Annotated in this window: 53 protein-coding genes and 1 tRNA gene (1 of these 54 cut by a window edge); 35 read left to right on the top strand and 19 right to left on the bottom strand. The window is 56.4% G+C overall.

Annotated features, from left to right (window positions below):
• Positions 1-207 precede the first annotated feature (207 nt).
• Positions 208-282 (bottom strand) — tRNA-Arg (locus M2Q46_RS09725).
• Positions 283-834: 552 nt separating this feature from the next.
• Between M2Q46_RS09725 and dctP the strand changes: the two genes are divergently transcribed.
• Genes dctP through M2Q46_RS09755 form a run of 6 tightly spaced genes read left to right on the top strand, consistent with a single transcriptional unit; the run spans position 835 to position 6840 of the window.
• A complete protein-coding gene (dctP, locus tag M2Q46_RS09730) occupies positions 835-1893 on the top strand; it encodes a TRAP transporter substrate-binding protein DctP (protein WP_035271004.1) in 1059 nt (352 codons plus the stop codon).
• A 26-nt stretch (positions 1894-1919) separates the two neighbouring features.
• Positions 1920-2441, top strand: coding sequence for a TRAP transporter small permease subunit (locus M2Q46_RS09735; protein ID WP_009461299.1), 522 nt, complete (start codon positions 1920-1922; stop codon positions 2439-2441).
• Positions 2438-3757, top strand: a complete 1320-nt coding sequence (locus M2Q46_RS09740; RefSeq protein WP_115634181.1) for a TRAP transporter large permease subunit — start codon at positions 2438-2440, stop codon at positions 3755-3757. Before M2Q46_RS09735 ends, M2Q46_RS09740 begins: the two co-directional genes overlap by 4 nt.
• A gap of 24 nt (positions 3758-3781) precedes the next feature.
• Positions 3782-4432: a GntR family transcriptional regulator gene (locus tag M2Q46_RS09745; RefSeq protein ID WP_035271006.1), complete on the top strand. Its 651-nt coding sequence runs from the start codon at positions 3782-3784 to the stop codon at positions 4430-4432.
• 35 nt (positions 4433-4467) lie between these two features.
• Entirely contained in the window at positions 4468-5355 is an 888-nt protein-coding gene (gene dapA, locus M2Q46_RS09750; RefSeq protein ID WP_302357155.1) for a 4-hydroxy-tetrahydrodipicolinate synthase, read from the top strand.
• Positions 5356-6840: an aldehyde dehydrogenase gene (locus tag M2Q46_RS09755; RefSeq protein ID WP_088450989.1), complete on the top strand. Its 1485-nt coding sequence runs from the start codon at positions 5356-5358 to the stop codon at positions 6838-6840.
• A gap of 218 nt (positions 6841-7058) precedes the next feature.
• On the opposite strand, the gene M2Q46_RS09760 is transcribed toward M2Q46_RS09755, so the two are convergent.
• On the bottom strand, positions 7059-8060 hold the full coding sequence (locus M2Q46_RS09760; protein ID WP_035275544.1) for a LysR substrate-binding domain-containing protein: 1002 nt from the start codon (positions 8058-8060) through the stop codon (positions 7059-7061).
• A 143-nt stretch (positions 8061-8203) separates the two neighbouring features.
• Here M2Q46_RS09760 and M2Q46_RS09765 point away from each other — a divergent pair, with 143 nt between their 5' ends.
• The 8 genes from M2Q46_RS09765 (at position 8204) to M2Q46_RS09800 (ending at position 17217) form a co-directional block, all read left to right on the top strand.
• Positions 8204-10492: an NADP-dependent malic enzyme gene (locus tag M2Q46_RS09765; protein WP_035271015.1), complete on the top strand. Its 2289-nt coding sequence runs from the start codon at positions 8204-8206 to the stop codon at positions 10490-10492.
• Between the two features lie 160 nt (positions 10493-10652).
• On the top strand, positions 10653-11666 hold the full coding sequence (locus tag M2Q46_RS09770) for a glycosyltransferase (protein ID WP_115634183.1): 1014 nt from the start codon (positions 10653-10655) through the stop codon (positions 11664-11666).
• Between the two features lie 2 nt (positions 11667-11668).
• Positions 11669-12799: an FAD-dependent oxidoreductase gene (locus tag M2Q46_RS09775; RefSeq protein WP_115634184.1), complete on the top strand. Its 1131-nt coding sequence runs from the start codon at positions 11669-11671 to the stop codon at positions 12797-12799.
• A complete protein-coding gene (locus M2Q46_RS09780; protein WP_115634185.1) occupies positions 12786-14432 on the top strand; it encodes a hypothetical protein in 1647 nt (548 codons plus the stop codon). Before M2Q46_RS09775 ends, M2Q46_RS09780 begins: the two co-directional genes overlap by 14 nt.
• The gene (locus M2Q46_RS09785; protein ID WP_115634186.1) at positions 14425-15213 is read left to right on the top strand and encodes an NAD-dependent epimerase/dehydratase family protein; all 789 of its coding nucleotides are present in this window, start codon (positions 14425-14427) and stop codon (positions 15211-15213) included. Before M2Q46_RS09780 ends, M2Q46_RS09785 begins: the two co-directional genes overlap by 8 nt.
• 2 nt (positions 15214-15215) lie before the next feature.
• Positions 15216-16052, top strand: coding sequence for a sugar phosphate isomerase/epimerase (locus M2Q46_RS09790; RefSeq protein WP_115634187.1), 837 nt, complete (start codon positions 15216-15218; stop codon positions 16050-16052).
• Positions 16049-16405: a multidrug efflux SMR transporter gene (locus M2Q46_RS09795; RefSeq protein ID WP_115634188.1), complete on the top strand. Its 357-nt coding sequence runs from the start codon at positions 16049-16051 to the stop codon at positions 16403-16405. Before M2Q46_RS09790 ends, M2Q46_RS09795 begins: the two co-directional genes overlap by 4 nt.
• A complete protein-coding gene (locus M2Q46_RS09800; RefSeq protein ID WP_115634189.1) occupies positions 16402-17217 on the top strand; it encodes a glycosyltransferase family 2 protein in 816 nt (271 codons plus the stop codon). The genes M2Q46_RS09795 and M2Q46_RS09800 overlap by 4 nt, the downstream gene beginning before the upstream one ends.
• Positions 17218-17298: 81 nt before the next feature.
• On the opposite strand, the gene M2Q46_RS09805 is transcribed toward M2Q46_RS09800, so the two are convergent.
• Entirely contained in the window at positions 17299-18237 is a 939-nt protein-coding gene (locus M2Q46_RS09805) for a tripartite tricarboxylate transporter substrate binding protein BugE (protein WP_022983479.1), read from the bottom strand.
• A 208-nt stretch (positions 18238-18445) separates the two neighbouring features.
• On the opposite strand from M2Q46_RS09805, the gene M2Q46_RS09810 reads away from it, so the two are divergent.
• Genes M2Q46_RS09810 through M2Q46_RS09820 form a run of 3 tightly spaced genes read left to right on the top strand, consistent with a single transcriptional unit; the run spans position 18446 to position 21183 of the window.
• Positions 18446-19342 carry an AEC family transporter gene (locus M2Q46_RS09810; RefSeq protein ID WP_009461286.1) on the top strand — a complete coding sequence of 299 codons (897 nt, stop codon included), beginning with the start codon at positions 18446-18448 and terminating at the stop codon, positions 19340-19342.
• A gap of 9 nt (positions 19343-19351) precedes the next feature.
• Positions 19352-19852, top strand: coding sequence for a bifunctional alanine racemase/tRNA (adenosine(37)-N6)-threonylcarbamoyltransferase complex ATPase subunit type 1 TsaE (locus M2Q46_RS09815; RefSeq protein ID WP_009461285.1), 501 nt, complete (start codon positions 19352-19354; stop codon positions 19850-19852).
• Positions 19816-21183, top strand: coding sequence for an N-acetylmuramoyl-L-alanine amidase (locus M2Q46_RS09820; RefSeq protein ID WP_009461284.1), 1368 nt, complete (start codon positions 19816-19818; stop codon positions 21181-21183). The genes M2Q46_RS09815 and M2Q46_RS09820 overlap by 37 nt, the downstream gene beginning before the upstream one ends.
• 603 nt (positions 21184-21786) lie before the next feature.
• Here M2Q46_RS09820 and M2Q46_RS09825 read toward each other — a convergent pair.
• Complete coding sequence (locus M2Q46_RS09825) at positions 21787-22437, bottom strand: VTT domain-containing protein (RefSeq protein ID WP_026485215.1); 651 nt, start codon at positions 22435-22437, stop codon at positions 21787-21789.
• A gap of 145 nt (positions 22438-22582) precedes the next feature.
• Between M2Q46_RS09825 and mutL the strand changes: the two genes are divergently transcribed.
• Both mutL and miaA read left to right on the top strand, forming a co-directional pair.
• A complete protein-coding gene (gene mutL, locus M2Q46_RS09830) occupies positions 22583-24454 on the top strand; it encodes a DNA mismatch repair endonuclease MutL (RefSeq protein WP_115634190.1) in 1872 nt (623 codons plus the stop codon).
• The gene (gene miaA / locus M2Q46_RS09835; protein WP_115634191.1) at positions 24451-25389 is read left to right on the top strand and encodes a tRNA (adenosine(37)-N6)-dimethylallyltransferase MiaA; all 939 of its coding nucleotides are present in this window, start codon (positions 24451-24453) and stop codon (positions 25387-25389) included. The genes mutL and miaA overlap by 4 nt, the downstream gene beginning before the upstream one ends.
• Before the next feature lie 100 nt (positions 25390-25489).
• Here the strand turns inward: miaA and M2Q46_RS09840 are convergent, their stop codons facing one another.
• Positions 25490-26950, bottom strand: coding sequence for an NCS1 family nucleobase:cation symporter-1 (locus tag M2Q46_RS09840; protein ID WP_137431383.1), 1461 nt, complete (start codon positions 26948-26950; stop codon positions 25490-25492).
• A 165-nt stretch (positions 26951-27115) separates the two neighbouring features.
• On the opposite strand from M2Q46_RS09840, the gene M2Q46_RS18765 reads away from it, so the two are divergent.
• Entirely contained in the window at positions 27116-27217 is a 102-nt protein-coding gene (locus M2Q46_RS18765; protein ID WP_170978596.1) for a hypothetical protein, read from the top strand.
• An 18-nt stretch (positions 27218-27235) separates the two neighbouring features.
• Here the strand turns inward: M2Q46_RS18765 and purM are convergent, their stop codons facing one another.
• A complete protein-coding gene (purM, locus tag M2Q46_RS09845) occupies positions 27236-28285 on the bottom strand; it encodes a phosphoribosylformylglycinamidine cyclo-ligase (protein ID WP_022983476.1) in 1050 nt (349 codons plus the stop codon).
• Positions 28286-28339: 54 nt separating this feature from the next.
• Between purM and hda the strand changes: the two genes are divergently transcribed.
• The 4 genes from hda to folK are packed head-to-tail and all read left to right on the top strand — an operon-like array spanning position 28340 to position 31615.
• Positions 28340-29038 (top strand): DnaA regulatory inactivator Hda, encoded by a 699-nt coding sequence (gene hda / locus M2Q46_RS09850; RefSeq protein ID WP_022983475.1) that lies wholly within the window; start codon positions 28340-28342, stop codon positions 29036-29038.
• 3 nt (positions 29039-29041) lie between these two features.
• The gene (locus M2Q46_RS09855; protein ID WP_009461280.1) at positions 29042-29743 is read left to right on the top strand and encodes an HAD family phosphatase; all 702 of its coding nucleotides are present in this window, start codon (positions 29042-29044) and stop codon (positions 29741-29743) included.
• A gap of 10 nt (positions 29744-29753) precedes the next feature.
• On the top strand, positions 29754-31133 hold the full coding sequence (gene pcnB / locus M2Q46_RS09860) for a polynucleotide adenylyltransferase PcnB (protein ID WP_009461279.1): 1380 nt from the start codon (positions 29754-29756) through the stop codon (positions 31131-31133).
• Positions 31134-31162: 29 nt separating this feature from the next.
• Entirely contained in the window at positions 31163-31615 is a 453-nt protein-coding gene (gene folK / locus M2Q46_RS09865) for a 2-amino-4-hydroxy-6-hydroxymethyldihydropteridine diphosphokinase (RefSeq protein ID WP_302357362.1), read from the top strand.
• On the opposite strand, the gene M2Q46_RS09870 is transcribed toward folK, so the two are convergent.
• The 5 genes from M2Q46_RS09870 to M2Q46_RS09890 form a co-directional block, all read right to left on the bottom strand.
• Complete coding sequence (locus M2Q46_RS09870) at positions 31599-33119, bottom strand: UdgX family uracil-DNA binding protein (RefSeq protein ID WP_302357156.1); 1521 nt, start codon at positions 33117-33119, stop codon at positions 31599-31601. The two genes, folK and M2Q46_RS09870, sit on opposite strands and share 17 nt — an antisense overlap.
• 52 nt (positions 33120-33171) lie before the next feature.
• On the bottom strand, positions 33172-34377 hold the full coding sequence (locus tag M2Q46_RS09875; RefSeq protein ID WP_302357157.1) for a putative DNA modification/repair radical SAM protein: 1206 nt from the start codon (positions 34375-34377) through the stop codon (positions 33172-33174).
• A gap of 139 nt (positions 34378-34516) precedes the next feature.
• The gene (locus M2Q46_RS09880) at positions 34517-34795 is read right to left on the bottom strand and encodes a hypothetical protein (RefSeq protein ID WP_022983473.1); all 279 of its coding nucleotides are present in this window, start codon (positions 34793-34795) and stop codon (positions 34517-34519) included.
• Between the two features lie 218 nt (positions 34796-35013).
• A complete protein-coding gene (locus M2Q46_RS09885; RefSeq protein WP_302357159.1) occupies positions 35014-36201 on the bottom strand; it encodes an MFS transporter in 1188 nt (395 codons plus the stop codon).
• Positions 36202-36225: 24 nt separating this feature from the next.
• Complete coding sequence (locus M2Q46_RS09890) at positions 36226-37428, bottom strand: MFS transporter (protein ID WP_302357160.1); 1203 nt, start codon at positions 37426-37428, stop codon at positions 36226-36228.
• Positions 37429-37561: 133 nt separating this feature from the next.
• Between M2Q46_RS09890 and M2Q46_RS09895 the strand changes: the two genes are divergently transcribed.
• Positions 37562-38149 carry a TetR/AcrR family transcriptional regulator gene (locus tag M2Q46_RS09895; RefSeq protein ID WP_035271028.1) on the top strand — a complete coding sequence of 196 codons (588 nt, stop codon included), beginning with the start codon at positions 37562-37564 and terminating at the stop codon, positions 38147-38149.
• 325 nt (positions 38150-38474) lie between these two features.
• Here the strand turns inward: M2Q46_RS09895 and M2Q46_RS09900 are convergent, their stop codons facing one another.
• Genes M2Q46_RS09900 through M2Q46_RS09910 form a run of 3 tightly spaced genes read right to left on the bottom strand, consistent with a single transcriptional unit; the run spans position 38475 to position 41098 of the window.
• Positions 38475-39995 (bottom strand): fumarate hydratase, encoded by a 1521-nt coding sequence (locus M2Q46_RS09900; protein ID WP_022983469.1) that lies wholly within the window; start codon positions 39993-39995, stop codon positions 38475-38477.
• Positions 39996-40034: 39 nt separating this feature from the next.
• Positions 40035-40802 carry a crotonase/enoyl-CoA hydratase family protein gene (locus tag M2Q46_RS09905; RefSeq protein ID WP_060185623.1) on the bottom strand — a complete coding sequence of 256 codons (768 nt, stop codon included), beginning with the start codon at positions 40800-40802 and terminating at the stop codon, positions 40035-40037.
• 50 nt (positions 40803-40852) lie between these two features.
• Complete coding sequence (locus tag M2Q46_RS09910) at positions 40853-41098, bottom strand: hypothetical protein (RefSeq protein ID WP_162473396.1); 246 nt, start codon at positions 41096-41098, stop codon at positions 40853-40855.
• Here M2Q46_RS09910 and glyQ point away from each other — a divergent pair.
• The 7 genes from glyQ to M2Q46_RS09945 all read left to right on the top strand — a co-directional run bounded on the left by glyQ (position 41045) and on the right by M2Q46_RS09945 (position 48067).
• On the top strand, positions 41045-41950 hold the full coding sequence (glyQ, locus tag M2Q46_RS09915; protein ID WP_026485201.1) for a glycine--tRNA ligase subunit alpha: 906 nt from the start codon (positions 41045-41047) through the stop codon (positions 41948-41950). The genes M2Q46_RS09910 and glyQ overlap by 54 nt on opposite strands.
• Positions 41950-44082, top strand: coding sequence for a glycine--tRNA ligase subunit beta (gene glyS, locus M2Q46_RS09920; protein WP_302357161.1), 2133 nt, complete (start codon positions 41950-41952; stop codon positions 44080-44082). The genes glyQ and glyS overlap by 1 nt, the downstream gene beginning before the upstream one ends.
• Positions 44082-44621, top strand: a complete 540-nt coding sequence (gene gmhB, locus M2Q46_RS09925; protein WP_026485199.1) for a D-glycero-beta-D-manno-heptose 1,7-bisphosphate 7-phosphatase — start codon at positions 44082-44084, stop codon at positions 44619-44621. The genes glyS and gmhB overlap by 1 nt, the downstream gene beginning before the upstream one ends.
• Before the next feature lies 1 nt (position 44622).
• Positions 44623-45372, top strand: a complete 750-nt coding sequence (locus M2Q46_RS09930; RefSeq protein ID WP_009454973.1) for a 1-acyl-sn-glycerol-3-phosphate acyltransferase — start codon at positions 44623-44625, stop codon at positions 45370-45372.
• Positions 45338-46219, top strand: coding sequence for a M48 family metallopeptidase (locus M2Q46_RS09935; protein WP_247965898.1), 882 nt, complete (start codon positions 45338-45340; stop codon positions 46217-46219). Before M2Q46_RS09930 ends, M2Q46_RS09935 begins: the two co-directional genes overlap by 35 nt.
• 29 nt (positions 46220-46248) lie before the next feature.
• Positions 46249-46644 (top strand): lactoylglutathione lyase, encoded by a 396-nt coding sequence (gene gloA, locus M2Q46_RS09940; RefSeq protein WP_035271035.1) that lies wholly within the window; start codon positions 46249-46251, stop codon positions 46642-46644.
• 193 nt (positions 46645-46837) lie between these two features.
• Entirely contained in the window at positions 46838-48067 is a 1230-nt protein-coding gene (locus M2Q46_RS09945) for a nucleoside recognition domain-containing protein (RefSeq protein WP_035271036.1), read from the top strand.
• Between the two features lie 169 nt (positions 48068-48236).
• On the opposite strand, the gene rsmA is transcribed toward M2Q46_RS09945, so the two are convergent.
• From rsmA to M2Q46_RS09960, 3 genes are read right to left on the bottom strand one after another with little or no spacing between them, the layout of a single operon-like run.
• A complete protein-coding gene (gene rsmA, locus M2Q46_RS09950; protein ID WP_137431391.1) occupies positions 48237-49028 on the bottom strand; it encodes a 16S rRNA (adenine(1518)-N(6)/adenine(1519)-N(6))-dimethyltransferase RsmA in 792 nt (263 codons plus the stop codon).
• Between the two features lie 8 nt (positions 49029-49036).
• Entirely contained in the window at positions 49037-50488 is a 1452-nt protein-coding gene (locus tag M2Q46_RS09955; protein ID WP_035271041.1) for a peptidylprolyl isomerase, read from the bottom strand.
• Positions 50481-52868 carry an LPS-assembly protein LptD gene (locus M2Q46_RS09960; protein WP_367997721.1) on the bottom strand — a complete coding sequence of 796 codons (2388 nt, stop codon included), beginning with the start codon at positions 52866-52868 and terminating at the stop codon, positions 50481-50483. The genes M2Q46_RS09955 and M2Q46_RS09960 overlap by 8 nt, the downstream gene beginning before the upstream one ends.
• Before the next feature lie 123 nt (positions 52869-52991).
• On the opposite strand from M2Q46_RS09960, the gene M2Q46_RS09965 reads away from it, so the two are divergent.
• The 3 genes from M2Q46_RS09965 to M2Q46_RS09975 all read left to right on the top strand — a co-directional run bounded on the left by M2Q46_RS09965 (position 52992) and on the right by M2Q46_RS09975 (position 55619).
• A complete protein-coding gene (locus M2Q46_RS09965) occupies positions 52992-54038 on the top strand; it encodes an aminoglycoside phosphotransferase family protein (protein ID WP_083054100.1) in 1047 nt (348 codons plus the stop codon).
• Positions 54038-54748, top strand: coding sequence for an N-acetylmuramate alpha-1-phosphate uridylyltransferase MurU (gene murU / locus M2Q46_RS09970; protein ID WP_302357163.1), 711 nt, complete (start codon positions 54038-54040; stop codon positions 54746-54748). Before M2Q46_RS09965 ends, murU begins: the two co-directional genes overlap by 1 nt.
• A 163-nt stretch (positions 54749-54911) precedes the next feature.
• Complete coding sequence (locus M2Q46_RS09975; RefSeq protein WP_009454993.1) at positions 54912-55619, top strand: hypothetical protein; 708 nt, start codon at positions 54912-54914, stop codon at positions 55617-55619.
• Between the two features lie 110 nt (positions 55620-55729).
• On the opposite strand, the gene glnQ is transcribed toward M2Q46_RS09975, so the two are convergent.
• On the bottom strand, positions 55730-56458 hold the full coding sequence (gene glnQ / locus M2Q46_RS09980; protein ID WP_009454997.1) for a glutamine ABC transporter ATP-binding protein GlnQ: 729 nt from the start codon (positions 56456-56458) through the stop codon (positions 55730-55732).
• Positions 56455-56643: the final stretch of an ABC transporter permease subunit gene (locus M2Q46_RS09985; protein ID WP_022983464.1), read on the bottom strand. It continues 591 nt past the right edge of the window; 189 of the gene's 780 nt are visible here — the last part of the coding sequence; the start codon falls outside the window, past its right edge; the stop codon is at positions 56455-56457. The genes glnQ and M2Q46_RS09985 overlap by 4 nt, the downstream gene beginning before the upstream one ends.

Consider the following 56643-nt stretch of genomic DNA (forward strand, 5'->3'; position numbering starts at 1 on the left):
CTTGAATTGTCATCATGAACGATTAGTCAGGTGCTCAAGCCAGCCTTGTTGCTCAAAACAGGGCTGGCTCGAAAAAAGAAAACGAGCGGGCACGAACAGCCCTGCGCAAAAAGCACAGGATGCTAATCATCAAGTGGGATATCAAAGCTCGGCCTATCAGAACGAGCCTTCAGGACCATGAAGCCGGGCAGGCGTCATGCATAAGAATGGCGGGCCCAGCAGGAATCGAACCTGCAATCTTCCCTTAGGAGGGGAAAGTTATATCCATTTAACTATGGGCCCGGTGGCTTGTCTGCGCAGTGGGCCCAGGCGGGCCAGACACTACATGCACCGCAGGAATCCAGGCTTTACAACACGCAAGAGTAGATTCGACGCCCTCTCTTGTTCGTAAACAACCAGCTATTTTCCTGCCTGCTGCTACCGAAAGTGCTACAGCAAAAGAACGGTCCAAAGACCCAGTCCTGCCGCCGTGCGCTTCTAAAAAAGCAGTCGCAAAGTGTACCAGCTAGACCGCGGGGACGAAAGGATTGAAACAGCTCAACAAGGCTGCCCCGCAGTGCTTCAAACAAGCATGAAAAAATCCGCATCACGAATGATTTCACCGCTGAAAATCCGCGCCAAAACCAGGTCTGGAACGCCCTTACCCTGTCCTTCCACCATCCAAAAAGAACACCGAAACCCAATCAGCAAGCCACCTCCAGCGCTTTCTAGGACAAACCCCAATCTAAATATGTTGTTAATATATTTAGAAAATATTAAGATCCATCCCATGCTTTGACGCTGGCCGCCAGCCTGCGACGGAGCTGGACTATAAAAAAACCACCGGAGACAAACATGAAATCCAAACTTGTTGCATCCACCCTGGCCGGCCTGTTTCTGCTGAGCAGCATGGCCTCGGCGCAAGCGGCCGAAATCAGTTGGCGCGTACCAACTTCCGTACCCGAAGGCTCCCCGTTTTATCAGAATTTTCTGGAGCGTTTTGCAAAGAACGTGAAGCTCATGACGGGGGATCGTGTCGAGATTCAGCCCTTTGGAGCAGGTGTTATTGTTCCCGCCCTTAAAGTTTTTGAAGCGGTAGAGACCGGCGTGGTAGAGGCGGGGCACTCCACCTCCAGCTACCTGGTCAACCAGGACCCGGCCAATGCCATTTTTGCTGGCTACCCCGGTGGCATGGGACCTGATGCTTATCGCGTCTGGCTGTATGAAGGCGGCGGCAAGGAAAAACTGCAGGAGCTGCGTTCCAAAAACGGTCTCAAAACCATGATTGTCGGTTTGGGTTCGACGGAAGTGCTGGCCCACTCCAACACCCCCATCCGAACTGCAGAGGACTTGAAAGGCCTGAAATATCGCACTTCCGGTGCCTGGGCGGACGTAATGAAAGACTATTTCGGTGCCGTTCCCACCGTGGTGCCACCCGGCGACACGTACACCCTGTTGCAGCGCAAAGGGGTCGATGCGGTGGAATGGGCTACCCCCTCCTCCAATACCCCCGAAGGTTTTCATCAGGCCGCCAAATACATTGTGGTCCCTGGTGTGCATCAGCCCACCTTTATGTGGGAAGTCGTCCTGAAGCAGGAAACCTGGGATAAAGTGCCGGCCGATTTGCAGCAACTGATCGAGGCCGCTGCTGAACTGACCACCCACCAATCCCTGGACTACTTCTACAACGCCGACATCAAAGCCATGGAGAAGTACCGCCAGGGTCGCAATGAAGTCATCACTCTGGACCCGGCCTTCATCAAGCAATTGGCGGATGCCGGCAATGATTGGGTACACAAGAAAGCCGAAGCGCAAGCGCAATCGGGCAACGACTACATGAAGAATTTGCTGACTGATTACGACGGATTCCTGAACCGTTGGCGCAGTGAAAGCAATTACCTGATCCGAGACTAAGTCCCACTTTCTGAAGGAGAGCTGCCATGCTGCAGCCTATTTCAAAACTGATCGACTTTATCGCTCTTGCAAGCGCTCGGCTGGCGGAAATGGCGGCGGCAATCCTGGTCACCGCCATGGTATGGGAAGTCTTTGCCCGTTATGTTCTGCATGCCCCCACCGTCTGGGCCTTTGATGTGGCGTACATGATGAATGGGGCTATTTTTCTGCTGGGCATGGCCTGGGTGATGCGTCAGAACGAACACATCAGTATTGATGTGGTTCGCAAGCACTTGCCCAAGTCCCTGGCCCGTATGTCTGACGTGCTCCTGTACCTGCTGGTGCTGTTTCCGCTGTTTGCCATCTTGAGCAAAGTCGGGATACAGAAAGCCTGGATGGCCTGGAAGCTGAACGAGGTCGAAATGGTCAGCCCCTGGGCCCCGGTGATGTGGCCCTTCTACGCCTGCATTGCCATTGGCCTGATCGCCTTTACCTTGCAACTGCTGGCCCATGGCTTGCGCTGTGCGGTCAAAGAACAGAACACTGCTGACGTCGAGGTGAGCCCATGAATTTATGGATCGCCGGACTCATGTTCCCTGCTCTGTTCCTGCTGATTTTTCAGGGCATGCCCGTGGCTTTTGCGCTGATCCTGCCCGCTTTTCTGGCCGGTTGGTACGCCTTTGGCCCCATGGTCTTTGACCAGATGTATGGTGCTTTGTATGGAGCGGCCACCAACCATATCCTGTCAGCGATTCCCATGTTTGTGCTGATGGGAGCCCTGCTGGAGCGCTCGGGCATTGCCGCACGCCTGTTTCGCACCATGCAGTTATGGCTGGGCGGCCTGCCAGGCGGGCTGGCCATTGCCACCATCGCCATGGCGGCGACCTTTGCCGCTGCAGCAGGCGTGGTTGGCGCGGTAGAAATCATGGTGGGGCTGATGGCCATCCCGGCCATGAAGCGCTTTCGCTACAACAACTCGCTGATCGCGGGCACGATCTGCGCCGGGGGCTCCCTGGGCACCATGATTCCTCCCTCGGTGGTCGCAGTCGTCTATGCCTCCCTGGCACAGGTTCCGGTTGGCGAGCTGTTTGCTGCCATGCTCTTTCCGGGCCTTTTGATGACCACGCTCTTTGTGGCCTATATCCTGATCGCTACCACCCTCAAGCCGGAGCTGGGCCCACGGGCAGATGACGAGGATATGCGCCGACCTTTAGGGGAAAAAATCAGTATCACAATGCGTGGTCTGGTTCCCATGATGCTGCTGATCATCGCTGTTCTGGGCTCCCTGATGAAAGGGATCGCATCACCCACCGAGGCCGCCGCCTTGGGCGCTGCCGCCGCCGCTGTTCTTTGTATCTTCTACCGTCAGTTCAACTGGGATGTTTTCAGTGGAGCCTTGCGAATCACGGTACGCATTACGGCAATGATCATGCTGATCGTGGCGGGAGGCACCATGTTTACCGGTGCCTTCGCGGCCAATGGAGGTGCCAAGCTGGTACAGATGCTGACCAGCGACTTGGGACTGGGCAGTACAGGTACGATCATTCTGTTCCTGGGCATCGTCTTTCTGCTGGGCTTTGTACTGGACTGGACAGCGAACGTGCTGATTTGCGTTCCGCTTTTCCTGCCCTTTATTGTGGCTACCGGGCTGGACCCCTTATGGTTTGGCGTGATGGTGATCGTTGTCATTCAGACCAGCTATCTGACACCGCCCCTGGCCTCATCCATTTTCTACCTGCTGTCCATTGCCCCGAAAGACATGACCTACGGACAAGTTTGTCGAGGTGTAGTGCCGTTTATTCTTGCTCAATTGCTGACCTTGCTGATCGTCGCCCTGTTTCCGGCGATTGCCACCTGGCTACCCCAGCAAGTATCCGGCTTTTAACGCAATTTTTATATTGGAGTCTCCGTGAGTAGCGCCCCCACCCCCTCTTCTCGTGCCGCTGAAATCGCCTATCAAGCGATTGAGCAGTTAATTGCCACTCTCAAACTGGAGCCTGGTCAGGCCATTGTAGAAAGTGATTTGGTGGAAATGACAGGTTTGGGACGCACCCCCTTGCGTGAAGCCCTGATGCGCATGGTGGCCTTGGGATTGATCGAGCAACAGCCCCGCCGCGGCCTGCGTGTCAGTGAAATCCGTGTGGCTGAACATCTGACTCTGATTGAAACGCGCCGTGTCCTGGAGCGCCTGATTGTGCAGGGCGCCGCTCGCTGGGCGACTCCAGCCCAGCGCAGCGCCTTGCTCGGTCACGCCCAGGCCATGGTGGATGCTGCCGACGCCAAGGATATCGACGCCTACATGCTGGCCGACCAGCATCTGGACGAAGTCATCCACCAGGCCTGTCGCAACACCTTTGCTGTGCAAGCGGTCACTCCCATGATCGTTCAGTGCCGACGGTTCTGGTACGCCTATCAATATGAAGGGGACCTGGAGGCCGGAGCCCAAGCTCATTTGACCCTGGCCGAAGGCATCCAGGATGGAAACCCCGAACAGGCCTTGCAGGGCTCCGAGACGCTGATGGCCTACCTCAGCGCCTTCACCCGCAAAGTCATTGAATAAACCGATAGATCAACTATTAATAATCTGGAGACATCATGAATCTGAACGGAATCCTCGTTCCCATCGTTACCCCCTTTGACGCCAACAACCAGTTAAACGAAGCTGCGCTGGAGCGTCTGGTTGAGTGTTTTATTGAAGCCGGAGTAGGCGGTATCGTGGCTTGTGGAACCACAGGCGAATACTACGCGCTCAGTGCACAGGAGCGTCGCCGCGTGCTGGAGATTGTTGCCAGAACTGGCCGTGGCCGCACAACACTGATTGCCGGCGTGAACTCCATGTCACCTGCCGAAGCCATCAGCCGAATCCGTGAAGCGGAAGAGCTAGGGTATGAGGCACTGATGCTCTCTCCCACCCCTTACAGCCTGCCCGGCCAGAATGAAGTGGTGGCGTATTTCAAGGAGGTCGCCGCGGCCACTGAACTGCCCATCGTCTTGTACAACTTCCCGGCACGCATTGGCATCCAGATCGAGCTTGAATCCGTTTACGAACTGGCCAAGGTCAAGAACATTGTGGGCATCAAGGAGAGCAGCGGCAACTTCAGCCGGGTGGTTGCCATGGTCAATGCCAATCTGCCCGACTTCCAGGTTGTTTGCGGCTGCGATGACCAGGCGGCCGATTTCCTGTTCTGGGGCGTGCGCAGCTGGATCAGTGGCGGAGCCAATGTGTTTCCGGCCGAGCAGGTCCAAATGCTGAAAGCCGCCGAGCAAGAAGACTGGGACACGGTACGTCGCATGATGGCTGCCATGTTGCCCGCCATTGCCGCCATGGAGTCGGGCAACTACAACCAGAAAGCCAAACTGGGCTGCGTGCGTCACGGCATTGATGTCGGTTCGGTACGCTTGCCTCTGCTGCCAGTCGACGCGCAGGAACGAGATGACTTCCTGGCCCAGATCAACGCTTATCAAGTAGAACAGGAGGCTTGAATGCCCACGCAACAAGAGACTGTCTTTGAGTTGGCCCGCACCGGAAAGCTGCACGCTTCCCATTTGATTCCTGGCTATCAAACCACGGCTTCGGCCCTGCTCGATAACGTCAGCCCTATCGACCTGGCCGTAATTGGCAAAATCGCTGCCGGCCAAGCCTCGGATGTACAAGCAGCGGTCGCTGCCGCGCGCACAAGCTTTGAGTCCGGCGAATGGTCTGAGTTGTCTCCGGCAGAACGCAAAAAAATCATGCTCAAATGGGTGGCCTTGCTGGAGCAACACGCCGAGGAACTGGCCGCACTTGATTGTGTGGACGCAGGCAAGCCCATCACCGAATGTCTGAATACCGACATGCCCGCCACCATCGATACCTTCAGCTGGTATGCAGAGACGGCCGATAAATGCTTTGGTCGAATTTCCCCAACCGGCTCCGACGCACTGGGTTTGATCACCAAGGAGCCCATTGGTGTGGTGGCGGCCGTCCTGCCCTGGAATTTCCCGGCTCAAATGTACGCCTGGAAAGTTGCCCCTGCGCTGGTGTGCGGCAACTCGGTCATTGTGAAACCGTCCGAGCTAACCAGCCTGAGCGCCTACCGCATGACACAGCTGGCACATCAGGCAGGCGTTCCCGCAGGAGCCCTGATCCTGATCACAGGCACAGGCGAGGAAGTCGGAGAGCCTTTGGGCCGGCACGGGGACGTGGACATTGTGTCGTTTACCGGCTCCACCGAAGTGGGTCGCCTGTTTCTGAAGTATTCCGCAGAAAGCAATCTGAAGGAGGTCGTGCTGGAATGCGGCGGGAAAAGCCCCCAGGTCGTTTTTGAGGATGCCCTGCTGGACGAAGCAGTTCCGTCCATCCTGGCGGCCGCATTCTGGAACATGAGCGAAAACTGCAGCTGCGGCTCCCGCCTGATCGTACACAGCAGCCTGAAAGATACGCTACTGCAAAAACTCAAACAGGGGCTAAGCTCCTGGAAAGTAGGTCTGCCTACGGACCCGGATGTGTCTATCGGGCCGATGGTAGAACAAGCGCACTTTGAAAAAGTGGCCAGCTTTCTGCAGAACCCCGGCAAAAACGCCAAGTTGGTTCATGGGGGGCGCATTCACAGTGACCTGGGCAGTGGTTGGTATATCGAGCCCACCATCTTCGATCACATCACCCCGGAAGACCGCCTGTTCCAGGAGGAAGTGTTCGGCCCCGTTCTGGCCATCACGACCTTCGAGACAGAAGAGCAAGCCATCGCCTTGGCAAACGATACCCAATATGGCCTGGCCGCCTCCCTCTACACGCTTGATGTACGGCGGGCGCAGCGTGTCTCGCGCAAAATCAAGGCAGGCACCGTTTCGGTAAATGGCTTTTCCGAAGGTGATATCACCGCGCCCTTTGGCGGCTTCAAACTGTCCGGTTTTGGCGGCAAGGACAAGGGAATGGAAGCCCTGGATCAGTACCAGCAAACCAAGGCCATCTGGTATGTGAACCAGTAAGCCACTGCTTGCATAGCCCCGGCATCAATAAACCGGGCGCTGCACACCGCCCCCCTTCCAGACTCCTGGGCATACAAGCGGGGGGTGGTTCTTACCACTGAGCTGCTCCAGTTTTTTGAGCAGGTATGACATCCTGCTTCCAGCTCTTGCCCGGCCCGCTCAGCATAGGGCGCTCACGGTGTAACACTAGCAATCAGCCCGCAGCAGACAGAACGACATTAGTAGAAAAAAGCCCCCCGCTCCAAAGGCACCGTCTTATCAGTACACACCCGTTTCAGCTCCTGCGCGAACAACGTGTCCACCGGACGCTGCTGGCCGGCCACCCGCGTAAAGAGCGCAATAGGCGACAAGCCCCACTCAAAGGAGTACGGCACAATCGCCACGCCGGACACGCGCACCAGTTCTTCAGCAATTTCGGTCGGGACCACAGACACAGCACGGGAGTGATTCACGATCAGTTCACCGATCAGCTTGGGTGAAGAGGTTTCCACACTGGGCACCGGCTCCAACAAGCCTGCCCGCAAAAACAGATTCGCCACCTGCCGCCGCATCGGGGTATTGCGCGGTCCCAGAATCCAGTCCAGATCCTGCAATTGCGCCCAATCCAACTTGCGTCGGCCCAATCGCCCCGCCAGTTCCCGGCTGGCAATCAAGCGTGGTTGCTGCGCGTACAAGGCTTCATGGCGCAGCCCTTTCATATTCAAGTCCGGAGAACTGCGCGCCACCACTGCATCCAAAGCGTGATCACGCAGTTGTTCCAGCAGCGTTTCCGTTAGCCCTTCGGTGATGCTGACGGACACGACCTGCCCTTGAGGGCGAGTTGCCCGCAAGGCCGTGGAAACCAGCTTGCCGGACACCAGGGGAATCACCCCCAGCCGCAAATGTGCTTGCCGCCCCATGCTGTGCGCCTGCAAGTCCAGACTCAACAACTCCATGTCCTGCACCATGGCCCGAGCACGTGAAATCACGATCTGCCCTTGCGCTGTTGCCTCCATACCACGCGATGAACGCAGGAATAGCGGTGTGCCAAAGACTTGCTCCACCTCGGCCAAGGCTTGAGTGACCGCAGGCTGAGTCATCGCCATTAAATCCGCCACTTTGGTCAGCGAGCCCAAGCGGTCGATTTCGATCAGCAGAGCCAGGTGACGCAACCTGAGTCGTTGTACCAGGCGATGGGCGATATCGTTTGTTTCCAAGCCTTTACCCCTATCTATAAGCATTTACTAATAGGGCAATAATAAGCCCTAATACTGCGGACTGTTTAATTATCTACACTTGTTGAAAGCCGGCGCTGGCGCACTATTCGCCACGCCTTCCCTGGATTTCACCAAACACCTGTTTGGCGCCTGAGCAAGAGGACACGATGAGTTCACCTGTAGATCGACAAGCCGCCCTGGATTACCACGAGTTCCCCATTCCCGGCAAAGTCACCATTGCCGCGACCAAACCCCTGGTCAGCCAACGTGACCTGGGCCTGGCCTATTCCCCTGGTGTTGCTGCCGCCTGCGAAGAAATCGTGGTCGACCCGAAAAACGCCTTCCGCTACACCGGCCGGGGCAATCTGGTGGGCGTGATCTCCAACGGTACCGCTGTGCTGGGTCTAGGCAATATTGGTGCCCTGGCCTCCAAACCCGTGATGGAAGGCAAGGCCGTTCTGTTCAAGAAATTTGCTGGCCTGGACGTGTTTGACATCGAGATCAACGAAACCGATCCCGACAAGCTGGTGGATATCATCGCCGGTCTGGAGCCCACCTTCGGTGGCATCAACCTGGAAGACATCAAGGCACCCGAGTGTTTTGAAGTTGAGCGCAAGCTGCGCGAACGCATGAACATCCCCGTCTTTCACGACGACCAGCACGGTACCGCCATTTGCGTGACGGCGGCTTTCCTGAACGGCCTGAAAGTGGTCGGCAAAGATATCAAGAAGATCAAGGTTGTGACCTCCGGTGCCGGTGCGGCCGCACTGGCTTGCCTGGACTTGATGGTGGACATGGGCCTGCCCGAAGAAAATGTCTGGGTCACCGACATTGACGGCGTGGTCTACAAAGGCCGCCCTGGTCACCAGGTTCCTGAACTGGCCCGTTTCGCCAAAGAAACCGAAGCACGCAAGCTGGCTGATGTCATCGAAAATGCTGACGTGTTCGTGGGCCTGTCCGCCGGTGGCGTACTGAAAGCTGAAATGCTGCAGAAAATGGCAGACCGTCCCTTCGTGATGGCGCTGGCCAACCCCACCCCCGAAATTTTGCCTGAAGTCGCCAAAGCCGCTCGCGATGACGTCATCATGGCAACCGGCCGTTCGGACTTCCCGAACCAGGTCAATAACGTGCTGTGCTTCCCCTACATCTTCCGCGGTGCGCTGGATGTGGGCGCCACCACGATTACCCGTGGCATGGAAAAAGCTGCTGCCCGCGCGATTGCGGCTCTGGCTGAAGAAGAGCAAGACGAAGCCGTGGCCGCTGCCTACGGTGGTTACGGCCTGAGCTTTGGCCCCGACTACCTGATCCCCAAGCCATTCGACCCACGTCTGATCGTGCGCATCGCCCCCGCCGTGGCTCAAGCCGCCATGGAAGAAGGCGTGGCAACCCGCCCTATCGCTGACCTGGAAGGCTACATCGCCAAGCTGCAACAGTTTGTCTACCACTCCGGCGCATTCATGAAGCCCGTGTTTGCCGTAGCCAAGCAATTGGTGCGCGAAGGCGGCAAGGCTCGCATCGTCTTTACCGAAGGTGAAGAAGAACGTGTGCTGCGTGCCGTGCAAGTGATTGTGGACGAGAAGCTGGCCCACCCGATTCTGGTTGGCCGCCCTGCCGTGCTGCTGTCCCGCATCAAGAAATTTGGTCTGCGCCTGCGTTTGGGCGTGGATGTGGAAGTGACCAACCCCGAGTCTGACGACCGTTTCCACCAGTACTGGACCACGTACTGGGAAAAAATGTGCCGTCGCGGTATCAGCAAGGAAATGGCTCGCGTGGAAATGCGTCGCCGCCTGACCCTGATTGGCTCGACCATGGTGCACCTGGGTGATGCCGACGGCATGATCTGCGGCACGATCGGTTCCTACCACAACCACCTGCGCTACATCGACGAGATGATCGGTCGCAAACCCGACTCCAGCGTGTACGCCGCCATGAACATCCTGCTGCTGGGCGAGCGCACCGTTGCCCTGACTGACACGCACGTCAACGACGACCCGAACGCACAGGAAATTGCGGAATACACGATTGAAGCCGCCCGCATGTTGAGCACGCTGAGCCTGGAACCCAAGGTCGCCCTGCTGTCGCGCTCCAACTTCGGTTCGGACTCGGCCGCTTCCGGTCCCAAGATGCGCGAGGCCCTGAAGCTGATTCAGGAACAGGCTCCCGAGCTGCAAGTGGACGGCGAAATGCACGCCGACTGCGCGTTGGACGAAGCCCTGCGCAGCCGCACCTTGCCTAACTCTTCGCTGAAAGGCTCAGCCAACCTGCTGGTCTGCCCGAACGTGGACGCTGGCAATATCAGCTACAACCTGCTGAAGACTGCTGCTGGCAGCAACGTGGCCATCGGTCCTTTCCTGATGGGCGCCAATGCTCCTGTACACATCCTGACTTACAGCTCCACCGTACGCCGCATCATTAATATGACGGCCTTGACCGTGCTGCAAGCCAATCGTGGCTAAGCCTTAGGGCTGAAATGAAAAACCGGCCTGTGCAGGCCGGTTTTTTTATATCTACTCTCCCAATTAGACTTGGACATAAAATGCTACATTCAGCCTATTCCTTCCGTCCTTGTCTTGCATTTCTGGTTTTTACCTCCGTCACAGATCTGCCGGGAGCCACATGATCTTTTATCCTGTTTTCTTGTCATTGGTCTGTGTAGTACGCAATCAAGCAGAGCAACTTGAACCTATGCTGACCCATATCTCGGAAAAACTGTCCCCCTTGGTCAGCGACTACGAGCTCATCGTGGTTGACAATGCATCTACTGATAACAGCATCAGCACGCTTCAGGCTCTTGCCAGCGAACAAGGTTTGCCGAACTTGCAGGTTTATGCACTAACCAAAGAAGTGGATACTGACACGGCGTCATGGGTGGGACTTGAAAACGCCCTGGGTGATTTTGTGGCCGTATTCAATCCTGTCGTCGATGACCTCGATTTCCTGCCTGAAATGTTAGCGCATGCCGTCAGTGGCTCCGATGTCGTCTTCGCCCTGAACCAGCAACCCTACCCAAGAACCTTGGCTTACCGCTTGGCCTTTACCACGTTCAACATTCTGTACAAACGTCTTAGTGGAATCAATCTGGCAAATGAGGCGCCACCATATCGCGTGCTCAGTAAACGAGTCGTGAACTTCATATTGCAGCACCCCCAACCTGCAATCACATACCGCCACTTGCCCGCTACCGGGGGCTTTGCCAAAACCACATTGCATTACAAAAGCGTATTACCCGGAACCGCCAAGCCAAGACGACTGGGCCACAGCGTAGACCGAGGCATGCGCCTGCTGGTTTCAACCACCCGCGCCCCTATGCGCCTGGTTACTACACTTTCCCTGTTCGGTGCGGTGGCCAATCTGCTGTATTCCCTGTATGTCTTGTTTATTGCGTTTTACAAAGACAATATTGCCGAAGGCTGGATCAGCCTTTCGCTGCAACAATCAGGCATGTTCTTCTTAATTTCCCTGGTACTGCTTGTACTGGGCGAGTACATACTGAACATGGCCAGCCTATCCAACGAAGGACCGCTTTATCATATTGCCCAAGAGTTCACCAGCGCCCGCATAAGCCGCCGCGAAAAACTCAACATCCAGGAACAAGAATCCAGCACAGCGCGCTCAAGCGGGCAGTCGTGACCATGGAAAGAACGACCGGGGACAATTCATCATGGGATGCGGTGGTGATTGGGGGCGGTTTTTATGGATGTGCCATTGCCGTCTTCCTGGCTCGTCAACGAAACTGGCGGGTATGCTTGGTAGAACAAGAAAAAGCGTTAATGACGCGGGCCTCATACAACAACCAGGCTCGAGTACATAATGGTTACCACTATCCACGCAGTTTCGTCACTGCCTATAGAAGCAGAATCAATCTGCCCCGTTTTCTGCAAGAATGGCCGCAAGCCATCTACAAAGAGCATCTCAAGCTCTACGCCATTGCTCGTCGCAATTCGAAAGTCACCGCCAGGCAATTTATCAAATTTTGCCAACAAATTGACGCCCGCATCGAAAATGCCCCCCCTACCTTGCTTGCCCTATTTAATCCCAAACTCATCGAAAACGTTTTTCTGGTGGATGAGTATGCGTTTGATAGCACCACATTAGCCTCCTGGGCCAGGCAGGCCCTGAGCGATGCTGGAGTCACCGTCCTTTGCGGAGTTAAAGCAAGCACTGTCGGCCAAGATAATCCTGGCCGCCTGAGCCTACAGATCACCGATCAGGACGCCACCCCAAAAAATATTCAAACGCAACGCATTCTGAACTGCACCTACAGCGGCTTGAACCAATTAGGGGGAGACTTTCCGCCTATCCAAAGCAAACTCAAACATGAAATCACGGAGATGGCACTGATTCAAATGCCTTCAGAACTGGCTTCACTGGGCATCACCGTCATGGACGGCCCCTTTTTCTCGGTCATGCCCTTTCCCGCTCGCCAACTCCACACGCTATCGCATGTACGCTACACACCGCACCTTCACTGGCAGGATCAACCTACGTTAGACCCTTATCAACGCTTGCGCACCTATGATTACCAGTCTCGCTTTGATCGTATGATTCGGGACGTACAACGCTATATGCCAGCGATGGCCAAAGCCCAATATAAAGAGTCTTTGTTCGAAGTAAAGACCGTACTCAGCCGTAATGAGACAGACGATGGTCGTCCCATCTTGTTCGAGCGCCACCATACTTTGCCGGGCTGCTGGTCAATACTGGGTGGAAAAGTCGACAACATCTATGATGTCCTGGAAAAAATAGAAGATGAAATCCGTTGACCTCCAACACCGCATCACTGCACCAGCCATTCTTGCCTTGTGTCTGCCCGCTGCCCTAATTGAAAAATTCTCCGGCCGCTTCACTGTCCAGGGCTCAAACTATTTCTTCCAGGACCCTTTTCACCAAGGGGAGTATTTCGCCGTTGCACAGTCTTTATCGGACACAGCCGGTTCCCCCTTTCCCGCACTATCCATTCATGGGGCCCTGGATTACATCCCGTATTTACTCATCTCCAGCCTGAGCGACACCCATTACAGCTTTCTGCCTACCTTCTTTCTGTATTGTCTTTTAGGCTTGATAGCCTGCTTGCTGGTCTCTATTTTAGGAATTCGCCTATCAGACCAGCCACGTCCAGGATTACCCGCACTGTGCCTGGCTTTGTCAGCGGCCTTTACTGTCGGCTACCGAGATCTGTTTCTTTTGCTCTGCCTCCTGCTTTTCTACTTGCTGATCAAACCAGGATACAGCCGACAAATACGGAGAGCACAGCAAGTGGCATTCGGTCTGAGCATGGCCCTGGGGCTGGTCTGGAGCTTTGACCGTGGTATCGCGGCTTGCCTGGCTCTGGGTACGGCAACCCTCGTTCTCTTACCTCGTCAGCGAGACTACCTGATCGCGTTGGCTATGTTCGTGCTGACCCTTGCTTTGGCGGGCCTGATACATCCTATTCTTTCCCCTGCTTCGTTACTGGAAAATATTCTGGTACTAATGCGCACATCAGCGCAATGGCGCCTGGCCGCCGGGCCACAAACCACACCTCTCATCGAGTTTGCCGTACAACTCAATATACTGGCCGTACTCGGCTGCTGGTTCTCGCACTGGCGCGCCCATAGTCTGAAAAAAGCCTTGTCGGAACTGATTGCTCTGTCCTTGCTTGCGGCACTCTTCACCAAAATAGGGACAAACCGGGCAGATCCGGAGCATATTCATTACGCGTTATGGATTCCGATGCTGCTGGCGATTCGAACCCCCTGCATCCAATCCAGAATGCAATGGCTGTTTGGGGCAGCAGCAATCTGGCTGCTGTGGCAAAGCTTCCTGATCGGACTAGAACACACTACTTTCGTCCCTGCTCTTGCTGCCGCCTGCCTGCTGCAGGCGAACACGCCTCGTTACACCGGGCAGCGCTTCGTCGCCAATCTGGCCTTGTGCGCCTCACTGCTATTTTCAGTTTATATATTTGCCCTGAGCCAGGACGTTGACCCTGAACTTACGCAAAGCCGATATGGATGGGTCACCCCCCTGATCAAAAAACAGCTGGATCAAGATACCGTTGCACCCGACATACAGTGGGCGAGTGCCGAATTGCAGCGCCACAAAGCTCACTGCGTGTTTGATCTTGCCAATCATGGTCTGATCAACGGCCTTACCCGTTTACCCGCCTGCAGCCGCTTTACCTACCCCGTCTATGCATCAGCGGACTATGAAGACGAGCTGATCAATGACGTAAAGCTCAGCAATGTGCCGGTGTTGATTTACTCCTCTACCTTTTGGTCCTACAACATTGATGGCCGTTCAATGAAACAGCGCTTTCCTGCCTTGGATGCTTTTATCATCCAGCACTACCCCATAGAGACATGCAGAGCCACGCTCTGCTTACGCTACCAAGAAGGACTCAGAGACCATGAATGAAGATGCCCTGATCGGATACTCCGGTTTTGTAGGCCAGACACTCAGTCGTCAGCGTGCTTTCGGGCACAACTTTCGTAGCACCAATGCCGATCAAATCGGCACTCAACCATATGACACCGTCTATTGCTGCGCTGCTCCCGCCAAAAAATGGCTGGCCAACAAGGAGCCTGCCCATGACAAAGAAGTCATTGAACAACTGATTGCGCATCTGGACCGGATTACCTGCAAAAAATTTGTACTCATCAGCACGGTAGATGTATTCAAAAGCCCGATTCATGTCGATGAGTCCAGCGAAGTCGATGAAAGCAATCTGCACCCTTACGGCCTGCACCGTCGCATGCTGGAGAAATTCGTTACCCAACGATTCGAGAATCACCTGATTGTCCGTCTTCCTGGTCTGGTTGGGCCTGGCCTTAGTAAAAATATCCTGTTCGATTTTCTGAACAGCAATAATCTACAAGCGATTGATAGCCGGGCGCTGTTCCAGTTTTACCCTATGATCAACCTTTGGTATGACTTGCAAACGGCACTAAAAGCAGATTTGGAGCTACTGCATTTATGTGCTGAACCCGTGAGCGTCGCAGAGATTGCCACACACGGCTTTAACCAGTTCTTTGAAAACGTGACGGACCACCCTCCTGCCCACTACGACATCCGAAGCTTGCACACCAAACTGTATGAGGCTCATGGTGCCTACCAATACAGTCGCAAAGAGTCCATCCAAGCTATACGGGCTTATGTCCAAACCGAACCTGTCACGCTATCTCAGGAGAAGGGCTAACTATGCGACTGTCCATTTCCAATATCGCCTGGCAGCCTGAAGAAGATCAGCGTATCGCCACATTGCTTGAACAGCATCAGATTGACGCCATCGATATTGCGCCGGGCAAATACTTCTCATCCCCTGAGCTGGCGACCAAAGCCGAAATCATGGCAGTGAAACAGTGGTGGCATGAACGTGGTATCAGCATCATCGGCATGCAGTCCTTGTTGTTTGGCACCACTGGCCTGAATGTCTTTGGCGATAAAGCATCTCGCTCAGGGCTGCTTACCCGCCTCCAGGCCATTTTTCGGATTGCAGGCATACTGGGCGCAACACGTCTGGTCTTTGGTTCCCCCCGCAACCGGGATCGTCATAGTCTAAGCGACCAAGAGGCCACAGACAGCGCAATCCAGTTTTTCCAGCAAGCAGCCAACTACGCCGCCGATGAGGGCGTTCTGCTATGCCTGGAGCCTAATCCAGTCTGCTATGGTGCCAACTTCATGACTAACAGTCAGGAAACAGCCTTAGTGGTCAAAGCCGTCAACCACCCGGCTTTACGCATGCAACTGGACACAGGGGCTATTACCATCAACCAGGAGGATGTAGCCCAGGTGCTGAACTCTTACGCAGCGCTGATCGGCCATGTCCATGCAAGCGAACCACAATTGGTGCCATTAGGCGATAACGGAACAGACCATGGGAAAATGGCATCAGCCCTGGCCCAATCCCTGCCCAAAGCCATCGTCACCATAGAAATGTTGGCTACCGAAACAGAACCTGCCTTGCAAAGCATTTCACGAGCCTTGCACGTTGCCATTCAGGCTTATCGCAACCCCGCACTTGAGCAGCCGCTATGAAATGGCTGATTCTTTTCTTGGGTATTGCAGCGAACGCCAGCGCCAGTGTGCTCGTCAAATTGGCCATGATGCCCCCCCGCCGCTTTCCATCGCTCTCCGACCCCATGGCCGCCTTGAGCAACTGGCCATTTTGGCTAGGACTAGTTCTCTATGGAATAGCTTTTCTGCTTTATGCCGCCGCCCTGACAAGACTACCCCTGAATGTTGCGCACCCCATTTTGACCTCTGGGGCCATTGCGAGCGTTGCAATCATGTCTCACCTGCTCTTTCGTGAAGCATTCCCCACCACCACACTCATCGGCATCGTATTGGTCATTGTCGGTGTTATTTTCATCACTTTCCGAAGCACATGAGCCCCATTTCACCCGCGCCCGCAAACTGGCAAGTACCTGCTTACGAATGTACCTTCTGGCAAGGAAAACGACATGACTATTGCGTCGTTATCCCCGTAATCAATGAAGGGGCTCGCATACATAGCCTTCTGCAACGCATGGCAGATGCTCAAATCGAAAAGCACGCTGACATCATTCTTATTGATGGGGGCAGTACTGACGGCTCACTGGAACCCATGCTATTACAGCAACTGGGAGTGCGCGGCCTGCTTGTCAAAACGGGTAGCGGAAAACTGAGTGCTCAATTGCGTTGCGCCTATGCCTTTTGTCTGACAAGCGGCTATGAAGGAATCATCACCATTGACGGGAACGACAAGGACGACCCGCAAGCCATCCCCGAATTTATTCAATCCTTAAAACAAGGAACCGATTTCGTTCAGGCCTCTCGCTACATTGCGGGTGGGTTTGCAAAAAACACGCCTCTGTCTCGCGATTTGGCGATACGTCTAATCCATGCGCCCATGTTGAGCCTGTTTTCTGGATTCCGCTGGACCGACACCACGCAAGGCTTTCGAGCCTATAGCCGACGTATCTTGCTAGACCCTCGTGTCGCTCCTTTCCGCGATATTTTTGCTAATTACGAACTACTGGCCTACCTGTCCTATCGGATACCCAAGCTTGGCTATACCTGTGTTGAATTACCCACCAGCCGACTTTACCCCAAAGGACAGGTCCCAACGAAAATCAGCAGCGTACGCGGAAACCTGGGACTCCTGACCGTTTTGATACAGGCATGTCTAGGTCGCTATAACCCGGATAAGACGGAGCCATAAAAAAATACCCCAAGCACCAAAATGAGCTTGGCACTTGGGGTGCTGTTCCTTGCCAGTCGGCGAGAAAAGACTGAGACGAGCTTATTCCAGCTTGATGTTGCCTTTCTTGACCACGTCGTGGGCCCAGTCGTACTGCTCCTTGATTTCCTTGGCGAACTCTTCAGGCGAGTTACCCGACGGTGTTGCCCCCTGCTTTTCCAGAGCCGAAATAATTTCGGGTTTCTTCAAGGCTTCCGCAGCAGCGGCATGCAGCTTGGCAACGATTTCAGGCGGCGTACCCTTGGGAGCCAGCAGACCATACCAGGCCGGGCTGTTCAGCTGCGGGTAGCCTTCTTCGGCCAAGGTCGGCACATCTTTCAGAGCAGGCAGGCGCTCGGGCCAGGCAATAGCCAGTGCGCGCAAGTTGCCAGCCTGAATCTGGGCCATGGACGAAGGCAGGTTATCAAACATGGCATTGATCTGGCCACCGACCGCATCCGTTACAGCCGGGCCGGCACCACGGTAAGGAACGTGCACGATGTCGGTGCCAGTTTCCAGCTTGAAGGCTTCGCCAAACAAGTGCAGCACCGAGCAAGTGCCCGAGCTGCCGTAAGAATACTTACCTGGATTGTCTTTCAGTTGCTGCACGAACTCCTTGAAGTTCTGTGCCGGGAATTTGGGGTTGACCTCGATCACGTTGGGCAGGTTGGCAAAGTTGCTGACCGGCACAAAGTCTTTCAAGGGGTCGTAAGGCAAATCATTGGGGCGGCAAGCGGGATTCACTGCCAGAGTCGAGATGGTGGCAATTGACAAGGTATAGCCGTCAGGTTTGGCGCGAGCCGCTTCTGCCGCTCCAATAGCGCCCCCGGCACCACCCTTGTTTTCTACCACCATGGACTGGCCCAGCACTTCGCTCATGCCCTTGGTCACAATGCGCGCCACAATATCGGTGGAGCCGCCTGGCGCAAAAGGAACAATGACGCGAATCGCTTGATTCGGATAATCCGCTTGAGCATGAGCGACATTAGCCGTGCCGATCATGGACAAACTTGCACAAAGGGATAGCAGCGCAAATTTCTTGGGAAACTTCTCTATCATGGGAACATCTCCTCTTTAGTCTTTTTGTAGATCCATCCCCTGGGTAAGGGGAACTAACCAATAATAGCGCAGCTAATCCCCATCAATTGTTAATTCTGAAAGCAGATACCTACAGGGGATATACCTATATCTGCTTCTATTTACCCTCATCATGGCCACAATATTCCCGCTGATTCTGCCCGATTTCCTGTTAATTGCACTGGGGGCTTTACTGCTGCATCGCTTTCATTTCAGCCGGGATTTTTTCCAGGGTGCGGAGAAGCTAGTCTATTACGTCCTGTTTCCAGCCCTGCTGTTTGATTCCATTACCCGCATTCCGCTCAATCTGGGCGATACCTGGCCTTTATTGGTCGCTGCGGCTGTTTTAATTGCCGTAGGCACGGTTCTGGCCTGGCTGGCCCTGCCCATTCTGAAACCCGAACATTTGCAGCACGCGGCCCTGACTCAATGCGCCTTTCGCTTCAATACCTATTTGGGGATGTCTCTGGCCAGTGCGATTGCCGGGCCATCGGGTGTCGCTGTCATGGCTTTGCTGGTGGGCTTTTCTGTTCCCATGGCCAATATGGTGGCAGTGACCGTGCTGGCGCGGGGGCAGCAAGGCCGTATCGCCATCGAGCTGCTTAAAAATCCCCTGATTCTGTCTACTGTTGCTGCACTGGCCTGGAATCTGGCTGGTTTGTCCGTACCAGGCCCGGTTCAATTGGCCTTTAGCCGCTTGGGGGCTTGTGCCCTGGGGATTGGTTTGTTGTGTGTAGGCGCCACCTTGTCCCTGCAAGGCTCGCGGCGTGCCGGGGCCTTGATCGGCTGGATTACGGCCATCAAGCTGCTGGCTTTGCCCTTGGCGGCGCTGGCGATTGCCTGGGTGTTGGATATGAGCACATTGGAGCGCCAGATGTTACTGGTATTTGCTGCCCTGCCTACGGCCTCTTCTGCCCACGTACTGGCTGCCCGCATGGGAGCCGATAGCCGTCTGGTCGCGCTGACCATGTCGATCGGCACTATACTAGCGGGCTTGACCATTCCATTGTGGTTATCCCTCGCTACCTGATCCAAGCCTATGAATCCGCAAGCTTTAACCCTGTCCTTGCCTGACGAGGACGCTACCACCGCCTTGGCCGAGCGCCTTGCCCCGCTGCTAAGCGGTCAGGTTCCCGGTGTGCCTGTGGGTGGCCGAATTCATCTTCATGGTGACCTGGGCGCCGGTAAAACCCACTTTGTTCGGGCCCTGTTACGGGCTTGTGGCGTTACCGGTCGTATCAAAAGTCCTAGCTACGCTTTGCTTGAAAGTTATAAAGTTTCTAGCTTATACTTCTATCATCTTGATTTTTATAGATTTAGCGATCCACGAGAATGGGTCGACGCAGGTTTTCGCGATATTTTGCAAGACAATGCTGTTGTGCTGATCGAATGGCCCGAAAAAGCAGGGGATTTATTGCCCGAGCCCGATCTGGATTTACACCTGGATTATTGCGGTGACGGTCGTTTGGCCACCCTGGATGCACGCAGCGCCAAAGGAACGCTATGGATTACGACACTCGCCCCCAGCCTGCAGAAGTAGCCCCAGCCGGCAAGGCCCGTCGCCGATTCGTCGCCACGGCCACCACCCTGTTCCTGCTTCCCGTCATACCGCGGCTGGCGAACGCCAGCACCATCGTGGCCGTCCGTACCTGGCCGGCAGACGAATACACCCGCGTCACCCTGGAAATGGATAGCGAGCTCAAGGCCGAGCACTTCACACTGGAAAACCCCCATCGCATGGTGGTGGACATCCAGGGCCTGACCATGAACCGCACCATCGAGGAGCTGGTTTCCAAGGTCCGCCCCAATGACCCCTACATTCGCTCCGTGCGCGTGGGCCAGAACCGCCCCGACGTCGTGCGTCTGGTGCTGGATCTGAAACAGGCCGTCGCTCCCCAGATCTTTACCCTTAAGCCCGTTGGCGAATACAAGTACCGTCTGGTGCTGGACTTGTACCCGCGCGTGGCTCAAGACCCGTTGCTGGCTTTGCAAATTCAGGACGATAACGACCCCTTGGCTTCCGTCCTGGAAAGCCTGGCTCAAAACTCGCCTGACGCTCCTGTGCCTACAGTACAGGGGCAGACCTTGCCGCCCGTCGCTCGTACGCCGCCTCCCGTTACAACTCCACCGCGCTCTCCTTCGCCTGCGGCCACGCCTGGTACACCCAATCGTCCTTTGCTAATCGCACTGGACCCTGGCCATGGAGGTGAGGACCCCGGTGCCATCGGCCCCGGTGGTACCCGTGAAAAAGATGTGGTGCTGAACATTGCCCGTCGCTTGAAGCGTCTGATTGATGCGCAACCCAATATGCGTACCTATTTGACGCGCGACTCGGACTTCTTCGTGCCGCTGCAAGTGCGTGTGCAAAAAGCCCGTCGGGTGAAAGCTGACCTGTTCATCAGCATTCACGCTGACGCCTGGATCAAGCCCAGTGCGCGTGGCTCGTCCATCTACGCCCTGTCCCAGAACGGTGCAACCAGCTCGGCGGCCCGTTGGCTGGCCAAGAAAGAGAACGATGCTGACTTGATCGGTGGTCTGAACCTGGGTTCCCACAACCGTCAGGTCGCACAGATTCTGCTGGACCTGTCCACAGCCGCACAGATTAACGACTCGGTGAAAGTGGGCTCGCGCCTGCTGGGCGAGATCGGCAAGATCAACCGCCTGCACAAGCGCAATGTTGAACGCGCTGGTTTTGCTGTGTTGAAAGCACCCGATATTCCATCGATTCTGATCGAAACGGCATTTATCAGTAATCCGGAAGAAGAGCGTCTGCTACGTAGTTCTTCGCATCAGGACAAAATTGCCCAAGCCATTCTGACCGGCATCCGGGGATATTTTGCCGAGTTTCCGGCACTGGCCAGCCGTAGCTAACTATCTGCTTGGTTCGATGAAAAAAGCGCAGCATTTTTGCTGCGCTTTTTTTGTTTCCGTAGAGTCTGAGGCTGTTCGGAAAAGAGAGCATCTTTGGGCAAGAACCTGTTTGAACCTGAATCGGCATGGCCTTTTCTTGAGGGGGAGCCGCTAGTCTGCAGGCGAGTCAGGGTTCTGGCCGCAGGCTCTTGAGCTATCCAGGATACAAGCCCCGTGCTGTTTGAGCGCGACGCTTATAGCTCGTCCGGGGGACGAGCTATCGGGCGAGTTCACGGGGCGCCTGGATAGCTCAAGAGACAAGGGTACCCGTGCGCAGCACGGGCCAGGGCCCCGCCTGCAGACTAGCGGCTCCCCCTCAAGAAAACTGAGGCATTCTTCGCTAAAGGCTGAAACAGAGGCAGCTTTTTCAAAAATACCGAGAGTGCCAATAGTTACCTTGAACACTTGAACACTTGAACACTTGAACACTTGAACCCAGATTTTGCGACGGCTTTTACCCCCTCGCCAACAACAGCGATATCTGACAGGTTCCCGAAATAAAAAAGGACGCCTACTGGCGTCCTTTCCTTAACCTTTAACAAGCAAACAATCCGATCTCAAATCCTACAAAGTCGCATCACCCTTGCTCTTGCGCTTGAAGATCTTCCACAAGGCCCCAGCCACAACAGGCACTGCCGCTGCCGCAATACCAATCAGCACAATGGTGTTCAAATGCGCCTTGATGAAAGGCACATTACCAAAGAAGTAGCCCAGGGTAATCAAGCTGCAAATCCACAGCACCGCGCCGGTAATGTTATACATCTGAAAGCGCATGGCATTCATATGGCCCACCCCGGCCACAAAAGGCGCGAAGGTGCGAAACAGAGGCAAAAAGCGGGAAATGACGATGGTCTTGCCACCATGCTTTTCATAGAAAGCATGGGTTTTGACCAACGCACGACGATCCAGGAATCGGGATTCCTGGGTAAAGACTTTCGGGCCTATATACCGACCCACGTGATAGTTCACGGTATTACCCAGCACGGCTGCCACGATCAGCAGGCCACCCAGCATGACCGGGTCCAGCATGCCCGAAGCGCCAAAGGCTCCAGCAATAAACAACAGGGAATCGCCCGGCAGGAAGGGCAAAACCACAAGCCCGGTCTCGCCAAATATAATCAAGAACAGAACAAGATAAATCCAGGCTCCATACTGCTCGACCCACACACCCAGGTACTGGTCAATATGAAGGATCATGCTGAGTAAATCGGGCATAGTTCCACACCAAAATAACAATCCAGCCAGTCCGATACTGGTCAGACCGACACCATAGAGCAAGCGGTTAAAATAAGCCGCTACCGTTTGAAACCCGTTGAACGTGTAATGTTCAACCCTGAATACACACAAGGCCAGCCGCCCTATGTCATCAAGACGCCGTATTATCCCACTCCCGGACTTGCTTGTAAGCCAAATTGCAGCCGGTGAAGTTATCGAGCGCCCGGCATCTGTCCTGAAGGAATTGCTGGAAAACGCGATTGACGCCGGAGCCAGTGCCATCGAGATTCGCCTGGACGGCGGCGGCATACGCCGCATCTCTGTCAGCGACGATGGCCACGGCATCACCCAGGAAGAATTGCCCCTGGCGCTGCTGCAACATGCCACCAGCAAGATTCGCTCGCTGGAAGAACTGGAGTCCGTGGCCTCCATGGGCTTTCGGGGTGAAGCCCTGCCCTCAATTGCCTCGGTAGCCCGCCTGACGATTAACTCACGCACTCAGGACGACCCGCACGCCTGGGAGTACTCACTGGGTCAAAGCGAACCCCAGCCCGCCTCCGGGCAGATTGGCACGCATGTGGATGTACGTCAGCTATTTGACGAGATCCCCGCCCGTCGCAAGTTTTTGCGCACGGAAGGCACGGAGTACGGCCATTGCGTGACCGCGCTGGAGCGCATCGCCCTGGCACAGCCGCAAATCGCTTTCCGACTGTTTCACAATGACAAGCCCCAACGCCACTGGCGCAGCGGCACACTGGAGCAACGCCTGCTGGATATTTTGGGCAAAGAGTTTATTGAGCAAAGCCTGCCTGTCGCCCAGGAGCAAGGTCTGATCAGCTTGCGTGGTCTGGTGATTCACCCCGCCCATGCTCGCCCCAGTGCAGACAAACAGTTCTTGTTCGTGAATGGCCGTTTTGTGCGTGATCGTACTGTGTCACATGCTATACGCAGTGCTTATGCCGATGTACTGCATGGAGATCGCCAGCCTGCCTATGCCTTGTTTCTGGACATTGCCCCATCCACGCTGGATGTGAACGTACACCCCGCCAAGCACGAGGTTCGCTTCCGTGACAGCGGTGCCGTCTACCGCTTTGTGCTGCAGTCTGTCGGACAAACCTTGGCGCAAGGCAGCATGGCCGGGGAAACGCCAGTTGCCGCCATGCCTTTACCTGAAGGCGCTACCCAGCCTCCTATAACGGGCACCCCCTACCCTTCGGCCACGCCTGGCGCACCCAGCAGCTCCTACACCAGCAGCGAACCCGCCATGCCGTATAGCCATCCGGCCCGTCAAGGTTGGCAATCCAGTTTCAGCCTGCGCGAGCCCTCTGGAGGCGGCAATGTCGACTGGAAAAGCATATATCGCCCGATTGAGCCTGCTCCCAGCAACACGCCAGTCACCAGCTACCAAAGCGAGACAGACAGCACAACGGACGAATTTCCCTTGGGCATGGCCCTGGGGCAGTTGCACGGCATCTATATTCTGTCCGAAACCCGTCAGGGCATGATTCTGGTGGACATGCACGCCGCACATGAACGCGTGGTCTACGAACAATTAAAGCAGGCTCTGGATGGCCGCGAACTGCCCCGTCAGGATCTGCTGGTGCCGGTTGTATTCAGTTGCTCGGAAAGTGATATCGCCTTGCTGGATGAGCATCAGGAAACCCTGGCCGATCTGGGCCTGAGCATGAATCCGGCAGGCCCCACCACCATGGCCGTGCGTGCCGTCCCCGCCCTCCTGGCCCAAGGCGATATCGAATCGCTGGCCCGTGCCGTACTGCGCGATCTGGCCCAGGTAGGCTCGTCACGCCACCTGGATGAGCAACGCAACGAACTGCTCTCCACCATGGCCTGCCACGGCGCCGTACGCGCCAATCGTCGCCTGAGCATCCCCGAGATGAACGCCCTGCTTCGCAAGATGGAACAAACTGACCGGGCCGACCTGTGTAATCACGGCCGCCCCACCTGGTTCCAATGGAAGCTCAGCGAGCTGGACAAACTTTTTATGCGTGGACAATGAACGATTTACCCATTCTGTGCCTGGCTGGCCCGACGGCCAGCGGCAAAAGCGCAAGCACGCATATCCTGGCGCAACACTGGCCGATTGAAGTGATTGTGATGGATTCGGCCACGATTTACCGTGACATGGACATTGGCACCGCCAAACCCAGCGCCGAAGAACAAGCCGCTATCCCCCACCACTTGCTGGATATACGCGACCCGGTAGAGAGTTACTCAGCCGCAGAGTTCGCCACCGACGCGACCCGTCTTATTCAAGAAATCCGGACGCGCGGGCATTACCCTGTGCTGTGTGGCGGCACCATGCTTTATTACAAAGCCTTGCGCGAAGGCTTGAACGATTTACCGCAGGCAGACCCTGCCATTCGCCAGCAACTGGATGAGCGTGCCCAGGAGATTGGCTGGCCCGGCATGCACGAGGAACTGACCCGCATCGACCCGGTGACAGCTGCCCGACTGGCTCCCCGCGACAGCCAGCGCATTCAACGTGCGCTGGAGATTTTCCATATCAGTGGCAAGACCATGAGTGACTGGCTCAAGGACAAAGCCCAGCCGCAAGAAGAGAGCCACCAGTACGTCACCATGAGCCTGGAGCCAGAAGATAGATCCTGGCTGCATAAGCGCATTGCGGCTCGCTATCACGACATGATCGCGCAAGGGCTGCTGCAGGAAGTGGAGAAGCTGTACCAGCGCCCTGATTTACATCCCGGTCTGCCCTCCATTCGCTGTGTGGGCTATCGGCAACTGTGGTCGTATCTGGACGGCGAAGTCAGCCTGGACGTGGCGATCGAACAGGCGATTGCCGCGACTCGCCAGCTAGCCAAACGTCAATTGACCTGGCTACGCTCCGAACCCGAGCGTCTGCAATTCAACTGCCAGAGCCCGCAAGCCGCCGAGCAGATTGTGCAAGCGGCACGCCAGATCTGGCCAGCCTGATACACCAGGCTCGCTCGTAGGAACGGCCCCTTGACGGCCGGATAGTATCCGACTGCCAAGGGGCCGTTCAAAGAGACCGTTTTTTTACCCGAAACGCCTCTTACACCGAAGCGCCGCTCAGCTTGGGCAAAACTTTGGTGCGCATGGCCACGTATTGGAACGCGCCACCCAACAAGGCACCAATCAGCCAGCCGTAACCCGCCATATTCGCCAGCGCAGGCACCCAGACAGTCGCTACCGAGAACACCGCCGCCAGGAAGAAAGCGGCCATTGCACGCTTGTTCCAGCCGTTCTGGAAGTAGTAGGTACCGCTTTCTGCCAGGCTGAACAGATCCGACACCACGACACGCTGTTTGCGGATCAAGTAGAAGTCCACAATCATGATGCCGTACAAGGGAGCCAGCAAAGCGCCCAAGGTATCCACAAAACCCGTAATGCCGATAGCGCTGATCAAGGGCAGCCACAAGGCACCGATAAAGAAAGCAATTACGGCTGTCAGAATGCCGCCCATCTTGGCAGAGATCAGCTCGGGCTTGAGGTTGGCCAAATCAAAGGCCGGTGGAATAAAGTTCGCCACCAGGTTGATACCCACGGTTGCGGCAAAGAAGGTCAAAGCCGCGATCACCGTTAAAGCCAGACTATCGACGCGATCCACAATATCGGTAGGGTTGGTCAAGGTTTCGCCAAACAACACAGCTGTACCGGCGGTAATGAACAAGGCCAGGAAGGAGAACACGGCCAGGCTGACAGGCAAGCCCATGAAGTTACCGATACGCATGCTGCGCTCGTCTTTCACAAAGCGCGAGAAGTCGCCGTAGTTGATCACAACGGCAGCAAAGTACGCCACCATAGTGCCCACCACCGCACCAAAGGCCATCAAGGGTCCGCCTTCGTAAGAGCCTTTACCGGCAAAGATCTCACCCACTTTATCGAGCAAACCACCGCCAGCCTTGTACCAGATCACGGCCAGCAAGGCGAACATCACCAGATACACCAACGGGCCCGCCCAGTTCAGGAAGCGCGTAATCCACTTCATGCCCATCAGGAAAATACCCAGCTGCAGGATGCAAACCACCACGTAAGACACCCAGCCCACCCAATCCAGCCCCAGGAACAAGGCTCCGCCGGGATGATCCAGCAAGGCATTGAACAACAGCGCCAAGGCCGTGGAGGCAAAGTAGGTCTGCACGCCATACCAGAAAATGGCCACAATCCCGCGCACCAGAGCAGGAAACTTGGCGCCCTTCACCCCCATACTGATACGGGCAATCACAGGATAGGGAACGCCATACAGCACGCTGGGTTTACCGCTCAGATTCACCAGCCCCATCACAATAAAACCGGCCAGCAAGATGCCAGCAAATACGGCCCAACCATTCAAACCATAAGAAATGAACAAGGTGGCGGCCAAGGTGTAGCCAAACAGACTTTGAATATCGTTAGACCAGACGTTGAAAATCTCGAACCAGCCCCACAAGCGTTTTTGTCGTGGCAAAGGCGCCAAGTCTTCGTTGTGCAAAGCAGGATGCGGGTCTTTCAAAGATAAATCGCTGTGCTCCATTTTCTTCCCCCTAAGAAATTGCTTCTAACATTTCAGCTGAAATTTCTATGTGCTTGCCGCTACTGTAGGAGCCTTGCTGATCGGGGAACATTATGGAATGTACGAGTAATACCTAAATTCGGATTAGCTCGAAAAACGACATAATCAAATCCATATAATATTTATTTGAAAATCAAATACATCAGATTCGATGCGGTAATACAGGGCAATTCAAAGCAGGATGCAGGAATAAAAAAAGCCAGCTTGATGAGCTGGCTTTTTTACTGACGGAAAGATCAGAGGTGTTTAGACCACTTCAGTCTGTGCCTGACCTTCCTGACGCTCCAGGATTTCGCCCAATTGGTAAACGGTTTCGCCTTGCTCGGACAAAGTGGCGCTGATGGCGTCTGCCTTGTCTGCAGGAACAATGATGATCATGCCGATACCGCAGTTGAACACACGGTACATTTCTTCGTCGGCCACGTTACCGTTGCTTTGCAACCACTGGAACAAGGCAGGCATGGTCCAGGAATCACGCTTCAGACGGGCAGTCAGGTGCTTTTGCAGAATGCGTGGCACGTTTTCCAGCAAGCCGCCGCCCGTGATGTGAGCCAGGCCCTTGATGTCCGCACCGTGGGCAGCCAAGGCAGCCAGCACGGATTTCACGTAGATGCGGGTGGGTTCCATGACCACGTCAGCCAAAGGACGGCCATCGAGCTCGTCGGTAGGCTTGGCGTTGGCGTGCTTGAGAATCTTGCGAATCAGGGAGTAACCGTTGGAGTGGGCACCGCTGGAAGCCAGACCCAGAACCACGTCACCAGGAACAATGGACTTGCCATCGATAATGCGCGATTTTTCTACCGCTCCCACTGCAAAACCGGCCAGGTCGTACTCGCCTTCGGGGTACATGCCGGGCATCTCTGCCGTTTCACCACCGATCAGGGCACAAGCGGACAGTTCACAACCCTTGGCAATGCCGCCAACTACTTGAGCTGCCGTGTCGACCGACAGCTTGCCGCAGGCAAAGTAATCCAGAAAGTACAAGGGTTCTGCGCCCTGGACTAGAATGTCGTTGACACTCATGGCCACCAGGTCTATACCCACAGTGTCGTGGCGCTGCCAGTCAAATGCCAGGCGTAGTTTGGTACCAACACCGTCGGTGCCGGACACCAGAACGGGCTCTTTAAGGTGGGTAGGCACTTCAAACAAAGCGCCAAAGCCTCCGATTCCAGCCATGACGCCTGCACGCATGGTTTTGGCAGCCAGTGGTTTAATACGATCGACCAGGGCATCGCCCGCGTCGATATCCACGCCTGCATCGCGGTAGGTCAAGGAAACAGAAGTAGTGTTTTTCATGGGAAAAGCCGTGGGATATGTGAAAATTGCGAGTTGGACGAAATTGTACGACACATGACCGAGCAACTGATTCTGGATATATCTCCAGCACCGCCTGCCTCTTTGGACAACTTTGTTGCCGGAGCGAATCAGGCTGCGTTGCAGGCTCTGCGTCAATGCAGTCCAGGACGCGCGGTTTACCTGTGGGGACCGCCCGGCGCAGGTCGAACACATCTGCTGCGGGCGATGGCCAGTCAAGACGACAGCCGCTATTTTAGTTCAGATACACCCTCCCAGCCCATCTTTGACATCGCTACCGATGACAAAGCCCCTCCCAGCCTCTTGGCCATCGACGATATCGAACGTTTTGACGAGCACGGACAGGCTGCCGTATTTGCACTGTACAATCGCTGGCGCGAGTCGGCCACCCGGCCAGACGCCTTCACGCTGCTGGTCTCCGGCGACCGGGCTCCCAAAACCATGTCCGTGCGCGAGGACTTGCGCACACGCCTGGGCTGGGACCTGGTATTCAGGCTGGAGTACCTGTCGGACGCCCATCGGGCCGAAGCCATGCAACAGCGAGCCGCTGCCCGCGGTCTGCAACTGCAAGCGGAAGTGCTCAGCTGGATACTGACTCACTACGATCGCGATATGAACCGCTTGAGCGCACTGATCGATGCGCTGGACAATTATTCACTGGTAAAGAAACGCCCCATCACTTTACCCCTGCTCAAAGAACTTCTGGCCAACAGCCAGACCCAATCTTCTAGTTGAGTCATGACTGCTTCTTCTTTTATTGCCCTGTTTGATCTGGACCACACTCTGCTTCCTTTAGATAGCGATTACCAGTGGGCTGACTTCCTGGCCCGTACCGGCCGCGTCGGTGACCCCGCTGAAGCCATTCGTCTGAATGAAGACCTGATGGAACGCTATAACCAGGGATTGCTGACGGCCGAGGAATCGGCCGAATTCATGTTGGGCCTGCTCACCAATGCCAGCCAGGAAGAGTTGCTGGCCTGGCAGGACGAATTCATGCAGGCCGTGATCCTGCCCTCGATCAGCCCCGCTGCACGCGAACTGTTGGCCCAACATCAGGACCAGGGCCATCTGGTGGCGATCGTGACCGCTACCAACGAATTTGTGACACGCCCCATTGCTGCGGCATTGGGCGTAGACCACCTGATCGCCACCACCCCCGAAATGAAAGACGGCCGCTACACCGGCAAGATCAGCGGCGTGCCCAGCTTTCAGGCTGGCAAGATCACCCGTGTAGAACAGTGGCTGCAAACCATGGGCAAAACTTTGGCCGACTTCGAGCGCAGCTGGTTTTACAGCGATTCGCCCAACGATCTGCCCCTGATGGAAGTGGTGACCGACCCCGTGGCAACCAACCCCAGCGACAAGCTGCGTGCCGTGGCCACCGAACGCAATTGGGTCGTCATCGATTTGTTCGCTGACATGATGGACAGCAAATCGTAAAATCAGACGCATGCTCAAGCGAACAATAAAAACATTTGTCGACCGGCTGCTCAAACCAGCCAAAAGCGCGCGTCCCAAAGGGCCGCGCCGCTACACACGAGAAGAACATGGCATAGACCGGCGTCTGGTCTCGCGTCATGCCATCAAAGTGTGCGAGGTCCTGAACCACGAAGGCTATCAAGCCTATGTCGTGGGCGGCGCGGTGCGCGATTTGCTGGTGGGCCTGGAGCCCAAGGACTTTGACGTGGCAACCAACGCCACACCCGAGCAAATCCGCCCCCTGTTCCGTCGTGCCCGCATCATTGGCCGTCGCTTCCGCCTGGTTCACGTGGTGTTTGGCCAGGAAATCATCGAAACCTCGACCTTCCGGGCCGATGATAGCGGCAAGCAAACGGACGAACATGGCCGCATCCTGCGCGACAACGAGTACGGCACCATCGAAGACGATGCCGCACGCCGCGACTTCACACTGAACGCGCTGTACTACGATCCCCTGACTGAAACCGTCATCGACTACCACAACGGGGTAGCCGATCTGAAAGACCGTCAGGTACGCATTATTGGTGATGCGGAAACCCGCTATCGCGAAGATCCGGTGCGCATGCTGCGTGCTGTGCGCTTTGCCTCCAAGCTGGATGCCACCATTGAACCGGCAACGGATGCGCCCATTCGTTCCTTGTCGCGTCTGATCGAGAACGTACCCGAGTCCCGTCTGGCTGACGAAACACTCAAGCTGCTGAACTGCGGCCACGCCATGGATTGCATCCAGCGCCTGCAGGCGCTGGGTCTGCACAGCAAGCTCTTGCCTATGGTCGAGCCGGTTCAACGCCTGCCCGGTGGCTCTGAATTTCTGGACATGGCCCTGGCCCGCACCGACACCCGCGTTCGTGCTGGCAAATCGGTCAGCCCCAGCTTTATCTATGCCTGCCTGCTCTGGAAGCTGGTCAAGCAAGAATGGGAACGACGCAGTGCCCAGGACATGCATCCCCAGCAAGCCTTGCTGGAAGCCGCCGACCTGATCCTGGAAAAACAAAGCCGCATCATGCCGATTCAAAAGCGCTTCCAGTCGGATATGCGCGAAATCTGGTTCATGCAGCCCCGTTTTGAGCGCATCGCCAATCGCGCTATCTGGCGCATGACGGAACAACCTCGTTTCCGTGCCGCTGTGGATTTTTTACAACTACGCGCCGAAGCCAAAGAGGTGGATAGCGTGCAGGCACAGTGGTGGATGGATCTGGCCGATGCCGGTGACGAAGAACGCAGCAATATGATTGCCGTGCGCAAACCTGCTGGCACCGCCGCTACCGGCTCGCGCAGCGGCCAGCGCCGTACCCGCCGCCGTCGCTCCAACGCCAAGCGCAGCAACGCAACGGGTGGAAGCGAATCGTGATTCCAGGCAGCACCACCGTTTTCGTCGCCATGGGCGCAAATCTGGGCGAAGCACGACAAACTCTGGAAACAGCAGCGGCTGAACTGGCCGCCACTGCTGGCATTCAGGACCTGACACTGGCCCACTTCTACAGCACGGCTCCCGTCGATTCCAGTGGCCCGGATTACGTCAATACAGTCGTTCGCTTCACCTGCACCCTGGCTCCCGAGATTTTGCTGGACCGTCTGCAAGCCATCGAGCAAGAGCACGGTCGCACACGCCTGTACCGCAACGCACCCCGTACCCTGGATCTGGACTTGTTGCTTTACGGGCAAGAGCAGATCAATACGGAGCGGCTGATCGTACCCCACCCCCGCATGCACGAACGTGCTTTTGTACTGGTACCGCTGGCTGATCTGGCTCCTGAACTTGAACTGGCTCAAGGCCACATCAGTGAATTACTGGTCAACGTGCAAGATCAGGAAATCAAGCAGCTGAGTTGATATCCGTTGCCAGGCCCTCGTCCGTGGCGGGGCCTGTCGCCAGCCGCCATCCTATTTGCAAGACCTGGGTAATACTGCTGACAATTTCCTCGCGGCGGGCCGCAGAGTCCACACGCAACGCATACGAAGGATGCCAAGCTGCAATTACCCACGTCTGCCCTAAAAGAAACGGCTTGGCCAAATACTGAGCAAGCGGCACTTGGGTTCCCAGCAAAGCAGATAAGGCCGTCGCCCCCAAAGTGACGATGACAGCAGGTTCAAGGCGCGCCAGTTCTTCCTGCAACCAGTGCCCACATGCCTGCACTTCGGCTTGAGAGGGGCTGACATGCAAACGCTGCTTGCCTCGCCCTTTCCATTTGAAATGCTTGACGGCATTACTCAGATACAACGCATTGCGTTCAATACCGGCACGCTGCAAAGCCTGATCCAGAACCTGCCCTGCAGGACCGACAAAGACACGCCCTGCCAAATCCTCGTAATCACCGGGCTGCTCGCCCAGCAACATCATACGCGCTGTTGTCGGGCCTTCTCCCGGCACGGCTTGCGTAGCGTGCTCCCATAGGCCGCAGCGACGACAGGCTTCCAGTACAGACGGTTCACTGCGGTAAGGCTGTGCGCTGTGGGCCTCCACCGCGACTGACTTGCCCGGCATCCGGGCTACCGCACTAAACTGCCCCACTCGCCGGGCGCCATTACGTGCCTCGCTAATCATGGCGGGAATCAAGCTGGCTTCGGGCAGGCCTTTCCAGAATCGCACTGGCATGCTCTGCTGCAGAGCGGTTTCGTTCAGCCGAGCGGGATTGAAAATGCTTTGGTAATAGCGCAGCCACAAGGCCTCCACCTGATCATCGGCCGGGCCAGCCCGTAACGCCTCTATATTGTCGGGGGCATCCTGCAGCTGCAGATTCCGACCATCCCACAGTGCAAGCCCTTGGGGCGTCGCGATACACCACGACGTGCCCCCCATGCGTTTGGAGAAATAGTCCGCAATCCACTCCAGCACATCATGCTCGGGTTCAAACCAGGCCCAGTACTCGGGCTGCATGCCCTTGCCACAATGGCGGAACCGTACATAAGCCATCATGTCGTGTTTTTCCTTACGTACCGCTTTGGCCATCTCGTACAAACGGGCACCATCTTCGTCTGCTACAGACTCCACACTGCGATCACCCTGATGCCAGCGCCACAGGACACGGTAAAGTAAAGCCCAACGCGCTGGCGCACGACACAGGGCCGCATCCTGCAGCAAGGCTGCCAGCCCTTTGGAAATACGCACAGACACACTGGAAACGGGCTGCTGCGCCTGGGGCTCTTGCAAGGAAACAGGCGGGGAAAGCGGCGTATGGAGTGCTTCATACTCCAGCCCGATTTGCTGCCCTTGCCGCCCCGAAGCCGGGCTTGCTTCTGCCCAACAAAGCTCCTCCGGCGACCAGCCCTCGGCCAACGCGCGTAATGCCTGCTCGCGCCAGGCCAGATAACCGCCGTTCACCGTTAGAGTCATCATGACTGTTGGCTCCTGCTGCCAGAAAGAAGCAAGGTCGTCACACAAGGGGGATTCATAGCAAGCTCAGTTGCTGCGGATTGCTCGAGAGCATGCGTCGCAGCTTGTCTGACGCAGCCTCAGCAAGGCCGGGACGGTAATCCTGGACCACTACAAACGGCTGCAATGTTTTGATGGAACAACGCAAACGGATCAAGTCCTGATATCGGATCGCCCGCATCTGACGAAGCTCGACCAGGCGCTTGGCATTGCGTATGCCTATACCCGGAACACGCGCAATCAGACGCTCGGGCGCCCTATTCAGATCTACCGGAAAAACCGCTCGATTGGACAAGGCCCAAGACAGCTTGGGATCAATATCCAAGGGTAAATCGCCCTTATCCTGAAACAGCTCCTCGGCCCGGAAACCGTAGCTACGCAGCAGGAAATCGGCCTGATACAGACGATGCTCCCGCAAGAGCGGCGGCGGCTGGGCTGGCAGCGCCGACGAACTGTCCGGGATGGGGCTGAATGCCGAGTAATACACCCGCTTGAGCTTGTAGGCTCCGTACAAGGTCTGCGCCGTTTGCAAGATATTGCGGTCATCCGCTGCATCCGCACCGACAATCATTTGTGTACTTTGCCCGGCAGGCACTTTAGGCCGCTTCTCCTCCTGAGCCTGTTCCTGGGACAGACGAATGACGCCCATGGCGCGCTTGATCGTATGCCCACTTTTCTCGGGCGCAAGACGGCTCAGGCCAGCGTCTGTGGCAAGCTCGATGTTGACGCTGAGGCGGTCTGCATAAAGACCAGCCAACGTAATCAGCTGGGGATCTGCATCAGGAATGGTTTTAAGGTGGATATAGCCGCGAAAATGGTGATCTTCGCGCAAGGAGCGCGCCACCTCGACCAGGCTCTCCATGGTGTAGTCCGAACTTCGTATGATGCCCGAGCTCAGAAACAGACCATCTATATAGTTACGCCGATAAAAATCCAGCGTCAGATCAACCACTTCGGCAGGCCGAAAACGCGCGCGTGGCACGTTGCTGGAGCGCCGGTTCACGCAATACAGGCAGTCATACTGACAAAAATTGGTCAGCAGTATTTTGAGCAGCGATACGCAGCGCCCGTCAGGCGTAAAGCTATGACAGATGCCGGCCCCCGTACTGGCCCCAAGACCCGTACGCCCACGGGAATCCCGTTTGGGCGCGGCACTGCTGGCGCAAGAGGCATCGTACTTTGCCGCGTCGGCCAGAATTTCGAGTTTGCGCGATAGCTCCATGATCGAAATACTGTATATAAAAACAGCATTATACAGTTTTCGCTCAAGGCGTCACTTGTCCAGAAAACGTTCAAAGAGGGCAAGCGGCCTGGCCTGTCCGGCAAAGGACAAGCCAGCCAAACCAGCTCAAGCTAAAGGATCACGCGTCCAAAAGCTTGATCAAGGCCTCTTGATGATTGGATCGAGCTTCCAGCAATTGCCGCCCTTCTTCGGTCAACATGGCTATCAGGGGAGCGGGGAAAGGGGAAGGAGTCTGCGTCGTTTGCGGGATGGCTTGGACTAATCCCAGCGACTGTAATTGTTCAAAAACTGCTTGTTTCTTGTGCCAGGGGGTTTGGCGTAAGCGCACGAGCTCAAGAGTGTTCCAGATTGTGGGGTTGAGCTGCGGAATAGTGATGGAGCGCTGAAGTTGCGTCATACAAGGCCCTTAATTAAGACCACCCATACCGACGTTGTGTGCCCATAAGGGAGGTCAGCCAGAAAGCATCCCTATACCGTACAACATAACGATGTACAGAATATTTCAAGGAGTTCTGACAGACATCGTCGCAGCGCTCCTCCAAGACTCCAATAAGCAATAACCCGCGCTTGCGCCCTGGCAAACCCGGAAAAATCAGCCCGGGCCCGTTTTTCTGCTCATTTTTTTTGATGCAAAATTGTTCCGAAAAGCAGCAAAAACACAACAAACGATCCGGCTCCGGCCAACCCCAGATTCGCGCTTAAACCGTAGGCATCCACAGTCTGCCCGCCCAGCCAGGAGCCAAGCGCTATGCCGATATTGAACACAGCCACGTACAACGACGTAGCCACCTCAACAGCATTGGCAGCGGCCTTCATCATCCAGCTCATCAGCCCTACCGACACCCCGCCATACGCCAGGCCCCAAAGCAGCAAAATCGCACCTCCACTCAGCGGTGATCTACCCACTGTCAAGAAAAGCAAAGCAGTGATGCTTAGACCCAACGCTATCGCCATCAAGCTGGCTTCAGTGCGTTTGGCTGCCGACATCCCGATCAGGAAATTGCCCACAATCCCGGCCACTCCGTAAGCAAACAACAAGGCTCCTATCCATTGAGCACCTATGCCGGAAACAGACAGCAAAAGAGGACGCACAAAGGTAAATGCGCTGAAATGCCCCGCGACCAGAATCAGGGTCAAGAGCAAACCAAACCATAACTGCCGATTGCCAAACTGCTCGGCGAACTGACGCCATGTGGTCGAGCGCGACACGGACAGGGGCGGAATCACGGCCAGATGGAAGATCAATACCAAAGCGCTCAGCAGCGCCATGCCGCCAAACGCCCAGCGCCATCCAGCCAGTTCACCCATCAATGCGCCCAGTGGCACGCCCAACACAGAAGCGGCGGCAACCCCACCGAAAATGATCGAGGTTGCCAAACCTACAGACTGAGCCGGAACCAGACGGGATGCCAAGCCACCTGCAATGGCCCAGATGCCTCCCATACAAAAACCAACCAGAACACGGGCGGCCAGCATCCAGGCGATGCTGGGGGCCAGGGCGGACGCTATATTGGCCATCACCAGCAAGGCCAGCAAACCACACAGAATGCGTCGTCTGTCCACGCCACCAGAGGCCAGCACCACCAGAGGCGCAAACAGGGCTGCCAACAAGGCAGGCAAGGAAATCAGCAAAGCAGCCGTCCCCGTGGAAGTCTGCAAACTGTCTGCAATGGGAGTCAGTAAACCTACGGGCAGCATTTCCGTCGTGACCACAGAAAAAGTGGCTAGGCCAACGGCGATAACGGCCAGCCAGGACTGCCGCTTGCTGGACTGCCCGGCCATGGATAGAGAAGAGGTATTCATCGCTACATGCTCAAAGAAAGAAGTCTAGACAGCGCAGGAGCGGGCTACTACGGGTGCGCGCAAACTTTGATAGCTGCACAAGGCAAGCAAGACGATCAGGGCAGCGGCATAGAGCGCAACCATAAAGCCGGAGCTGGCTCCGCCCTGATCCACCATCCGCCCCGAAGCGGCAGCCCCCATAGCCACACCAATATTCAGACCAGCCAGCAGCCAGGTCATGCCCTCGGTTAATTGCTGCTCCGGCACCACACGCTCGACCAGCGACATAGCCACAATCATGGTGGGGGCGAAAAACAGACCAGCCAGCAAAACCGCCCCTGCCAGCTGTGCCACGCTGGCCACCAGTAATAAAGGCAAGGTCGTGGCGGCGGTGGCCAAACCGCCCAACAGCAGCAGGCGATGCAAAGGGATGTTCAGCTTCAAACCACCAAACACCAGACCTGCTGCGCAAGAACCCAGGGCGTAAGCCGACAGCACCAGGCTGGCCGCCCCCGGCTGCCTCATCTGCTGGGCAAAGGCCACGCTGACAATATCCACAGTACCTACGATCACGCCCATGGCGACCATCAGCAATGCCAGCAAACGCACACTATTCAGACGCAGGACCGAAGGGCGGCTGCCCTGCTCCTGCGCTTGGATCGGCGGCTCAGTCCCCTTTTGCAACAACAGAGCCGACACACCGGCAATCAGCAGTAGCGCGGCAGCCAGCACACCGGCTTGTGGAAACACCAGGACCGCCAAACCCACCGACAAAGGCGGCCCGGCAATAAAGGTGACTTCATCCAGCACGGTTTCCAGCGAATACGCTGTTTGCAAGCGATCCTGCCCACGATAAATCGCCGTCCAGCGAGCACGCACCATGGCCGACATGCTAGGCATGAAACCGGCCAGCACCGCGCCTGCAAACAAGGTCCAGTCAGGCGCTTGCCACCATGTCGCCCCCAACAAGAGCAACAAGCCCAGAACACTAATGGCTGTTGCTAGCGGCAGAACACGACTTTGCCCACGATGGTCCACCCAACGGGACACTTGTGGCGATAGCAGCGCATAGCTCAATACAAAGGAGGCGGACACCGCCCCCGCCAAGGCATAGCTGCCCCGCAGTTGCGACAGCATGGTGATGATTCCTATCCCTATCATGGGCAGCGGAATCCGGGCCAGCAGCCCGGCCAGGGCGAATCCCCGTGTGCCAGGCGCGGCAAAAAGTTCTCGATAAGGCTGAGCCATTACATTCTCCGTGAGCGCCCGCTTGCCACGACACGGTGATGCGTCGACAATACATACAAGGCGTATGTTTAAAATGATATATACATACGCCACGCATGTAAATATACATTCAGCTCGTACGTAAGGAGAAACTATGGCACGCCGTACCCGCGCCGAGATGGAAGAAACCCGCGCCACCCTGCTCGCCACCGCTCGCACGTTCTTTGCGGAACGTGGCTATGCCGACACATCCATGGACGAGTTGACGGCGCAAGCGGGCCTGACACGTGGTGCGCTCTACCATCATTTCGGTGACAAAAAGGGTTTGCTGGCGGCGGTGGTCGACCAGATCGATGCAGAAATGGACGAGCGCCTGCAGGCTATTTCAAACAATGCCGAGGATGCATGGGACGGGTTTGTACGCCGCTGCCATGCCTATCTGGAAATGGCGCTGGAACCGGAAATGCAGCGCATTGTCTTGTGTGATGCCAAGGCCGTGCTGGGGGGCGCATCACCCGAATCGCATCAGTATTGCGTGGGTTCCATGGAAGGCTTGATTCAGGCACTGATGGATCAAGGTCGGATTGAACAGGCAGATCCCCACGCCCTGGCTTCCCTGATTTACGGCAGTCTGGCCGAAGCCGCCTTCTGGATTGCGCAGGGAGAGGATGGGGATGCCCGCTTGGTGAAAGGGCTGGCTGCACTGGATTTATTACTGCGCGGCTTGCTGATCAAGTCCTGAACGGGCGATGCTGAAAAAGCCAGTACCCAGGCAAAGAGCGGGTCTGGGATCATCTGCTTCTAACGGCAGGCAGATCAACAGATCGAATTCTTTTTTACGCGACCTCTTGAGCCACCAGAAATATACGGCCCTGGCATCTGTGGCGGTAATGAGCCTCTCCTAAAACCAGAACATTCAGGCAGCCAAGCAAAGCTCATACAAACGACAGGCATAAAAAAACCCGCATTGAATGTTGTGCTGACGCTGCTATTACAAGCAGGCCAGAGACACTCAGGCGGGTTTTGTATCGATAGCGCCGGGAAGCCCAAGCTTCCCGTTTGACGTCTTACACAGCGACCAAAGAGATCTCTGCGATTCGCTTGCGCCACTCGGCAGGACCGGTGTTATGCACGGACACGCCTTGCGAGTCCACAGCCACGGTCACGGGCATGTCCTGAACTTCGAACTCGTAAATGGCTTCCATACCCAGGTCCTCGAAAGCCACCACTTTCGCATTGCGAATGGCCTTGGAAACCAGGTACGCGGAACCGCCCACAGCCATCAGGTAAGCCGATTTGTGAGCACGAATCGCTTCAATCGCGGTTGGGCCACGCTCGGCCTTGCCGATCATGGAAATCAGGCCGGTTTTGGCCAGCATCATCTCGGTGAACTTGTCCATGCGAGTGGCGGTGGTTGGGCCTGCTGGACCAACGGCTTCGTCACGCACAGGATCAACTGGGCCCACGTAGTAAATCACGCGGTTGGTGAAGTCCACAGGCAGGGACTCGCCCTTTTCCAGCATGTCCTGAATACGCTTGTGAGCGGCGTCACGGCCCGTCAACATCTTGCCCGACAGCAGCAAGGTCTGGCCTGGCGTCCAGGAAGCCACTTCTTCAGGAGTCAGCTCGTCCAGGTTCACCTGGCGGGACTTGTTGTAGTCCGGCGCCCAGTGAATGTCAGGCCAGGCCGACAGCGGTGGAGGTGCCAGCTCGGCGGGGCCATTGCCGTCCAGCGAGAAATGCACGTGACGGGTTGCCGCACAGTTGGGGATCATGGCCACAGGCTTGGACGCCGCGTGGGTCGGGAAGGTATTGATCTTCACGTCCAGCACGGTCGTCAAACCGCCCAGCCCTTGAGCGCCAATACCCAGAGCATTGACCTTCTCGTACAGCTCGATACGCAGCTCTTCCAGCTTGCTTTGCGGGCCGCGTTGCAACAGCTCGTACATATCGATGTCTTCCATCAGGGCTTCCTTGGCCATCAGCATGGCTTTTTCAGCCGTACCGCCCACGCCAATACCCAGCATGCCCGGAGGACACCAGCCAGCGCCCATCGTAGGAACGGTTTTGAGCACCCAATCCACCAGAGAATCGCTGGGGTTGAGCATCACGAACTTGCTCTTGTTTTCCGAACCACCGCCCTTGGCGGCCACTTGAATGTGAACCTGATCCCCAGCGACCAGTTCCACATTCACAATACAGGGTGTGTTATCGCGCGTGTTTTTACGGGTGAACAAGGGGTCGTTCAGGATGGAGGCGCGCAGTGGATTATCCGGATTCAGATAACCGCGACGCACCCCCTCGTCACAGAGCTCCTGCAAGGAGCGCTTGGTATCAAAGCGCACACCCATGCCCACTTTCAGGAATACGTTCACCACCCCGGTGTCCTGACAGATGGGGCGATGGCCCTCGGCACACATGCGCGAGTTGGTCAGGATCTGGGCGATGGCATCTTTGGCCGCCGGGTTCTGTTCGCGCTCATAAGCGCGGGCCAGATGTTCCAGATAGTCGGTGGGATGGTAGTAACTGATGAACTGCACCGCATCAGCGATGGACTGAATCAGATCGTCTTCTTTGATCGTGGTCATGGTGGCGTCTATATAAAAAACGGGATGAACAAGGGGAAACTATTTGCCCTGCCAGACAGGTTCGCGCTTCTCGGCAAAAGCCGTCGCGCCTTCCTTGGCGTCTGCAGAGGTAAAAATGCCGGCGATACGGGGGCGCTGCAGATCGAACAGATCCGACTGACGCCAGTCGCGCGACTGGGAAATGATGCTCTTGGCGGTTTGCACGGCCAAAGGACCGTTGGCGGCGATCTGCTCGGCCAGTGCCAGCGCCTGCTCGGTAGTTTTGCCGGGTTCGGCCAGACGGCTGACCAGACCCAGTTCGGCCATGCGGGCTGCAGGGTACATACCACCGGTCAGCACCATTTCCATGGCCATGTGGTAAGGAATACGGCTAGGCAAGCGCACCATGCCGCCCGATCCGGGGACAATGCCGCGTTTCACTTCAGGCAGGCCAAAGTTGGCGCTGTCGGCCGCAACAATCAGGTCGCAGGACAGGGCAATTTCAAAACCACCGGCCAGGCAGTAGCCTTCCACGGCGGCAATCAATGGCTTGGCAGGCGGGCGCTCGCAAATACCAGCGAAACCGCGGTCGCCTACATAGGGGCGCTGGCCAGTCTTGGCAAAGGCTTTCAAATCCATACCGGCGCAGAAGGTATTGTTGGCCCCTGTCAGCACGCCTACGGCAATGCTGGGGTCGGCATCGAACTCATCCAGAGCCTGGGCCAGCGCCTGCGCGGTTTCCAGGTTGATGGCATTGCGTGCCTCGGGACGGTTCAAGGTAATCAACAACACCTTGCCGATACGTTCAAGCGTGACAAGTTCACTCATGGACCTAGCCTCCTTTAGACTGCCGCCCGAGATTCTGTTTCAAGATCAGGTCAGCAAATAAGCAGTATTTGGACAAACGCATATGATACGTCTAAAAACAACTTGACCGCCCGGTACACAGCGGCCTTGCCCATGGCCCGGACGGCCAAAATAGCCCATTGCGGGCGCTTTTCTGCTGCAAGGGCGCAGTTCACGCTAAAATAGAAAAATTTTGCAGATTCTCGCTTTACTGGCCATTGCTCATGCTCACCTTTCAGCAAATCATACTTACGCTCCAGCAATACTGGGACAAGCACGGATGCGCTCTGCTTCAGCCCTACGATATGGAAGTCGGTGCCGGAACCTCTCATACGGCAACCTTTTTGCGGGCCATCGGCCCTGAACCGTGGCGCGCTGCCTATGTGCAGCCTTCGCGCCGCCCCAAAGACGGGCGTTACGGGGACAACCCCAACCGCCTGCAACACTACTACCAGTTTCAGGTCGTGCTCAAGCCCGCACCTGAAAACATTCTGGACTTGTATATCGGCTCGCTGGAAGCCTTGGGCATCAACCCCAAAGCGCACGACATCCGTTTTGTTGAAGACGACTGGGAAAACCCGACACTGGGCGCCTGGGGTCTGGGCTGGGAAGTCTGGCTCAATGGTATGGAAGTCACCCAGTTCACCTACTTCCAGCAAGTAGGCGGTCTGGACTGCACGCCAACCACGGGCGAGATCACCTACGGTCTGGAGCGTCTGGCCATGTACTTGCAAGGTGTGGAAAGCGTCTACGATCTGGTCTGGACCGAAGGTCACAACGGCCAGCGCATTTACTACCGCGACGTATTCCACCAGAACGAAGTGGAGCAATCCACCTACAACTTCGAGCACGCCAGCACCGATGTGCTGTTTGCACACTTCAACGACTACGAAGCCGAAGCCAAGCGCATCATTGACGTGCCGCTGGCCCTGCCCGCTTACGAGCAAACGCTGAAAGCTGCCCACACATTCAATATGCTGGATGCCCGCGGCGCCATCAGTGTGACCGAGCGCGCTGCCTATATTGGCCGTATCCGCAATCTGTCCCGCGCTGTCGCACAGGCTTACTACGACTCCCGCGAACGCCTAGGTTTCCCCATGCTGAGCAACAAATCCTCGGAGGCCAAGTAATGAATGCCTCCACGACACAGCCTTTGCTGATTGAACTGTTCACCGAAGAACTGCCCCCCAAAGCGCTGCAACAGCTGGGGCAAGCCTTTAGCGAAGGTCTGCAAAAAGTATTGGGCGAGCAAGCCCTGCTGGCCCCGAACTGTGAAGTGCGCGCCTATGCTACGCCTCGCCGTCTGGCTGCCTGGTTCAGCGCTGCGTACCAGCAAGCCGAAGACCAGCCTTATACCGAAAAGCTGATGCCCGCGCATATTGGCCTGGATGCCAATGGTGAGATCGCACCGGCACTAGCCAAGCGCCTGGCTGCCAAAGGTCTGGAGCATCTGAAGGCCAGCGACCTGTTGCGCGAATCCGATGGCAAGCAGGATTACCTGTACGCCAGCGGCATTGCCACTGGCGCCGCCCTGAAAGACGGGCTGCAAGAAGCTCTGGAATGGTCCATTACGCACCTGCCCATCCCTAAAGTGATGCGCTATCAGTTGGCCGATGGTGTCAGCAGCGTGCGCTTTGTACGCCCTGCTCACGGCCTGGTCGCCCTGTGGGGGTCGGACATCGTTCCCGTCAGCGCCCTGGGCCTGCAAGCCGGTCGCCAGACACACGGTCACCGCTTCATGTGCGATGCCCCCTTCGACATCCGTGATGCCGACAGCTGGGCCGCACAAGTCCAGGAGCAAGGCTGTGTGGTTCCTTCCTTCGAAGCTCGTCGCGAGCAGATTCGCACCGACCTGGAAGCTGAAGCCAAACGCCTGAACTCCACCTTGGGCAACGATCCCGAAGTGGAAGCCCTGCTGAACGAAGTCACCGCTCTGGTCGAATACCCCACCGTGTACGTGGGCCAGTTTGACGAGCAGTTCCTGCAAGTGCCATCCGAATGTCTGATTCTGACCATGCGTCTGAATCAAAAGTATTTCCCGCTGTTTGACCCCGCCACACAAAAGCTGACCAATCGCTTCCTGATCGTCAGCAATATGAAGGTGGATGATCCCAGCAACATCATCGAAGGTAACGAGCGTGTGGTGCGCCCCCGTCTGGCGGACGCTCAGTTCTTCTTTGAAACCGATCGCAAGCAAACTCTGGCCGAGCGTGTTCCTACGCTGGCCGGCAGCGTGTACCACAACAAGCTGGGTTCGCAGCTGGACCGCATCGAGCGCCTGCAGTCCGTGGCTGGCTACATTGCCAAGCAACTGGGCGCGAATGAAGAGCACGCCCGTCGTGCCGCTTTGCTGGCCAAGGCGGACTTGAACTCCAATATGGTGGGCGAGTTCCCCGAGCTGCAAGGCGTGATGGGCGCTTACTACGCCCAAGGCGATGGCGAGCCCGAGGACATCGTGCTGGCTATTCGCGAGCAATACCGTCACCGTCTGGACCAGCCTGTCACAGAAGCCAGCCTGACCCAAGCCATTCTGTTCCTGGCCGAGCGTGCCGAAGTTCTGGTCGGTATCTGGGGCATTGGTCTGGCTCCAACTGGCGAACGCGACCCCTACGCCCTGCGCCGTGCGGCTCTGGGCCTGATCAGCGCCTACGAACAACTGCAAGCCGGTTCCCAATTGAAGGCCAATAGCCTGAATCTGGATACGCTGCTGAACACCACCGCTTCCTTCTTCAAGGACGGGGTTCTGGCCGATGACACGGTCGATGCGGTTCAGACCTTCATCTACGAGCGTTACCGCAATCAGCTCAGCAACGATTACGAGCGCAGCGTGGTCGATGCCGTACTGGCCCTGCACCCACCGCTGGAACAGGTTCACGCCCGCATTCAGGCTTGCGCCTCTTTTGCCCAACGCCCTGAAGCCGAGAGCCTGGCTGCCGCCAACAAGCGCGTCAGCAATCTGCTCAAGAAAGCCGAAGGCGAACTGGCAACACTGGACGACCAACTGCTGGTCGAGCCCGCCGAGCGTGAGCTGGCTACCAAGATTCAGGAATTGCAGCCCGTTGCCCAGGCCCAGTTTGAAGCCGGTGAATTTGATGCTTCCCTGGCCACGCTGGCCCAGGCCCGTGGTGCCGTGGACAACTTCTTCCAGGACGTCATGGTCATGGCCGAAGACCCTGCCATCCGTGCCAATCGCCTGGCCTTGCTGGCCAAGCTGCATGCACTGATGAACCAGGTTGCGGATCTTTCCAGGCTGGCTAACTAGTGAAACTTGCCATCATTGATCGGGACGGTGTCATCAACCATGACAGCGATGCCTTTATCAAAAGCCCACAAGAGTGGGAGGCCATCCCAGGCAGTCTGGAGGCCTTGGCTCGCCTGACCGAAAACGGCTGGAAGGTGGTCATTGCCACCAACCAGTCCGGTCTGGCGCGTGGTTTGTTTTCCATGACCACGCTCAATGCCATCCATGCCAAGATGCGCCGTGAACTGGCCTTGCTGGGTGGCTTTATCGACGCCATCTTTATTTGCCCGCACGGCCCGGATGATGGCTGCACCTGTCGCAAACCGGCCCCCGGCATGTTTCGCGACATTGCACATCGCTATGAAGTGAACCTGCAAGCCGTACCCTCGGTGGGCGATTCCTTGCGCGATCTGCAAGCGGCCAGCCAAGCCGGTTGTGCCCCCTGGCTGGTCCAGACCGGCAAAGGCATGCGTACCCTAGAGAAAGGCGGCTTGCCCGAAGGCACGCGCGTCGAGGCCGATCTGGCCGCTGTTGTCGACAAATGGCTCCACGGAAACTGATATGGGCATTATCCGCGCTTCACTCTATCAACTCTTTTTGTTGATTACCGTTATCCCCTACGCCTTTGCCTGCCTGATTATTGCGCCACTGCCCCTGGATATACGCTATCGCTTTACCACTGGCTGGCCACGTCTGGCTGTCTGGGGTGCGCGCACGATCCTGGGCATACGCTGGCAGACCAAGGGCTGGGAAAACCTGCCCGATGGCAAGGCCATCATCCTGTCCAAGCACCAGTCGGCCTGGGAAACGCTGTTCTTTCCTTCTTACATGCCGCGTCAGGTGTGCTTTGTGTACAAGCGTGAACTGCACAAAGTCCCTTTCTTTGGCTGGGGGCTGGCTTTGCTGCGCATGATTCCTATTGATCGTGCCAAAGGCCGGGATGCCTTTGAACAGGTGATCAAGATCGGGCAGCAGCGCATTGACGAAGGCCGCTGGCCCTTGTTGTTTCCCGAAGGCACCCGTACCGCCCCAGGCTCTACCGGCCGCTACAAGATGGGTGGCGCCTTGCTGGCCAGCCGTACTGGCACGCCCATTATTCCCGTGGCGCATAATGCGGGCGAATGCTGGCGTCGCAATGCCTTTATCAAGACGCCGGGCTTGGTTACTATCTCCTTTGGTCCTCCCATTGATCCTGCCGGGCTGACCCCTGAAGAAGTAAACCAACGCGTACAGACATGGATTGAAACCGAAATGCGCGTCTTGAATCCGGAACGCTATGACGGTCCCCCCACAACTGGCTCTGTTTCCTGACACGGCCTTTCCCCACCCGGCGCAGCGGCAAGAAAAGCCGCCCGCCGGTTCTGCTCTGCCCCCCCAAAGTGCCCTGACTGTCCGGCCCGAAAGCTTGCCGGAAGGCGTGCAATGGCAGCAGGTGCAGCTGGATGGCCACACCATTGGCTATCAGCTCAAACGCTCCCGCCGCCGTACCCTGGGCCTGACCATCAACGACAGTGGCCTGACCGTTGCCCTGCCCTCCTGGGTCAAGATCAGTCAGGCAGAACAAGTGCTGCACAGCAAAAGCGCCTGGATCCTGCGCAAGCTGCGCGAATACCAGCAACGTCGCGAACAACTGGCCTTGCAAAGCCTGCAATGGGTTGATGGCGATACCCTGCCCTTTATGGGGGTGCCCATCCGCCTTAGCCTGAACCCGCAGATTCAGCAGGTACATTTCGACGGACAAGCCGGTCAGGTTCAAGGAGGTCAACGCCTGTCACTCCCCCTGCCCGTCGATGCCGAACCACAACGTGTTCAGGAACTGACTCAGGCTTGGCTGCAAAAACAAGCCAAACAGTGGTTTGAGCAGCGGCTGCAACATTATTTGAACCTGTCGGGCTTGAGTGCCAGCAAATTGCGGCTGGCGGCCCCCGCCAAACGCTGGGGCTCCTGCAACAGTGACGGCACGATTATGCTGAACTGGCGCCTGATACACTTTCACCCATCCATCATTGATTACGTCGTCGCTCACGAGGTCGCGCATCTGCAAGAGATGAATCACGGCCCACGTTTCTGGGCCTTGGTCGAAACGCTCTACCCTGATTTTGTCAATGCGCGCAATCAGTTACGACAATATGATCCAGGCACCCTGCCCCTGCTTTAAGGCAGGTTGAACTCTAGGAGCTCTACCTTATGCGTATCCTGCACACCATGCTGCGTGTCGGCAATCTGGACCGTTCTCTGGCCTTTTACACCGAAGTGCTGGGCATGAAATTGCTGCGCCAGTCCGACTACCCGGACGGCCGCTTCACCCTGGCTTTTGTGGGCTATCAGGACGAGTCCGAAGCTGCCGTATTGGAGCTGACCCACAACTGGGACACTCCCTCCTACGATCTGGGCGACGGCTATGGCCACATTGCACTGGAAGTGCCTGATGCCTACAAAGCCTGTGAGGACATCAAGGCTCGTGGCGGCAAAGTCGTACGCGAAGCAGGCCCGATGAAGCACGGCACCACCGTGATTGCTTTTGTAGAAGATCCGGACGGCTACAAGATTGAACTGATCCAGGCCAAAGGGCGCGTGGATTAAAGCAAACAGAACCGGCCTTAATTGGCCGGTTTTTTTATGCTTCCCCCTAATTGTTCAACTTGGCACAAACGTGCCCAAATCGTGTTTTGCGACTATTTGTGCCACAGCCCTTACATACCGTAGCCGCTAAAACCCGCCTGGATTCTGCGACAATCTAGCTTGGCTTTTCCCTGCCCTGTTTACTGCCAACACTATGCTCAATACTCTTTGGCTGTTTTTCTTCCTGATTGCCGCCGTCAGCGGGTTTTACCAGTGGCTGGTCGGGGGAAATAGCGAAATTTTTGCACAGATGGTGCGCAGCCTGTTCGATATGGCCGCCCTGTCCGTGCAACTGATGCTGCTGCTTTTTGGCACGCTCACCCTGTGGCTGGGTTTCCTGAAGATTGCCGAGAAGGCCGGGCTGATCGACACCCTGGCCCGCTGGCTAGGCCCCTTGTTCAGCCGCCTGATGCCCGGCGTACCTGCCGGTCACCCCGCTCTGGGGCTGATCACGCTGAACTTCGCGGCCAATGGCCTGGGCCTGGACAACGCCGCCACGCCCATCGGCTTGCGAGCCATGAAGTCCCTGCAAACGCTGAACCCGCATCCGGACACGGCCACCAACGCCCAGATCCTGTTTCTGGTGCTGAATGCCTCGTCTCTGACGCTGATACCCATCAGCATCTTCATGTACCGGGCTCAACAAGGTGCGCCCGATCCTACGATGGTGTTTCTGCCCATTCTGCTGGCCACCACCGCCTCCTCCCTGGCGGGCTTGCTCAGTGTTGCCCTGGTTCAGCGCCTGCGTTTATTTGATCCCGTTCTGATGCTGTGGTTCGGGGTGTTTGCGCTGATCCTGGGCTCTTTCATGGCCTTGCTGGCTACGCTCAGTGCAGCAGCCATCCAGTCGCTGTCCTCTCTGATGGGCAACCTGACCTTGCTGTCCATCATCTGGCTTTTCCTGCTGATGGGCTGGCGGCGCAAGATTCCTCTGTATGAAGCCTTTGTAGAAGGCGCGAAAGAAGGCTTTAGTGTTGCCAGGGATCTGTTGCCCTATCTGGTTGCCATGCTGTGCGCTGTGGGCGTGCTACGCAGCTCTGGTGCTCTGGATATCGTGCTGGACGTAATCCGCTGGCTGGTGAACCTGACCGGACTGGATACGCGTTTTATTGATGCCTTGCCTACCGCTCTGGTCAAACCCTTTTCAGCCGGTGCCGCTCGTGCCCTGTTGATTGAAACCATGCAGCATCACGGCGTGGACAGCTTCCCGGCCCTGCTGGGTGCGACCGTGCAGGGCAGCACGGAAACAACCTTCTATGTGCTGGCAGTGTATTTTGGCGCGGTCGGCATACAACGTGCGCGCCATGCCGTATCCTGCGCCCTGATTGCCGATCTGGCCGGGGTACTGGCCTCGATCGCGGTTTGTTATTGGTTCTTTGGCTAGGAGCCCAGGATTCAGCGTGGGGGCAAGACCCTTTGCCCCAGCAGAATCAAGCTGGCATAACAGATCACTCCAAGGACGAGTAGCCTTACACGACCCGCCATAAAAAAAACACCCCAAAACGGAATCGATATCCAATGTTGGGGTGTTTTTCTTTACGGGGTTTTGTCTATCAGACGGCTTGGATAACGCCCTTATCCATCAGGTGATCGGCCAGGGCAATGTACTGTTCCAGGGACAAATCAGCCGGTCGGCTGGTAGGTGCAATTTCCAGCGCCTCCCAGTCGATATGAGCCGTCCAGTCACCCAGACCACCGCGCAACATCTTGCGTTTTTGCGAGAAGGCCCGCGCCACAACCTGGCTGAACACACGCGCGTCACGCGCCTGGGGACGATCTGCCGCCAAAGGCACCATACGCACGACTGCCGACACAACACGCGGTGGTGGGTTAAATGCCTCGGGCGGCACTTCAAACAACTTCACCATGCGATAGCGCGACTGCAACATCACCGACAGGCGGCTGTAGTCTGAAGAGCCGGGTTTGGCGACCATGCGATCAATCACTTCGCGTTGCAGCATGAAGTGCTGATCCACCACGGCATCGGCATAGTCCAGCAAATGAAAGAGCAAGGGGCTGGAGATGTTGTACGGCAGATTACCCACAATACGCAGATTCGGGCCTAAAGCACCGAAGTCCACGCTCAAGGCATCAGCCTCAATGATTTCCAGTTTGCTGGGCGAATAGTGATTACGCAGACGGGCTGCCAGATCACGGTCAATCTCGACCACACGCAAACGCTCCAGCGCCTGCGTCAGCGGTCGGGTCAGGGCCGAGAGGCCCGGACCAATTTCCACCATATTATCGACAGGCCGAGGGCCAATCGCACGGATGATCTGGTCGATGATGGCCTCATCTTCCAGAAAGTTCTGTCCAAAGCGCTTACGCGCCTGATGCTGGGCCATACTTATCCTTAGCGACGGCGGGTGCTGGACTCGGGGTCCAAACGGTTATCAATGTAAGCGCGGCCACGCAGGCTGTTCAGCCAATCTTCAAAGGCAGGCTCGGCACGCTGCTGGAACAGAGCCTGACGGGCCTGCATGCGCTTGTACTCACCTTCCATATTGCGGGTACGGCGCTCGATCACCTGGATCAGGTGCCAGCCAAACTGGGACTCCACCACGGCGGTATCGTTGCCGGGTTGCAGCTTGTCCATGGCTTGCTCGAACGGAGGCACAGTCTCGCCAGGCGAGAGCCAACCCAAATCACCACCTTGTGGTGCGCTGCTGTCTTCCGAGTAACGCTTGGCCAGATCCTGGAAGGACTCGCCATTGCGCAAACGCACTTGCAGTTGCTCAATGCGCTGACGAGCCTGCTCGGAAGTCATAACCTTGGACAGCTTGACTAGAATATGGCGAGCATGAGTCTGGGTCACCATCATGGGACCGGACTGCGCCGATGCCGCACTAGGCACAGGCGAAGTATTGCTAGGCGCAGCACCGCCACGCTCCAGCACCTTCAGAATATGGAAGCCTTGACCACTGCGGATCAGGTCGGAAACCTGGCCGGGGGCCAGGTTATGGACAGCTTGTGCAAATAAGTCTGGCCAGTCGGACAAGGAACGAGTTCCCAACGCACCACCGCTCAGGGCCTCTTGACCATCCGAGTTGGAGGCAGCCAAACCAGCAAAGTCTGCGCCGGAACGAACCTGGGCCAGCAGGCCTTCTGCTTTGGTCCGCAAACGCGCTTCTTCGCTGGAGTTCGCGCCTTCAGGCACACGCACCAGGATCTGCGCCAGACTGACAGGTGCATTCTGCGCCTGTGCCGCCGATTGTCCCAAATTGCCCAAACCTGCGCCACCTTGAGAGCGCAGGTAAATATCAATGTCGGCGTCCGTAATATTGATGCTGCTGTCGACCGCTCGCATGCGCAACTGATCCAGCAGGATTTCCTGCTTCAGATTGGCACGGTACTGCTCCCAGCTAATGCCATTTTTTTCAATCTCGGCTCGCAACTGGGCTTCAGTCATATTGTTGCGCGAGGCAATCATGCGCACACCTTCATCCACTTGCTGTGGACCGACTGAAATCCCCATGGCGCGAGCTTCCTGCTGCTCCAGGCGCTCATTGATCAGCCGTTGCAAAACCTGTTTGCGCAAGATGTCATGATCAGGAGCAGGAATTTTCTGCTGCTTTAACTGTTCCAGCACCTGTGCGGCTTCCAGATCAACCTGACGCAGGGTAATCACCTCGTCATTAACCACGGCAGCAATGCCATCCACAAACTGGGAGGAAGCAGCGGGTGCCGCCTTGGCTGCAGCGGGCTTGGACTGCGCCTGAGCCATTTGAGCCGTGCCCAGCCCCATGACGGCCATCAAAGCCAATGACAGGGTACGGTTTTTCAAGCTGAAACGCATATTATTCATACCTCTCATGAATCATTTTTTCCTGTACGGGATTGGTGACGGGTTCATAGCCAATCACACGGTCACGCAGCATTTTGATAGGGTCGTTGCCAATTCCGCCCAAACCGGATAGCTCCAGCTGGAAGAACAGGGCCTTATTGGTTTCCCTGGCCGAAACCGCATAGCGTTGCATCACCACACGAGCCGCCCAACAACAGTCGCCTTTATACTCCAGTCCCAGCACCGTTTGCGTGCCACGGCTTTCCTGGATGGAGTAATCGTAACGTCCCACAGCGTACACCTTGTTGCTCAAAGGCCATTGGCCAGTCATGGAGACGTATTCCTTGCCACGATGGTCTTCGTCAACGGGCGTAAAGTTTGGATCAACAACCTGACGGGGGTCACGTTCATAACGATAGTTCAAACCCAGTGTTGCCAGGCGTTTAGGACGCCAACGAATACCGGAGGCCAGACGGTTGCGGCGTTTTTCGTCCGGGTTGAATTGCGCATCGAAGTTGACCGAGAACGTATTGGTCAAAGCCGCACTGGCACCGACCAGATAATCGGAACGAGTGCTGGTACGCGCTTTTTCGTCGCCCAGTGTTACGGTTTGCTTATCAAAATACAAGCGCTGAGCGGCCTGCAGAACCAGACGCTCGAAGCCCGTGTCCGCATCCAGCCAGCGGGACGTCAGGCCGACGGTGACCTGGTTCGCATTGGAGATACGGTCCCAACCACCGGAGAAGATATTTTCGCTGAAAGCCTGGGCAAAGTTGAAACTGGCCAGACTGGTGTCGTACAAGGGCAGCGAGGATTGGTCGCGATAAGGCACGTACAGATAGTAAACACGCGGCTCCAGGGTTTGAATGGAGTCGTTGCCAAACAAGGTGGTGTCACGCTCGAAGGTCATGCCGGTATCCAGGGACAGGATAGGCAAAACACGACTTTGCGTACGGGCCCGGTCCGCGAAACGCGCCATATTAGGATCACCCACATACCAGTCTGTCTGGTATTGGCTCATATGCAAGCCAGCTTTGGGCGTGATGTACCAACCTGGGCGAACGATGGGGTAAGCCACCGTTGTGTAGGACGAGAAACGCGTACCATCTGGAGCCAGACGGGTACTGCGCATATTATCGAATTCGCTCAGGTTGCCACTATAAAAGGGCATGCGGAAACGCGTCGCGTAGTTATCGCTGACCACATCAAAGCCACCCCAGTTATAACGGGATGCACCCAAATACCACTCAGGCAATTTGTCGTACTGTGGCTGACGATATCCAGTAGAAGAATCCTGCAGGGTCTGATAGCGCGTCGCACTGACGTGAGAGCGGAAATACTTGGAACCGCCCCAACCCAGAGTCACCGTGCTGGCCAGATCCTGAATGGTGGAATCGTTCAATCCAAAGCTGCTGAAGTCACGGAAATAATCATCATCCGAGACACGGCGGATATCCGCATTCAAATAGAAACTGGCAGGCAGGCTCTGACGATACTGCCCCATGAACAGCCAGCGTTTATAACCCAGCTCCTTGTCATCAGGCAGATAGTTACCGGTCAACTCTCCGGAGAAGCTGTCACCCAGATAACGGAATTCCCCCCCCAACATGGCGCCGCGTTTAGCCATGAAGCGGGGCGTCAGGGTGGCGTCGTAATTAGGGGCCAGATTCAGGTAATACGGCACGCTCAGGTCTACACCACCCCGCGTCGTCATGCCGTAAGTAGGCAAAAGGAAACCGGACTTGCGCTCTTTACGGAGCGGAAAGGTCAGGTAAGGGGAATACAACAGGGGCATACCCTTGAAGTACAAGACGCCATTACGCGCCACCCCTTCGTTTTCCTTGGAATACAGATCAACCTTGGGCGACTGGATATACCAGGCAGGTTCAGGACATGGACAACCCGAGTAATTCACATCGGATAGCCGCATATGGTTGGAACTGAGAATATCAGCCTGCGTCGCGGTACCGCTACCGCCGGTGGCCCCCAGCCAGAACTCCGGGGACGACATGCGCCCTGTATCCGCGTCCAGGTTGTAATCAAACTCCGGGCTGCGCACCAGGGCCCCATCACGCATGATCAGGCCGTTGCCACGTACTTCCACCTGGCCGGTTTTTTCCTGATAGTCGATCCGGTCGCCTTTGACGACAGAATCAATGCGCCGGACCTGAGCACCGCCTTCCAGACGCAAGGTGCCATCTTCCAGTGTTTTCATCTGGTCGCCTATCAGATAGACGGCCATATCCTCTTCCTGGAGCTTGCGCACTTGCAAACCGGGGGACGTCTTTAAAGACGGACGCACGGACGACTGAGCCTGGGCGACCCCCATGCCTGTCATCATCAACACGATATACCACGCCGCAACTCGCACTAAGACTGCGCCTCCAGTTGTGTCCTGCATTTATGTCCTGCATTTGTTCCACCAGAGACGAAAAACCCTGGCGACCCGGTATTATAGTTAAGCCTGCCGTTTAGCGGCACTGCTAAACACTAATCCGTTACGATCTTCTGCTTCCCTTTATTTATGTCTGCTTCTATTTCTGCCGCTACCGACCCTCGTTTGCAGCAAGCAATTACCTGGCTGAACACCCTGAAGTCCCGGTTTGGACTGGATCTGGACAGCCTGCAAACGGCCTCCAGCGACGCCAGCTTTCGCCGTTACTTTCGCCTGCAAGCCCAGGATCGAACCGTCGTTTTGATGGATGCGCCTCCGGCCACAGAAGACTGCAAGCCCTTCGTACACGTTACCGAGCTGCTGGCACCGACGGGCATCCACGTGCCCGAAATCCTGGCAGCAGACACTGAACAAGGCTTTTTGCTGCTCAGCGATCTGGGCCAGGACAATTTTCAGACCGCACTGAAAAACCCCATGCCGCAAAGCGAACTGGACAAACTGTACCGCAGTACGCTGTTGACCTTGGTGAAATTGCAACAAGCCGACACCACGGGCTTGCCTCCCTACAACGAACAGCGTTTGCTGGAAGAGCTGCAGGTGTTCCCCGAGTGGTACATCCAAAAACATCGCCAGTTCGAACTGAGCGAAAAAGATCAGGAGATGTTGCGCAAAACCTTTGCCGAGCTGGTTCAAGCCAATGTGCAAAGCGCTACTGTACTCGTGCACCGGGATTTCCACAGCCCTAATTTGATGATGCCCCTGCCCGGCCAAAGCGAGCCCGGTGTTATCGACTACCAGGACGCCCTGGCTGGCCCCATCACCTATGACATTGCCTCCCTGGTAATGGACGCGCGTGTTACCTGGACGGAAGAGCAGCAACTGGACTGGGCAATTCGCTACTGGCAAGCCGCCATGGAAGCCGGCCTGGATGTGCCTGCCGACTTTGCCGTGTTCCACCAGCAATACGAATGGATGGGCCTGCAACGCAATCTGCGCATTCTGGGTGTGTTTGCCCGCCTCTCTCTGCGTGACGGCAAACATCATTATCTGGACCATATGCCCCGCCTGCTGGGCTATGTACATCAGGTGGCCAGCCGCTACGAGTGTTTTAACGGTTTGCTGCGCCTGCTGAACCGCCTGGAAGGTCGCCAAACTGTTTTGGGCATGACGGTCTGATGCGCGCCATGATTCTGGCGGCCGGTCGAGGTGAGCGCATGCGCCCCTTGACCGACACCTGCCCCAAACCCCTGATTCCGGCTGGTGGTCGGCCTCTCATCGTCTGGCACTTGCGCGCGCTGGCCAAAGCCGGCTTTCGAGAGGTCATCATCAACCACGCCTGGCTGGGTGAGCAGATTGAATCCACTCTGGGTGATGGCACCCAATGGGGCCTGCGCCTGAGCTACTCGCCTGAATCATCTGCCCTGGAAACTGCCGGTGGCATTGCCAAGGCACTGGATTTTTTCCAGGGCCAGCCTTTCCTGTTAATGAATGGCGATATCTGGTCCGACTGGGATCCTGCCCAAGCCTTTGCCATGGCCGAACGTTTGCAAGCTGGCCGGGAGCAGGCCTGGTTGATCCTGACCCCCAACCCGCCCCACCACCCCGAAGGCGACTTTGGCATGCAAGAAGGACAATTGCACCTATGTGCCAAAACCCTTGCGGGTGCCCGCAGCGCCACCTTGAGCGGCATAGGGGTCTACAAACCCGAACTCTTTGCCCATCTGCCCAAAGATCAGCCTGCCAAAGCCGCCCCCCTGCTGCATGCCGCCATCGAGCGCCGGCAGGTGCTGGGCAGTCTGCATGAAGGTTTCTGGATGGATGTCGGTACCCCCGAACGATTAGCCGAGTTAAACCAACACTTGGAATCGTTAGCACCCTCACAGTAAACTGATATTTTCCAGGCTAGCTGGCAGACGTTTCCAAGCACAACAAAGGGCAACAAAGCCAGCCATCCCGCCTCCGTAGCCCCAATGACGTCTATGCTAATGGGTTTTGTAATCGGGACTTGATTTGCTTTGAGTCCCTTGTCTGACAGGAACGTCTGTTCTCATGCTTGGTTCCTCCAAACGCACCGTATTCAAACCCACCGCCTACGGCTCCAGCCGTCGAAAACGCCGTATTCCACGCTGGTTTGTCCTGCTTTTGACAGGTATTGCCCTAGGTGCTGGTGGCCTGCTGTTCTTGCAAAAAAGCTATGGCCCTACGCGCCTGACCGTGGAGCAGTCGGAACAACTGCACTATGACCTCAACAGCGCCAATGCTGACAAGCAACGTCTGCAAGCTCAGTTGAACCAGACCAGTCGCGATCTTGAAGATGTCAGCCAGAAGGAAGACAAGCTGGGCAAACAGACCAGCGATCTGCAGGCCATGGTCACCAAGCTGGAAAAGGATATCGCGCTATTTGCCGATGCCATGCCTCCTGACCCGCGCGGCACCTCCCCTGGCATTCGCGCTGCCGAGTTCTCGGTTACGGACGGCCAACTGAACCACTTTGTGCTGCTGATGCAGGACAAGGGCAAGGACGCCGAATTCACCGGCACCATGGAGTTGGTTGCTGCTGGCCGCTACAGCAATGGTCGCAGCGGCAATGTGGACCTGCCCAGCCAGCCTGTCAGCGTAGGCCGTTACGCCTACATCAATGGCTCCGCAGAGCTGCCCGCCGGCTTTACGCCCCGTCAGGTCACGATCCGCATCAAGCCGGATGGCGCGAACCGCGTGGTTGCCACGCGCACCATCTACGTGACGCCCTCCCGATAAGCGCTGACCTGTCACGCACAGGCTGATAGTCACAAGAAAGCCCTTCAGGCCCTTGGCTTCATCGCCAAAATCCTGAAGGGCTTTTTTTAGCCGACGATCCAGCCAGACTCTTAAGCCACGTGCTGCAAAAAGTCTTTCAAACGTTGGCTAGGTGGATTGCTCAGCAACTCCGCAGGTGGGCCATCGTGTGCCACCCTGCCCTGATCAATAAAGATCAGACGGCTACCCACACGACGCGCAAAATCCATCTCGTGTGTCACCACCACCATGGTCATGCCCTCCTCAGCCAGCAACTGCATGACCTTGAGCACTTCCTGACGCAGTTCCGGGTCCAGTGCGGAGGTAGGCTCATCAAACAGCATCAGCTTGGGTTTGATCGCCAGGGCACGAGCAATGGCGACCCGCTGCTGCTGGCCACCGGACAGCTCGTTAGGATAATGATTCATACGCTCGGCCAGGCCGACCTTGGCCAGCAACTCCGTCGCTTCCTCACGCGCCTGAGAGCGGCTGGTGCCACGCGTATGGATAGGCCCGAACATGACGTTTTCCAAAGCGCTCATCTGTGGAAACAGATTGAACTGCTGGAACACCATCCCTGCTTCCCGGCGCAAGTCGCGCACCTGAGCGGGCGTACCATTGACGCTCAAACCATTGACCACGATATCGCCAGCCTGAATGTCTTCCAGCTTGTTGATGCAGCGCAGGAAGGTGGATTTTCCCGACCCGGACGGGCCAACCACCACAACCACTTCGCCTTTATCAATATTCAGACTGATATCGTCGAGCACGATATTGTCGCCAAAGCGCTTGGTTACCTTCTTGAACTCGACAATACTCATACAATCCTCATGCGGTGTTCAATAAACTTCAGAGTCAGGGCAATCAGGCTGGTCAGAATCAGGTAGATCACCGCCACCGCTCCCCAAATCTCCACCGAACGGAAGTTGTTCGCAATAATTTCCTGGCCCTGACGGGTCAGCTCGGCAACCCCAATCACAATAAACAGCGAAGAATCCTTCAAGCT

The sequence above is a fragment of the Alcaligenes sp. YSL9 genome (genome assembly GCF_030515105.1).
GTDB lineage: Bacteria > Pseudomonadota > Gammaproteobacteria > Burkholderiales > Burkholderiaceae_B > Alcaligenes > Alcaligenes phenolicus.

What these genes read in the sequence shown, in the direction of transcription:
- M2Q46_RS09765 (WP_035271015.1), top strand. Translation starts at nt 8,204, where the DNA reads ATGAGTTCACCTGTAGATCGACAAGCCGCCCTGGATTACCACGAGTTC.
- M2Q46_RS09935 (WP_247965898.1), top strand. Translation starts at nt 45,338, where the DNA reads ATGACGGTCCCCCCACAACTGGCTCTGTTTCCTGACACGGCCTTTCCC.
- M2Q46_RS09800 (WP_115634189.1), top strand. Translation starts at nt 16,402, where the DNA reads ATGAGCCCCATTTCACCCGCGCCCGCAAACTGGCAAGTACCTGCTTAC.
- M2Q46_RS09810 (WP_009461286.1), top strand. Translation starts at nt 18,446, where the DNA reads ATGGCCACAATATTCCCGCTGATTCTGCCCGATTTCCTGTTAATTGCA.
- glyQ (WP_026485201.1), top strand. Translation starts at nt 41,045, where the DNA reads ATGCTCACCTTTCAGCAAATCATACTTACGCTCCAGCAATACTGGGAC.
- M2Q46_RS09740 (WP_115634181.1), top strand. Translation starts at nt 2,438, where the DNA reads ATGAATTTATGGATCGCCGGACTCATGTTCCCTGCTCTGTTCCTGCTG.
- murU (WP_302357163.1), top strand. Translation starts at nt 54,038, where the DNA reads ATGCGCGCCATGATTCTGGCGGCCGGTCGAGGTGAGCGCATGCGCCCC.
- pcnB (WP_009461279.1), top strand. Translation starts at nt 29,754, where the DNA reads ATGCTCAAGCGAACAATAAAAACATTTGTCGACCGGCTGCTCAAACCA.
- hda (WP_022983475.1), top strand. Translation starts at nt 28,340, where the DNA reads ATGACCGAGCAACTGATTCTGGATATATCTCCAGCACCGCCTGCCTCT.
- M2Q46_RS09795 (WP_115634188.1), top strand. Translation starts at nt 16,049, where the DNA reads ATGAAATGGCTGATTCTTTTCTTGGGTATTGCAGCGAACGCCAGCGCC.
- M2Q46_RS09960 (WP_367997721.1), bottom strand. Translation starts at nt 52,868, where the DNA reads ATGCAGGACACAACTGGAGGCGCAGTCTTAGTGCGAGTTGCGGCGTGG.
- M2Q46_RS09790 (WP_115634187.1), top strand. Translation starts at nt 15,216, where the DNA reads ATGCGACTGTCCATTTCCAATATCGCCTGGCAGCCTGAAGAAGATCAG.
- dapA (WP_302357155.1), top strand. Translation starts at nt 4,468, where the DNA reads ATGAATCTGAACGGAATCCTCGTTCCCATCGTTACCCCCTTTGACGCC.
- M2Q46_RS09805 (WP_022983479.1), bottom strand. Translation starts at nt 18,237, where the DNA reads ATGATCGGCACGGCTAATGTCGCTCATGCTCAAGCGGATTATCCGAAT.
- M2Q46_RS09755 (WP_088450989.1), top strand. Translation starts at nt 5,356, where the DNA reads ATGCCCACGCAACAAGAGACTGTCTTTGAGTTGGCCCGCACCGGAAAG.
- M2Q46_RS09780 (WP_115634185.1), top strand. Translation starts at nt 12,786, where the DNA reads ATGAAATCCGTTGACCTCCAACACCGCATCACTGCACCAGCCATTCTT.
- mutL (WP_115634190.1), top strand. Translation starts at nt 22,583, where the DNA reads ATGTCATCAAGACGCCGTATTATCCCACTCCCGGACTTGCTTGTAAGC.
- M2Q46_RS09855 (WP_009461280.1), top strand. Translation starts at nt 29,042, where the DNA reads ATGACTGCTTCTTCTTTTATTGCCCTGTTTGATCTGGACCACACTCTG.
- glnQ (WP_009454997.1), bottom strand. Translation starts at nt 56,458, where the DNA reads ATGAGTATTGTCGAGTTCAAGAAGGTAACCAAGCGCTTTGGCGACAAT.
- M2Q46_RS09735 (WP_009461299.1), top strand. Translation starts at nt 1,920, where the DNA reads ATGCTGCAGCCTATTTCAAAACTGATCGACTTTATCGCTCTTGCAAGC.
- M2Q46_RS09820 (WP_009461284.1), top strand. Translation starts at nt 19,816, where the DNA reads ATGGATTACGACACTCGCCCCCAGCCTGCAGAAGTAGCCCCAGCCGGC.
- purM (WP_022983476.1), bottom strand. Translation starts at nt 28,285, where the DNA reads ATGAAAAACACTACTTCTGTTTCCTTGACCTACCGCGATGCAGGCGTG.
- M2Q46_RS09900 (WP_022983469.1), bottom strand. Translation starts at nt 39,995, where the DNA reads ATGACCACGATCAAAGAAGACGATCTGATTCAGTCCATCGCTGATGCG.
- folK (WP_302357362.1), top strand. Translation starts at nt 31,163, where the DNA reads ATGGGCGCAAATCTGGGCGAAGCACGACAAACTCTGGAAACAGCAGCG.
- M2Q46_RS09815 (WP_009461285.1), top strand. Translation starts at nt 19,352, where the DNA reads ATGAATCCGCAAGCTTTAACCCTGTCCTTGCCTGACGAGGACGCTACC.
- M2Q46_RS09905 (WP_060185623.1), bottom strand. Translation starts at nt 40,802, where the DNA reads ATGAGTGAACTTGTCACGCTTGAACGTATCGGCAAGGTGTTGTTGATT.
- M2Q46_RS09945 (WP_035271036.1), top strand. Translation starts at nt 46,838, where the DNA reads ATGCTCAATACTCTTTGGCTGTTTTTCTTCCTGATTGCCGCCGTCAGC.
- dctP (WP_035271004.1), top strand. Translation starts at nt 835, where the DNA reads ATGAAATCCAAACTTGTTGCATCCACCCTGGCCGGCCTGTTTCTGCTG.
- gloA (WP_035271035.1), top strand. Translation starts at nt 46,249, where the DNA reads ATGCGTATCCTGCACACCATGCTGCGTGTCGGCAATCTGGACCGTTCT.
- glyS (WP_302357161.1), top strand. Translation starts at nt 41,950, where the DNA reads ATGAATGCCTCCACGACACAGCCTTTGCTGATTGAACTGTTCACCGAA.
- M2Q46_RS09770 (WP_115634183.1), top strand. Translation starts at nt 10,653, where the DNA reads ATGATCTTTTATCCTGTTTTCTTGTCATTGGTCTGTGTAGTACGCAAT.
- M2Q46_RS09885 (WP_302357159.1), bottom strand. Translation starts at nt 36,201, where the DNA reads ATGAATACCTCTTCTCTATCCATGGCCGGGCAGTCCAGCAAGCGGCAG.
- M2Q46_RS09955 (WP_035271041.1), bottom strand. Translation starts at nt 50,488, where the DNA reads ATGAATAATATGCGTTTCAGCTTGAAAAACCGTACCCTGTCATTGGCT.
- M2Q46_RS09880 (WP_022983473.1), bottom strand. Translation starts at nt 34,795, where the DNA reads ATGACGCAACTTCAGCGCTCCATCACTATTCCGCAGCTCAACCCCACA.
- M2Q46_RS09975 (WP_009454993.1), top strand. Translation starts at nt 54,912, where the DNA reads ATGCTTGGTTCCTCCAAACGCACCGTATTCAAACCCACCGCCTACGGC.
- miaA (WP_115634191.1), top strand. Translation starts at nt 24,451, where the DNA reads ATGAACGATTTACCCATTCTGTGCCTGGCTGGCCCGACGGCCAGCGGC.
- M2Q46_RS09760 (WP_035275544.1), bottom strand. Translation starts at nt 8,060, where the DNA reads ATGCTTATAGATAGGGGTAAAGGCTTGGAAACAAACGATATCGCCCAT.
- M2Q46_RS09870 (WP_302357156.1), bottom strand. Translation starts at nt 33,119, where the DNA reads ATGATGACTCTAACGGTGAACGGCGGTTATCTGGCCTGGCGCGAGCAG.
- rsmA (WP_137431391.1), bottom strand. Translation starts at nt 49,028, where the DNA reads ATGGCCCAGCATCAGGCGCGTAAGCGCTTTGGACAGAACTTTCTGGAA.
- M2Q46_RS09895 (WP_035271028.1), top strand. Translation starts at nt 37,562, where the DNA reads ATGGCACGCCGTACCCGCGCCGAGATGGAAGAAACCCGCGCCACCCTG.
- M2Q46_RS09825 (WP_026485215.1), bottom strand. Translation starts at nt 22,437, where the DNA reads ATGCCCGATTTACTCAGCATGATCCTTCATATTGACCAGTACCTGGGT.
- M2Q46_RS09965 (WP_083054100.1), top strand. Translation starts at nt 52,992, where the DNA reads ATGTCTGCTTCTATTTCTGCCGCTACCGACCCTCGTTTGCAGCAAGCA.
- M2Q46_RS09785 (WP_115634186.1), top strand. Translation starts at nt 14,425, where the DNA reads ATGAATGAAGATGCCCTGATCGGATACTCCGGTTTTGTAGGCCAGACA.
- M2Q46_RS09890 (WP_302357160.1), bottom strand. Translation starts at nt 37,428, where the DNA reads ATGGCTCAGCCTTATCGAGAACTTTTTGCCGCGCCTGGCACACGGGGA.
- M2Q46_RS09930 (WP_009454973.1), top strand. Translation starts at nt 44,623, where the DNA reads ATGGGCATTATCCGCGCTTCACTCTATCAACTCTTTTTGTTGATTACC.
- M2Q46_RS09840 (WP_137431383.1), bottom strand. Translation starts at nt 26,950, where the DNA reads ATGGAGCACAGCGATTTATCTTTGAAAGACCCGCATCCTGCTTTGCAC.
- M2Q46_RS09775 (WP_115634184.1), top strand. Translation starts at nt 11,669, where the DNA reads ATGGAAAGAACGACCGGGGACAATTCATCATGGGATGCGGTGGTGATT.
- M2Q46_RS09875 (WP_302357157.1), bottom strand. Translation starts at nt 34,377, where the DNA reads ATGGAGCTATCGCGCAAACTCGAAATTCTGGCCGACGCGGCAAAGTAC.